Here is a 50704-nt window from a genome sequence, read left to right on the forward strand (position 1 = left end):
CGTAGTCGGAGATCGCCCCGCCGAGCGGCACCAGCGCGGGCAGCGGACGGCGTACGGCCATCAGCGGGGCGATCTCCGACTACGGGGACGTGCTGGTCGACGACGAGCGCACGGAGACGGCAGTGGCCGCGCTCACCGAGGCACTCGCGGCAGCGGCCCGCACCGCGCTGATCGACTTCCGCGAGGTCCGGCCGGGCAGCGCGGTGGAGCGGGTGTACGAGCGCTGGAGCGGACCGAGGCGCCGGGTGAGCGACTCGGTGTGCCTGGAACTGCCCGCCGTACCGATGGACGAGCTGCTGGCGCGGCTGCCGTCGGCGAAGGCGCAGCGGGTGCGGGCCAAGCTGCGCAAGCTGACCGCGCTCGGCGTGCGGCGCGAGGTCGTCCACCCGGACGCGGTGGACTCGGCGCTGCGGCGGCTGCTGGAGCTGCACCGATTGCAGTGGCAGGGCCGCAAGGTGACGAACGAGCATCTGCGCGCCCGCTTCTGCGAGCACCTGGTCCGCTCGGTCGGGCCGATGGTGCGCTCCGGGGACGCCGTGGTCACCGAGTTCCGTCTCGACGACGACGTGGTGGCCGTCGACCTCACCCTCCTGTCGCGCCGCCTGGCTGGCGGATACCTCTACGGCGCTCATCCGCGGCTGCGCGAACACAAGGCGGACGTGGCGGTGATGCTGCTCGACGCCTGCTCGGAGCACACCCGCCACGAGGCGCGCGGCACCCTGAGCCTGCTGCGCGGCAACGAGCCGTACAAGCACCACTGGCGGCCCGAGCCGGTCGTCAACCAGCGGCTGCTGCTCGCCCGTCGGCGCACCGCCCCGCTGCTGTCGGCGGCGGTGTGGGACGTGGCCGCGCGGCGCCGGGGCAAGGAGCTTCTGCGCCGCTGGGACGAGCGGCGGGAGGAGCAGGAACGTGCCGGTGGCGGCAGGCCCTGACATGGGCCTGCCGCCACCGGGCGCGCACCGCGGGTACCACTCAGCCGTTGCGCGACCACCAGTCCAGCCGCACGCACAGCTTGCCGCCGATCCAGTACTCGACCCAGTCGCCGAGATCCAGCGGCGAGCAGTTCACCGCGGGCAGCGGGGTGGGCGGCGGGGTCGGCTCGGTCGTGGGCTCCGTGGAGGGCTCGGGAGTCGCCGGCACCGGAGTCGTGGGTGTGGTCGGTGCGGTCGGTGTCGCCGGTTCGTCCGTTCGGCCGGAGAGCACCGCGCGGTAGATCTCCGACGCCTTGGGGTTCTTCGAGCACTGCCACACACCGTGCGGGCAGTAGTCGGTCACCGTGTTGTACAGCGGTTTGTGCTCGTCCATCCAGGCGAGCATCCGCCGCATGTATTCGACGTTGTCACCGTTGCGGAAGAGCCCCCATTCGGGATAGGAAATGGGCTTGCCGTGACTTTTGGCGAAGTCCACGTGTTCCTGGAGTCCGTAGGGCTCTGTCACCTGCTCGTCGAAGGAAATTCCGCTCGGCTGGTCGTAGGAATCCATTCCCACGATGTCGACGGTGTCGTCCCCCGGATAGCACTGGGTCCAGGGGACGGCGTCCCGGCCACGGCTCGGCGTGAAGTCGAACTTGAATTCCTGGCCCGGCACCGCCCGCATGGCGGTGACGATCCGCTTCCAGTACGTCTTCCAGGCCTCCGGGTCCGGCCCGCAGCGATGGGTGTACGTGATGCCGTTCATCTCCCAGCCGAGCACGATCACCGTGTCCGGTGCACCGGCCTTCACCAGCCGCTCGGCCAGTGCGCGGAAGTGGTGATCGAACTGACCGGCCGCGCCCTGCCACAGCAGCCGCCGCACCTCGGCGTCGGAGACACCCTCCTCGTTGCGCTCCAGCATGGGGACGTTGAGGACGAGCATCCGGTCGTCCTTCTCGGCCCGCCAGTCGGCCCAGACGTCGAGGAAGCCGGGCCGGCCCTCGATGTTGCTCCACCGGTCACCCGGCAGGTAGGTGTGGCCGACCCGCAGCTCGGCCCCGTCGAGCCAGTCGCTGAGCTGGGCCATCCGGGCCACGCCGAGGGGGCCGTAGTCGAGGTAGGCGCCGAAGGCGGGGCCGGACTTGGCGGTCGCCGCAGGGGTCGGAGCCGGAGTCTGCGACGCAGCCGGAGACTGCGGCTGAGCCGAACGGGGATCGGAAGTCGGAGTCGGAGTCGGAGTCGGAGTGGGAGTCGGGTCCGGGGCCGGAGTCGCGCTCTGGGCTTCGGCCGGCGTGGGAGCGGGAGGATCGGCGACCCGCGCCATCCCCGCGCCCGCCGCGAATCCAGGGCCGGACGCCAGTGCCGCCGACGCCGCGACCGCCGCCGCGACAACGGCAAGCCGCCGAGACCGGGCGCGTCGCTGCTGTGGGGCCATGCCTGCTCCTTTCTCCACTCTCGTGCTGTCACCGATGCGCAAGCGCATTACTGACACTCAGTCATATGAAAGTCACAGGAAAAGGAATCCCGCCACCGCCGTTACGGCTTTCGAGTGTCCTGCTCGTCCGCACCGGTGAAACAACCGAAGGAAGAAAGACGTGTCGCAGCTCGACACACGCGTCCCCGCCGTTCTCCTGCGCATCGATCAGAATCCCTTTCACCACGGAACACTGGGGGCCGTGCGCTCCCTCGGCAGAGCCGGAATCGATGTCCATCTGGTCGCCGAGGTGACGGGAAGTCCCGTCGGCAGATCCCGTTTCGTCCGACGGCTGCATCCGCCGCCGCCCGGCGCGGCCCTCGCCGACATCGCCACCGCGCTGCTGCGGGTCGCCGCGCGCATCGAACGGCCGGCCGTCCTGATCCCGATGGACGACGCGGGCGCCGTCGCGGTGAGCCGTCTGCGCACCGAACTCGCCCCCGCCTATCTGCTGCCGCAGCAGCCCGCCGCCCTTCCCGAACGCGTCGCCGACAAGGCCGAACTGGCCGGGCTGTGCGCGGCGGCGGGCGTCCCGCACCCGGTCACCGTCGTCCCGGACAGCGCGGCGCAGGCCGCGTCCGCCGCCTGGCGGCTCGGCCTGCCGGTGGTGGCGAAGTGGAGCCGGCCCTGGCTGCTGCCGTCCGGGTCCGGGCTGCGCAGCACGGTCGTGGTGCGGTCCCCGCAGGAGGTCCGCGAGCTGTACCTGCGCAGCGAGGAGGCCGGCAGCCCGCTGCTGCTCCAGGAGTTCCTCCCGCCGGGCACCGGCCGCGACTGGTTCTTCCACGCGTACGCCGACCGCTCGGGCGCGCTGCGCGGCGGCGGCCCCGGCCGCAAGCTGTGCGCCTGGCCGCGCGGCGCGGGTCTGACCGCGGTCGGTGAATGGGCCCCCGACCCGAAGGTGGTCACCCTCGCGGAACTCCTCGCCGCCCAGCTCGGCTACCGCGGCATCCTCGACCTCGATTTCCGCCGCTGCGCCACGACCGGCCGCCATCACCTGCTCGACTTCAACCCGCGCCCCGGCGCCCAGTTCCGCCTCTTCACCGACACCGCCGGCCTGGACGTCGTACGCGCCCAGCACCTCGACCTGACACATCGTCCGCTGCCGGACGGGCGGGCGCGTCCCGGTCGGACCTTCGTCGTGGAGAACTACGCGCCGCTGACCGCCCTGCGCCGGGCCGCGCCGCACGGCCGCGAACTCGCCTGGTACGCCGCGGACGACGCCGCTCCCGGCCGGGCCATGTGGGGGCTGTGGGCCGCCCACGTCACCCGCCGGCTGCTGGGCCGGCCGCGCCGGACCGGCGCGACGGGCGCGACCGGGACCCTGCCCCGCGTGGTCCGCCAGGGCCCACCGCCCCCGTCGTCGCTGACCGGCCTCCCCGAAGTACCGCATGTACCGTGCCCGGCCGACGACGAGAAGGCGAGCAGCCGCTGATGTACGACCTGCTGGTGGTCGGTGCCGGGCCGTACGGCCTGTCGATCGCGTCCCACGCCGCTGCCGCCGGGCTCAGCCTGCGCGTCTTCGGCCGTCCGATGGCCTCCTGGCGCGACCACATGCCGGCCGGGATGTACCTGAAGTCCGAGCCGTGGGCGTCGAACCTCTCCGACCCCGGCCGGCGCCGGCGGCTCGACACCTACTGCGCGACCCGCGGCGTGACGGCCCGTCACGGCGAGCCGATCCCGGTGGAGATGTTCGCGGAGTACGGGCTGTGGTTCGCCCGCAACGCCGTCCCCGCGGTCGACGAGCGCACGGTGACCCGGATCGCGCCCCTGACCGGGGGCTTCGAGGCGGTCACCGACGACGGGGAGGTCGTCGCGGCCCGTGCGGTCGCCCTGGCCGTCGGCGTCATGCCGTTCGTCGAGATGCCGTCGCCCCTGCGCGGGCTGCCCCGCGGCCTCGTCACCCACAGCAGCCACCACGACGACCTGGCCCGGTTCGGCGGCCGGGACGTCACCGTGATCGGCGGCGGCCAGGCGGCCCTGGAGACGGCGGCCCTCCTCGCCGAGCAGGGCACCCGGGTAAGGGTGCTGGCCCGCGCCGACCGGCTGCGCTGGAACGACGTGCCGCCGCCCTGGCAGCGCCCCTGGTGGCGGTCGGCCCGCGCCCCGCACAGCGGCCTGGGCTGCGGCTGGCGGAACTGGTTCTACGCCGAGCGGCCCGGCCTGTACCGGCGCCTGCCCGAACCGACCCGCGCCCGGATCACGTCGACGGCCCTCGGCCCGGCCGGCGCCTGGTGGGTACGTGACCGGGTCGAGAACGCCGTACCGGTGCGGCTCGGCCAGGAGGTGACGGCGGCCCGCGCGGTACCGGGGGGCGTACGGCTGGAGGTGCGGGGCGCGGGCTCCCTGGAGACCGAGCACGTCATCGCGGCGACGGGGTTCCGGGCCTCGCGCGACCGGCTCGGGCTGCTGGCCGACGAACTGCGCGGGACGCTGGCCGCGGTGGGCGACGGTTCGCCCGAGGTGGGCCGGGATTTCGAGTCGTCGTACCCCGGCCTGTTCCTGGCCGGTCTGGTCACGGCGTCGGCTTTCGGCCCGGCGATGCGCTTCGTGCACGGCGCGACCTTCACCGCGGGGACTCTCGTGCGCGGGGTACGGCGCCGGCTGCGGTCCGGGGTGCCGGGCGGCGACCGGGTTCCGGCGCCGGGCGGGCGGTCACGGCAGGACACGTCGGGCGCCCTGCCGGCCTGAGGACCGGCCTGAGGACCGGCACGAGTGCCGGGCGCGTGCGAGGCGTCCGGCACTCGTCGCCGTCAACGGCGGGTCGCGGCGCGGCCTCGTCGGTACAGCAGGGCACCCGCGGTGATCAGCGCGGCGCTGACGCCCGAGGCGGCCAGCAGAGCCCCGCTGCCGGTGTGCGGCAGCTCGGGCCGGTCACCTCCGTGCGGCGGGTGACTGTGCCCACCGGGCGGCGGGGTGGAATGACCACCGGGCGGGGGCGAGGTATGACCACCCGGAGGCGGACTCGTGTGACCACCGGGAGGCGGGCTCGTGTGTCCACCCGGAGGCGGTGAGGTGTGACCGCCGGGCGGCGGGCTCGTGTGTCCACCCGGAGGCGGTGAGGTGTGACCACCGGGAGGCGGGCTCGTGTGTCCACCCGGAGGCGGTGAGGTGTGACCACCGGGAGGCGGACTCGTGTGACCACCGGGCGGCGGTGAGGTGTGACCACCGGGAGGCGGACTCGTGTGACCACCGGGCGGCGGCGAGGTGTGACCACCGGGAGGCGGACTGGTGTGGCCACCAGGGGGAGGCGAGGTGTGACCACCCGGAGGCGGACTGGTGTGACCACCGGGCGGTGGCGACGTGTGACCACCCGGAGGCGGAGACGTGTGGCCACCGGGCGGCGGCGTCGTTTCGCCGCCACACGTGTCGCCGTAACCTCCGCAGTCCTCCTCGGGGCTGTCGCCGTAGCCGGGCTCCTCACCACCGGAGGGGGAGTCGCCGTAGCCCGGCTCCTCGTCACCGGGGTGGGAGTCACCGTAGCCGGGCTTGTCCTCTCCACCGGAGGGGCTGTCGCCGTAGCCGGGCTCGTCCTCGCCGGACGATGCCTCGTGGGAGCGGTCGTTCCCGTCCGCGTTGGCCGACACGGCTCCGGGCGAGTTCCTGGCGGTGCCGTCCGCGTGTGAGTCGGCGAGGGCGGAACCGCCGTACAGGGACAGAATGCTCGTCGCGGCGGCGGCCGCGACCATTCCCTTGCTCAGGGTCTGTCGCAATCTCGTGGTCTTCCTGCTTGAAGAAGTGGGAAAAGCCGGCCTTGAACGTGGAGCAGTTGTCCAAGACCGGCCTTGACCCAGCCGTGCGGCTGGTGTGACGGCGTCGTCAGTCGTTGACGCAGACGTTGCCGGCCGACGGGTTCAGCAGCGCGATGATGTTGATCGTGTTGCCGCACACGTTGACGGGGATGTGGATCGGGACCTGCACCACGTTGCCCGAGAGGACACCCGGGGAACCGATGGCGGCCCCGTTGGCACCGGAGTCGGCAAAGGCCGGAGCAGCGGCCCCACCCAGGGCCAGAACCAGACCCGCGACGACAGCAGCGCTCTTCTTCATGACGTTCCCTTCATCTGCGGTCATGCCTCGATGACGGTCGGAATAACCGAGCGAGCACAGCCGGAACGGCTCGCACCATGACCTGCAAGGTTGCAAACGAGAGATAGCCGCAGGAGGAAACTGACGAACGCGTGGCGCCGGGTAATTCACTCGAACGCCTTCACATAATCAACTCGTTAGGTCCAGTGAAGAGGAATCGATTCTTCGGAACGGGACCAAAAAAAGATGACGGGACGTCGTCAAAAAAGCGCCGGACGGCCGGTGCACAGCGCACGGGCCGTCCGGCGGACGGGAAGGCGGCGGACGGTCAGCCGTTGCCCGCGCCGTTGCCCGACACGGCCGAGATGTCGTTCAGGATGTGCGACAGCGGCTCGTCGCCCTTGGCCTGGGTGGAGTTCTCGGCGCACTGCTGGTTCTGCGGGGCCGACAGGACCGGGATGTCCTGCACGGCGACCGGCACCAGCACGCCCAGCAGCGACGCAACGTTCGCCTTGACCGGGACGCCCGCGCACAGCTTGTTGACGGAGCCCTGGACCAGGGTGGCCTGCGGGCTCATGTCGCCCTTGGTCACCGAGTTGCCGAACGCCTCGTGCGCACCGTTGCCGCTCGCGGAGGTGGTACCGCTGTCGTCCCCGATGGCAAGCGCCTGGGGCGCGGCCGCCGCCGACATACCGACGACGGAAGCGGCGACCGCCGCCGCGGCCATTGCCTTCTTCAGCATTTCGCTTTTCCTTTCCCTGCCCTGGCTCGGCGGCCAGGAGCATCTGCCTGCCCCCACTCAACCCGGTGCGCCGGTTTTGGTTGCGGCCCGTCACCCGATCGGTTTCGCCGACGCGGGCGGCGGCGGTCGGAAAGTACGCGGATTCCCCGCTCCATTCCCCGCGCCGGCCTGTCCGGCCGTAGGCCATCGGAGTGAAGAAGGGGAACCAAACGGGGCCAAGGCAGTTGATCAGAACGCTCCGGAGGACGGGGTATCTCAGAAGGGACTAGAAGTGATCAAGAAGGTTCTGGCCACGGCCGCGGTCGCCGCCTCCGTCGTCGGCGTTTCCGCTGCTGCCGCCGCCCCGGCTCTCGCGATCGGCAACGACAGCGGCACCACCTCCGCCAGCGGCAACGGTGCCCGCCAGGAGTTCGGCAACTCGGCCACCTACGGCAACATGAGCCCCCAGATGGCGCTCATCCAGGGCTCCCTCAACAAGCCCTGCATCGGCCTGCCGGCCAAGGCCAACGTCGGTTCGCTCATCGGTGCCATCCCGATCGCCGTCCAGGACATCCCGATCCTGTCGGCCCCGCAGAACCAGCAGTGCGTCGAGAACTCCACCCAGGCCAAGGGCGACGAGCCGCTGTCGCACATCCTCGACGACATCTCGGTGCTCGCCGGCAACGGCGCCGCGAACCACTGAGCCTGATCGAGGTGAACGGGTTCTCTTCCTGAGCCCGGGGGTGGTTTCTCCACCCCGTCAGCGGGCCGCCGGATCACCGGCGGCCCGCTGTTCTAGCGTGCGGCGCGTGACGATGAAGAGAAACCTCTGGCCCCGCCGCCTGGCGATCCCCTCAGTCGTCCTGGCGACCGCGGGCGCGCTGCTCGGTACCGGCTTCGCGTCGCCCGGCCGGGAGTCCGCCCCGCGCGCGATGAACATCCTGCTGATGGGGACCGACGAGCGGGACACCATCACCGCGGCCGAGAAACGCGAGTTCCACGCGGGCGGTCACCCCTGCGGCTGCACGGACGTCCTCATGCTGGTCCACGTCTCCGCCCGCCGGGACCGCGTCAGCGTGATCGGCCTGCCCCGCGACTCCTACGCCGAGATCCCGCCGTACCGCGACGAGGCGAGCGGGCAGGAGCGGCCGCCGCATCCGGCGAAGATCAACGCCGCGTTCCAGGAGGGCGGGCCGGAACTCGCCGTGCGGACCGTCGAGTCGATGACCGGAGTGTCCGTCGACCGCTATGTCCAGCTCGACTTCCGGCGCTTCATGGACGGCGTCGACGACGTCGGCGGCGTCGAGGTGTGCACGCCGCGGCGGCTCAAGGACTCAGCGACCAAGCTGGACCTCGCGCCGGGCAAGCACCGGCTCGGCGGCGGACGCGCCCTTCAGTACGTCCGCTCGCGGCATGTCGACGGCAGCGCCGACCTCGGCCGGATCCAGCGTCAGCAGCGGTTCCTCGTGCAGGCGCTGCGCGGGGTCCAGTCCGCCAAGGTGCTCGCCGATCCGGGGCGGGCCGGATCCCTGGTGCGCACCCTCCTCGGGTCCGGGCCGCAGGGCTTCTCCGTCGGGGAGCTGGCCGAGCTGGCGGGCGCGCTGCGGGTGCTGCCGTCGTCGGCGACGGAGTTCACCACCGTGCCCATCTCCGGGTTCGCCCCGCCCGAGGCGGGCGTCGGCTCGGCCCTGACCTGGGACCGGCGCCGGGCCGACGAACTGTTCGCCAGGATCCGCGAGGACCGGCCGCTGGTCGCGAAGGGGACCCAGCCCACGCCGAAGGACCCGCCGGACATCCTCGGCACCACCACACCCGTGCGTGGGAGCGCGTACGCATGCCGCTGAGGGGCGCGCGGAACGGGACGGCGGTGCGCTGCGCCAATCGGGGCAAAGCCCGCAACCCCGGGCCACCGGAACACGTTGACGATCATGCAGCTCCTCCCCCGGAGTCCGCTTTTCGAAGGGAAAGAACCATGAAGAAGCTGTGGGCAACCGCGGCCATCGCCGCCTCCGTAGCCGGTGTCGCGGCCATGTCCGCGCCGCAGGCCCTGGCCATCGGCGACGACAGCGGCACCACCTCCGCCAGCGGCAACGGCGCCTCGTCGGAGTTCGGCAACTCGGCCACGTTCGGCAAGATGAGCCCGCAGCTCTCGCTGGTCCAGGGTTCGCTGAACAAGCCGTGTGTCGGCCTGCCGGTCAAGGCCAACGTGGGCTCGCTCATCGGCCTCATCCCGATCGCCGTCCAGGACATCCCGATCCTGTCGGCCCCGCAGAACCAGCAGTGCGTCGAGAACTCCACCCAGGCCAAGGGTGACGAGCCGCTGTCGCACATCCTCGACGACATCTCCGCGCTCTCGGGCAACGGCGCGGGCAACGGCTGAGTCCGGCCGACGACCGCGGGCGGCGGGCACCGGTTCTTCCGGTGCCCGCCGCTTTGTCATGTGGTGCGTGTCGTGCGGTGCGGTGGGCGTCCTAGAAGTCGCCGTCCCGGCGGGCCAGGCCGATCGTGTCGGCGAGGCGGCCGACCTCCGGGTCCTCGGTCCGCCTCGCCAGGGTCCGTGCGGTCTTGCCGAGTTCGGTGAGGGACGGGGCGTCGGGCAGGGGGGCGAAGTCCCCGTCGCCACCGCCGCCGCGCAGGGCATCGGCGAAGTAGGCGGCGGTGGCGGCGACCTGGAAGCGGGCGGGGGCGCTCGTCAGGTCCTCGTGCACGGCGTCCGTCTCCAGCTGGCCCGACGTCTCGTGCGGGGTGCGGGTGGCGGGGTCGAGCCAGCGGACGGTGGCCGTGGCGAGGTGGCCCTCGGCGCCCGGCCTGGTGCGGACGGCGTACAGGGCGGTGACGGTGTGGCCGGGGCCCACCTCGCCGCCGTCGACGCTGTCGTCGCGGAAGTCGTCGTCGGCGACGCGGCGGTTGTCGTAGCCGACGAGGCGGAACTCCTCGACCGTGCGCGGGTCGAAGGCGACCTGGGCCTTGGCGTCGCGGGCGGTCAGGTCGATGTGCCTCGGGAGTTCCTCGCAGAAGACCTTCTCGGCGTCGCCGTCGTTCGAGACGTAGGTGGTGTGGCCGTCGCCCTTGTCGGCGAGGCGTTCCATCAGGGCGTCGCCGTAGTCGCTGCCGACGCCGACGCCGAAGAGGGTGATGCCGTGGTCGCGACGGGCGCCCTCGACGCGTTCGAGGATGGTGTCGGCGTCGGTGTCGCCGGTGTTGGCGAGGGCGTCGGAGACGAGGACGACCCGGTTGGTGGCGCCCTCGCGCAGGCCTTCGACGGCGGTGGCGTAGCCGGTTTCGACGCCGGCGCCGAGGTTGGTGGAGTCGGTCGGTTCCAGGCCGTCGATGGCGTCGTGGACACGGCCGCGTCGGTCGCCGAGGCGGGTCATCGGCAGGACGGTCTCGGCCTCGCCGCTGAAGGTGACGAGGGCGACGGAGTCGTCGTCGCGCAGCCGGTCGGTCATCGTGCCGAGGGACTCCTTGGCGAGGTCGAGGCGGCCGGGTTCGGCCATCGAGCCGGAGATGTCGATCACGAAGGTGAGTGCCGCGGGCGGGCGTTCGCCGGTCCGGGGCGCGGTGCGGGTGGCGAGGCCGACGCGCAGCAGGGACCAGTCCTCGCCGGTGCGGGCGCCGTCGACGGTGACCGAGAAGCCGTCGCCGTCGGGGCGTTCGTAGTCCTGGCGGAAGCTGTTGACGAACTCCTCGGGGCGGATCGTCGACGGGTCGGGGGTGTCACCGTCGGCGAGGGCGCGGCGGGCGTAGCCGTAGGAGGCGGTGTCGACGTCGAGGGCGAAGGTGGAGAGGTGGTCCTTCGCCGGTTCGCGCCGCTGGTCCTCGTCCTCGTATCCCGTGTCGCCTTCCGCGGGGGCGGGGAAGTCGCCGCTGCGCTCGGCGGAGTCGGCACTGCTGTCGGTGCTGCTGTCCGAGCTGCCGGCGCCGCAGCCGGTGAGCAGCAGGAGTGCGGCGGCCGCGGCGGCCAGTAGTCCTCGGATGCGGTGGGTCGTCTCCATCTGTGGTGCCCCCTGTGGTCGTTGACGTCGACATACGTGACTGTGACGGCACAGGGGGCCCGAACGTGCGGCACGGGGTGTTGCGGATGGGTCTCGAAGCGGGCACGGCCGGGGCCCGCCGAGACCGGTAGGTGATCCTCCGGAGAGCTAGGAGACGACGTCCTTGTGGGCGAACCCGCGGAAGGCCAGGGCGAACAGGACGACGGCGTACGTCACCGAGACGGCGGTGCCCTGGATCATGCCGGAGTACTCGGGGGTGGGCTGGATGGCGTCGGCCCAGGCGAACTGCCAGTGCGCGGGGAGGAAGTCGCGCCAGTCGCCGAGGGCGGTGACGGCGTCGAGGACGTTGCCGACGATGGTCAGGCCGACCGCGCCGCCGACGGCGCCGAGGGGGGCGTCGGTTTTCGTCGAAAGCCAGAACGCGAGTCCCGCGGTGACCAGTTGGGACACGAAGACGTAGCCGACGATGACGACGAGCCGCTGGGCGGCGGTGCCCGCGTCGAGGGCGCCGCCGGTGGGGATCTCCAGGGGGCCCCAGCCGTAGGCGGCGGTGCCGACGAGGAGGGCGACCACGGGCAGCAGGACCATCGCGGCCAGGCTCAGGCCGAGTCCGACGACGAGCTTGGACCACAGCAGGCGGGCGCGTGGGACGGGGGCGGCGAGGAGGTAGCGCAGGGAGGCCCAGCTGGCCTCCGAGGCGACGGTGTCGCCGCAGAACAGGGCGACCGGGACGACCAGCAGGAAGCCCGCGGAGACGAACAGGTTGACGGCGGCGAAGTTGGCGCCGGACGCGGTGGCCGTGTCCATCAGGTTGATGCGGTTGCCGCCCTCGCCGCCGTCGCCCGGTTCGCCGCCGATCGCGAAGGCGATGGCCAGGACGAACGGCAGCGCGCCGAGGATGGCGCCCATGACGAGGGTGCGGCGGCGCTTGAGCTGACGGGCCAGTTCGACGCGCAGGGGCAGGGTGCGCGAGGCGCGGTAGCCGGAGGCGGTGGCGACGGGCACGGGGGGCTCGGGGTGCCCGGTGGGCTTGGCCGGCTCGGTCAGCGTGCTCACGCGGAGCCTCCGATCAGGGTGAGGAAGGCGTCTTCCAGGCGGCGGTGCGGGCCGACCGACTGCACGGGCACGTCGAGCCGCACCAGCTCGGCGACCAGGTGCTGGGCGCTGCCGTCCGCGTCGAGGCGGACGAGGAGTCCGTCGTCGGTGGGGACGGCCGAGGCGACGCCGGGCAGCGCGGCCACCTTCTCGGCGAGGGGCTCCTCCACGGGTGTGGCGGTGCCGACGAGGAGGGTGTCGCCGGAGCCGACGATCACGCCGACGGGGCCCGCCTGGACGAGCCGGCCGCGGTCCATGACGACGAGGTGCGTGCAGGTCTGCTCGACCTCCGCCAGCAGGTGGCTGGAGACGATCACCGTGCGGCCGGCCCCCGCGTAGCGGATCATCACCTCGCGCATCTCGCGGATCTGGGGCGGGTCGAGGCCGTTGGTCGGTTCGTCGAGGATGAGCAGGTCGGGCAGGCCGAGCATGGCCTGGGCGATGGCCAGGCGCTGGCGCATGCCCTGCGAGTAGGTGCGCACCGCGCGGGCGAGGGCGTCGCCGAGGCCGGCGATCTCCAGGGCCTCGTCGAGGTGGGCGTCCTCGGCCGGGCGGCCGGTGGCCTGCCAGTACAGCTCCAGGTTCTGGCGGCCGGACAGGTGCGGGAGGAAGCCGGCGCCCTCGACGAAGGCGCCGACGCGGGAGAGGACGGGGGCGCCGGGGCGGATGGCGTGGCCGAAGACGCGGATCTCGCCGCCGTCCGGCCGGATGAGGCCCATCAGCATCCGCAGGGTGGTCGTCTTGCCGGCGCCGTTGGGTCCGAGGAGGCCGAGGACCTGGCCCTTCTCGACGCGGAAGGAGAGGTCGCGGACGCTGTAGCGGTCGCCGCCCGCGTACTTCTTGCTCAGGTCGGTGATCTGGAGGGGGACCTCGGCCAGCTCGGGGTCGGGGGCGGGCGTCGTGGTGCGGCGGCGGCCGGTGACCAGCAGGGCCAGGGCGAGGCCGGCGCCCGCGAGGGGCAGCCACCACACCCAGGAGGGCAGCGGGGCGGCGGCGGTGCTCACGGCGGCGGCGGTCGGCACCTTGAGGTCGCCTTCGAGGGAGACGGTGTACGTCGCCGGGGCGGCCGGGGAGGCGTAGCCGAGGTCGGTGGAGGCGAGGACCAGGCGCAGCCGGTGGCCCTTGTCGACCTCGTGGTCGATGGCCGGGAGGGTGAGTGTGACGTCCTTGCCCGCCTTGGCGCCCTCGACGCGGACGGGGGCGACGAGCTGGGAGGGCAGCACCTGCTGTCGGCCGTCGGGGCCGACGTCGTAGACCTTGCCGAACAGGACGGCGTCCTCGCTGGTCGACTTCACGTGGAGGGTGGCCGTCGGGGAGCCGGTGACGCGCAGGTCCGTGGTGAGGGGGGCGGAGGTGAAGGCGGCGAACTGGCCGGGGAAGTCGAGGGAGACGCCGACGCCGAGGGAGGACAGCTGGGAGAGGCCGCCGCCGCCGAGTCCGGGCAGGGCGGAGACGGCGGGCGGGCTGGCGCCGGGCGGGTTGGCGAAGGACTGCTCGCGGCCGGTCAGGGCGATCGAGCGGTCGCCGGCGGTAAGGCCGGGGTAGGTGTCGTCGCTCGCGCCACGCAGGAGGGCGGCGCCGTCGGTGGAGTCGACGCCTCCGGTGCGGGTGATGCGGAAGGCGGGGCCGGTGTCGGCGCCCTTGTCGTCCTTGAGGTAGCGGTCGAACCAGGAGGTGACGCGGGCCTGGACGCGGCCCGCCTCCAGGTCGCCGCCGTCATGGCCGCCCGCGATCCAGTCGACGTCGACGGGGGCGCCGTTGGCGCGGATGGCCTTCTCGGCGGCGTCGGACTGGGCGAGGGTGAAGAGGGAGTCGGTCTGGCCCTGGAGCAGCAGGGTGGGCACCTTGATGCGGTCGCCGACGGCGGACGGGGAGCGTTCCTCCAGGAGGGCGCGGGCCGCCGCGTCGGGGGTGCCGGACTCGGCGACCCGCTCGTACATCGCGCACAGCGCGGGCTCGAACCTGGCGCAGCCGCCGCCGGTGTTGAAGAAGACGCCGGTCCACAGCTTCTTGAACACGCCGTCGGGGAACAGGGCGTCGGCGAGGTTCCAGTAGGTGATCGCGGGGGCGATGGCGTCGACGCGGGTGTCGTGTCCGGCGGCCAGCAGGGAAATCGCTCCGCCGTAGGAGGCGCCGGCCAGGCCCACGCGGGGGTCGCCGGCCTTGTCGAGCTGGACCTGCGGCTGCTTCGCCAGCCAGTCGATCAGCTGGGAGACGTCGGCGACCTCGCCCTTGGGGTCGTTGAGCCCGATCTTGCCGGTGGACCTGCCGAAACCGCGCGCGGACCAGGTCAGCACCGCGTAGCCGTCGGCGGCGAGGTCCTCGGCCTGCTCTCGGACGTCGTCCTTGGTGCCGCCGAAGCCGTGCCCGAGCAGGACGGCGGGGCGGCGGCCGGAGTCGCCGGAGGTGAAGTAGGAGGTGTCCAGGCGTACGCCGTTGACGGCCATGACCTGGTCGGCTTGGTGCACCGGGGGTGCGTCGTCCGAGGCCACGGCCGTCCAGGTGCCGGCGCCGGCGAGCACGACGACGGCGGCCACGGCAGCGATGATGCGCCGCGGCCGCCGCAGTCCGCGCAGTCGAAGATCCATGCGTCAACGGTACGGGGTGAAACTGTCGGCAAGTTGTCGACCGGAGACCGAACTCCCCGACCTCCCACAGGCGTACGGCGGGGTGCCGGCGTACACCAGGCGCGGTACGGGTCGGTCCCGCGCGCCCTGCGGGAAACGTGCCGCCGTCCGCTATCCGGACGTGTCAGTGGGGGCCGTTAGAGTCTGGTGGCACAGGTGATTCACAGTGGACGGGGTGGGGACGGATGAAGGTCAAGTACACCGCTGCCTGGGTGGGGCTCACGGCGGCGGCGCTGGTGGCGGCGACGGGATGCAGCTCGGACCCGGTCCGCAGCACCGCGCAGAAGGCGGCCGACGTGGCCGACAGCTCGGAGAAGGTCATGGCCGCGCTCACCCGTGCGACCGACCGGACCGAACAGCTCGGCTCGGCCGAGGTGAAGATGTCCACCACCATCGGCACGGGCACGCCGGTCGCCATGGACGGCACGTACTCCTGGGGCGACGGGGCCGCCATGGACGTGGAGATGGACACGGCCGCCGCGCAGCTGAGCGGCCTTCAGGACGACCCCACGACACGCGTCAAGATGGTCGACGGCGCCTACTACTACGGCATCGACCCGCAGGCCAGCGGTCCGCTCGAGGGCAAGCACTGGATGCGGATCGACGTCGCCGCCGTGGCGGGTGAGGCGGGCGCGGACAACATCGCGGACAACGCCGACCCGACGTCGGGCCTGCGCTACATCGGCACGTCCTCGGATGTGAGGGATCTCGGCGAGGAGACGGTCCTCGGCAAGAAGACCACCCACTACCGGGGCAGCGTCGGCGCGGAAGCGATCAAGGACTCGAAGTTCTCCGCCGCGGAGAAGAAGGCCGCCCTCGGCGCCCTGAACGCCGGCGGCGGAAAGCTCACCTACGACATCTGGGTCGACGGCAAGGACCTGCCGGTGCGGATGAAGCAGGCCGGTGGCGGCATGACCGTCACCATCGAGTTCCGGAAGTTCGGCGCCACCGAGCCGATCACGGCGCCGCCCGCCGCCGACACGGGCGACCTCTCCGAGGCGGTCACCGAGCAGCGCGACAAGTCGCTCGGGCAGTGATCGGGAAGTGACATGACGGTGCCCTGCCCCCGGACGGGAGCAGGGCACCGTACGCCCGTGTGTCAGCGGGTCAGTGGTTGCGGGGGAAGCCCAGGTCGACGCCTGCCGGGGTGTCGGCCGGGTCCGGCCAGCGGGTGGTGACGACCTTGCCGCGGGTGTAGAAGTGCGTGCCGTCGTTGCCGTAGATGTGGTGGTCGCCGAAGAGGGAGTCCTTCCAGCCGCCGAAGCTGTGATAGCCGACGGGGACCGGGATCGGGACGTTCACGCCGACCATGCCGGCCTCGATCTCCAGCTGGAAGCGGCGGGCGGCGCCACCGTCACGGGTGAAGATGGCCGTGCCGTTGCCGAAGGGCGACGCGTTGATCAGGGCCACGCCGTCGTCGTAGGTGTCCACGCGCAGGACGCACAGGACGGGGCCGAAGATCTCGTCCTGGTAGGCCTTGGCGCTGGTGGGCACCTTGTCGAGGAGCGAGATGCCGATCCAGTGGCCGTCCTCGAAGCCCTCGACCGTGTATCCGGTGCCGTCCAGGACGACCTCGGCGCCCTCGGCCGCCGCGCCCTCGACGTACGAGGCCACCTTGTCGCGGTGGACCTTGGTGATGAGGGGGCCCATCTCGGAGGTCGGGTCGTTGCCGGGGCCGATCTTGATCTTCTCGGCGCGCTCGCGGATCTTCGCCACCAGCTCGTCGCCGATCGCGCCGACCGCGACCACGGCCGAGATGGCCATGCAGCGCTCGCCGGCCGAACCGTAGGCCGCGCTGACCGCCGCGTCCGCCGCCGCGTCCAGGTCGGCGTCCGGGAGGACCAGCATGTGGTTCTTGGCGCCGCCCAGGGCCTGGACCCGCTTGTGGTTCGCGGCGGCCGTCGTGTGGATGTGGCGGGCGATCGGGGTCGAGCCGACGAAGGAGACCGCCTTGACGTCCGGGTGCTCCAGGAGGCGGTCGACGGCCACCTTGTCGCCGTGGACGACGTTGAAGACGCCGTCCGGCAGACCGGCCTCGGCCAGCAGCTCGGCGATCTTGAGGGAGGCCGACGGGTCCTTCTCGGACGGCTTCAGCACGAAGGTGTTGCCGCACGCGATGGCCATGGGGAACATCCACATGGGCACCATGGCCGGGAAGTTGAACGGCGTGATGCCGGCGACGACACCGAGCGGCTGCCGGATCGAGGCCACGTCGACGCGGCCGGCGACCTCCGTGGACAGCTCGCCCTTCAGCTGCACGTTGATGCCGCAGGCCAGGTCTACGATCTCCAGGCCGCGGGCGACCTCGCCGAGGGCGTCGGAGTGGACCTTGCCGTGCTCGGCGGTGATCAGCTCGGCGATCGCGTCGCGGTTGGCGTCGAGCAGGGCACGGAAGCGGAAGAGGATCTCCGTCCGCTTGGCCAGCGAGGACCGGCCCCAGGTGACGTAGGCGTCCTTGGCGGCGGCGACCGCGGCGTCCACCTCGTCGACGGTCGCGAACGCGACCTTGGTGGTGACCGCGCCGGTCGCCGGGTCGGTGACCGGCCCGAACGTACCCGACGCGCCTTCGACGGACTTGCCGCCGATCCAGTGGTTGACGATCTTCGTCATGACCGAGTGCTCCTTCACAGATGGCGGCGTCGGGTGGAGACGTGCCGTTCGTACAGCTCACGGGCCTTCACCGCGGACGCTCGGGTCGCGGTCTCGGCCACAGGTACATCCCACCAGGCCTGCGCCGGGGGCGCGCCCGACACTGTGTCTGCCGTTTGGGTCTCGACGTAGACACAAGTGGGAGTGTCGGCGGCGCGTGCTTCGGCGAGTGCCGCGCGCAGGTCCTGGACGGTCTTCGCGCGCAGCACGCGCATGCCGAGGCTGGCCACGTTGGCCGCGAGGTCGACGGGGAGCGGGGCGCCGGTGAACGTCCCGTCGTCGGCCCGGTAGCGGTAGGCGGTGCCGTAGCGCTCGCCGCCGGTCTCCTCCGACAGACCGCCGATGGAGGCGTAGCCGTGGTTCTGCACGAGCAGGATCTTGATCGCGATCCCCTCCTGCACGGCCGTGACGATCTCCGTCGGCATCATCAGATAGGTGCCGTCGCCGACGAGCGCCCACACCGGGCGGTCCGGCGCGGCGAGCTTCACGCCGATCGCGGCCGGGATCTCGTAGCCCATGCAGGAGTAGCCGTACTCCAGGTGGTACTGGTCGCGGGAGCGGGCCCGCCACAGCTTGTGCAGGTCGCCGGGGAGCGAACCGGCCGCGTTGATGATCACGTCCGACTCGTCGACGATCGCGTCCAGCGCGCCGAGCACCTGCGGCTGCGTCGGGCGTACGTCGGGCTCCTCCGCCTCGTAGCAGGCGTCGACGCGCTGCTCCCAGCGTTCCTTGTCCTCGCCGTACTCGGCGACGTACGCGTCCGCGACGCGGTGGGCGTGCAGGCCGAGGGCCTGGGTCAGTTCCTGGAGGCCGCTGCGGGCGTCCGCGACGAGCGGCAGTCCGGCCAGCTTGTGGCCGTCGTAGGGGGCGATGTTGAGGTTGAGGAAGCGGACGTCGCCGTGGCCGAAGAGGGTGTGCGAGGCCGTGGTGAAGTCGGTGTAGCGGGTGCCGACGCCGATCACCAGGTCGGCGGTGCGGGCGAGTTCGTCCGCCGTCGCCGTGCCGGTGTGGCCGACGCCGCCGACGTCCTGGGGGTGGTCGTGGCGCAGGGAGCCCTTGCCGGCCTGGGTGGACGCGACCGGGATGCCGGTGGCCGCGGCGAACTCGGCGAGGGCCTCCTCCGCGCGGCTGTGGTGGACGCCGCCGCCCGCGATGAGCAGCGGGCGCTTCGCCGCGCGGATCGCCGTGACCGCCTCGGCGAGTTCGGCGGGGTCGGCGCCCGGACGCCGTACGGACCAGGTGCGCTCGGCGAAGAACGCGTCGGGCCAGTCGTAGGCCTCGGCCTGGACGTCCTGGGGCAGCGCGAGGGTGACCGCGCCGGTCTCCACGGGGTCCGTCAGCACCCGCATCGCCTGGAGGGCGGCCGGGATCAGGGCCTCGGGGCGGGTAACGCGGTCGAAGTACCTCGACACCGGGCGCAGCGCGTCGTTGACCGACACATCGCCCGCGTAGGGGACTTCGAGCTGCTGGAGGACGGGGTCGGCGGCGCGGGTCGCGAAGGTGTCGCCGGGCAGGAGGAGGACGGGGAGGTGGTTGATGGTGGCGAGGGCGGCTCCGGTGACCAGGTTGGTCGCGCCGGGGCCGATGGACGTCGTCACCGCGTGCGTGGACAGCCGGTTCGACTGACGGGCGTAGCCGACGGCCGCGTGCACCATCGACTGCTCGTTGCGGCCCTGGTGGTACGGCATCTCGTCGGCGTACTCGACGAGGGCCTGGCCGAGGCCGGCGACGTTCCCGTGGCCGAAGATGCCCCACGTCGCGCCGATCAGCCGCTGCCGTACGCCGTCGCGCTCGGTGTACTGGGCGGCGAGGAACCGCACCAGCGCCTGGGCCACGGTAAGCCTGGTGGTCATCGGTAACCCCCTGTGGTCGCTGTGTGCTCCGGGTGGAAGCAGATCCGCCACTCCCGGGTCTCGCCCGGTCCCGCCATCACGTTCAGGTAGTACATGGTGTGGCCGGGCTGGGCGATGGACGGGCCGTGCCAGCCGTCGGGTACGAGGACGGCGTCACCGGAGCGGACCTCGGCGAGGACGTCGGAGCCGCCCTCGCGCGAGGGGGACACGCGCTGGTAGCCGACGCCGCCCGGTCCGTCGATCTCGAAGTAGTAGATCTCCTCCAGCTCCGATTCCTCGCCCGGCCGGTGCTCGTCGTGCTTGTGCGGCGGGTACGAGGACCAGTTGCCGCCGGGGGTGATGACCTCGACGGCGATCAGCTTGGCGCAGTCGAAGGCGTCGGCGGAGGCGAAGTTGCGCACCAGGCGGGCGCAGTTGCCGCTGCCGCGTTCCTCGACGGGGACCTCCGGCGCGGGGCCGTAGCGGGCGGGGAGTTGACGCTCGCACTTCGCTCCTGCCAGGGCGAAGCGGCCTCCCGCGCCGGAGGCGATCTGGGCCTGGGCGTCGCGGGGAACGTAAGCGAAGTCGGTCACCGACGCGAAAACGCTTTCCCTGCCCAGGAGTTGGAACTCTTCATCCGCGGTCCGCACGGTACATGCGCCCTCCAGCGGAAGCACGATCCACTCGCTGTCACCGGTGGTGAGGCTGTGGGTGCCGCCCGGCGCCAGCTCGACGATCCGCAGACTGCTGTGCGTCCAGCCGGCCCGCTTCGGGTCGATGTCGAGCACGTGGTCGGCACCGGCGGTGCTGCCGCGGGGGATGTGCAGCTTGTCGTTCATACGGCCCTCACGCTCCCGGTGGCGTTCACGTTCTGCGGGCGCCTCACCATCCACGCGGCGCTCACGCTCGGCGCGGCCCTCACAGCAGTCCTACGGCGGTGTCCACGGCGGCCGTCACATCGCCGTCCGCCGGGTACAGCAGCGAACGGCCGACCACCAGGCCGCGGACGGTGGGCAGTTGCAGCGCCCCGCGCCACTTCTCGTACGCCCCGTCCTGGTCGTCGCCCACCTCGCCGCCCAGCAGGACGGCGGGGAGTGTGGAGGTCGCCATGACCTCGGCCATGTCGTCGGGGTTGTCGGTGACCGGGACCTTCAGCCAGGTGTAGGCGGAGGTGCCGCCCAGGCCGGAGGCGATGGCGATCGACTTGGTGACGGCCTCGGCGGAGAGGTCGTTGCCGAGCTTCCCCTCCGGGGTGCGGCGGCTGATGAACGGCTCGACGAAGAGGGGCAGCCTGCGGGCCGCCATGTCGTCGATCGCGCGGGCGGTCGACTCAAGGGTGGTGAGCGAGCCTGGGTCGTCGTAGTCGATCCGCAGGAGCAGTTTGCCCGCGTCGAATCCGAGACGCTCGATGTCCTCCGCGCGGTGGCCGGTGAAACGGTCGTCGAGTTCGAAGCGGGCGCCCTGGAGGCCGCCGCGGTTCATCGAGCCCATGACGATCTTGCCGTCGAGGGCGCCGAGGAGGAGCAGGTCGTCGAGGATGTCCGCGGTGGCGAGGACACCGTCCACACCCGGTCTGCTCAGCGCCAGGCAGAGGCGTTCCAGCAGGTCGGCGCGGTTGGCCATGGCCAGCTTGCGGTCGCCGACGCCGAGGGCGCCGCGGGCCGGGTGGTCGGCGGCGACGATCATCAGCCGGCCGGCCTCGTCGAGCAGCGGGCGGCGGGTGCGGCGCGCGGCGGCCTCGGCGATGGCCTCGGGGTGGTGGGTGCGCAGGCGGACGAGTTCGGAGACGTCGACGGTGGTGGGGGTGGCTTCGGATGCCCCCGCGTGGGTCTCGTGCGGGGTTCCTCCCGCACGGCCCGCCGTCACCGCACCGCTCCGGCGGCGAGGGCTTCTTCGATCTCGGTGGGTGTCGGCATGGCCGAGGAGCACTCCAGGCGGGAGGCGACGATGGCGCCGGCGGCATTGGCGTGGCGCATGATCTTCTCCAGGTCCCAGCCCGCGAGCAGGCCGTGGCAGAGGGAGCCGCCGAAGGCGTCGCCGGCCCCGAGGCCGTTGAGGACGTCCACGGGGAGCGGGGGGACCTCGGCGGAGTCGCCCGCGCTGTTGACGGCCAGGACGCCCTTGGGGCCCTGTTTGACGACGGCGAGTTCGACTCCGGCGTCGAGGAGGGCGCGGGCGGCGTCGTGCGGGTCGCGCACGCCGGTGGCGACCTCGACCTCGTCCAGGTTGCCCACGGCGACGGTGGTGTGTTTCAGAGCCTCGGCGTAGAAGGGGCGGGCGGCATCCGGGTCGGACCAGAACATGGGCCGCCAGTCGAGGTCGAACACGGTGGTGCCGGCCTTGGCGCGGTGGGCGAGGGCCGCCAGCGTCGCCGTACGGCTGGGTTCCTCGCTCAGGCCGGTGCCGGTGACCCAGAAGACGCGGGCCTCGCGGATGGCGTCGAGGTCGAGTTCGTGGGCGTCGATCTCCAGGTCGGGCGCCTTGGGCCGGCGGTAGAAGTAGAGCGGGAAGTCGTCCGGCGGGAAGACCTCGCAGAAGGTGACGGGGGTCGGCAGGCCGGGAACCGGCGTGACCCAGCGGTCGTCGACGCCGAACTCGCGTAGGGCCTCGTGGAGGTAGGTGCCGAAGGGGTCCTCGCCGGTGCGGGTGATCACCGCCGTGTCCCGGCCGAGGCGGGCGGCGGCGACGGCGACGTTGGTCGCCGAGCCGCCGAGGAACTTCCCGAAGGACGTGACCTGCGGCAGCGGCACGCCCGTCTGCAACGGGTAGAGGTCCACTCCGATCCGCCCCATGGTGATCAGGTCGTAGGCCATCGAGTTCCCTTCGTATCGGCTCTCCACGGCTTTCTAGCCCCGCATGGCGGACCCTGTCAATGTTTTGTCCAGACATTCGGACCAGCTCTTGACACCCTTGCGGCCGCACAGCACGCTGACGGCCATGACGTCGTTGTCACCTCAGCCCTCACTTTCCCGCATCCGGGTCGGTTCGGCCCCCGACAGCTGGGGCGTCTGGTTCCCGGACGACCCGCAGCAGGTGCCCTGGCAGCGCTTCCTCGACGAGGTCGCGCTCTCCGGCTACGAGTGGATCGAACTCGGCCCCTACGGGTATCTGCCGACCGATCCCGCCGTCCTCACCGAGGAGACCGCCAGGCGCGGCCTGAAGGTGTCGGCCGGCACGGTGTTCACCGGGCTGCACCACGGCGAGGCCGTGTGGGAGAAGACCTGGGCGCACGTCGCGGACAACGCGGCGCTCGCGCAGGCCATGGGAGCACGGCACCTCGTGGTCATCCCGTCCTTCTGGCGGGACGACAAGACCGGCGAGGTCCTGGAACCGGACACGCTGACGCCCGAGCAGTGGCGCAATCTGACCTCGCTGACCGAGCGGCTCGGCAAGCAGGTGCGGGAGCGGTACGGGCTGGAGATCGTCGTCCACCCGCACGCCGACACCCACATCGACAGCGAGGAGAACGTCGTCCGGTTCCTCGACGGCACCGACTCCGGCCTCGTGTCGCTGTGCCTGGACACCGGGCACTACGCGTACTGCGGCGGGGACAGCGTCAAGCTGATCGAGACGTACGGGGAGCGGATCGGCTACCTCCACCTCAAGCAGGTCGACCCGGAGATCCTCGCGGAGGTGCGGGCGCAGGAGGTCCCCTTCGGGCCGGCCGTCGCCCGCGGGGTGATGTGCGAGCCTCCTTCAGGGGTGCCGGCCCTCGGTCCCGTACTGGAGGCCGCGCAGAAGCTGGACGTCGATCTGTTCGCGATCGTGGAGCAGGACATGTATCCGTGCGCTCCGGACACGCCGCTGCCCATCGCTCAGCGGACTCGGGCGTTCCTGCGGTCCTGCGGGGCATAGCCCTCCGGGGGCGGGGGCGCGGCCGACACAGGCGCCCCTTTGCGGCGTTTGTGTCATCTGCGTCACAAACGTTGACGTTCCGTCACCGATGTCACGCGTACGCGGATGGCATGTCGCACGCTGTCAACAGCCGCTTCCTCTCTGTCACTGCGCGTCGTTGAGCGGGCACAGGCGTGGTGATCGCCAGCGCAGCGGCGGGCTCCCCCCGGCGGCCTCCCGGCCGCCGCCCCCGCAGGCGCAGGGAGGTGCGACTCATGACCGACCGAGGACTGTGGTCCTACAAGGAGATCGCGGCACACATCCGGGTGCAGACCGACACCGTACGGTCCTATCGCAAGCACGGACTGCTCCCCCCGCCCGACCATGTGGAGGGCGGAAAGCCCTACTGGTACGCCGACACCGTCCGCACCTGGGTCGCCTCCCGGCCCGGCAACCGGGGCCGCCGGACCGACTGAGGGCCCCACTGGAAAAACCGTTCTGTGCCCCGCCCCCGGGTGGGGCACAGTGCTGTCCGTGAATCTGCGCGACGCTCCTGACGCTCCTGACTTCTCCGCGTCCTCGATGGCCTCCGGGGCCTCCGAGGCCTCCGGGTCCGATTTCTCCGTATCCGAGTTCTCCGTCAAACCCTGTCTCACCGGCGAGAGAACGGTGCTGCGGCCCTTCACCGAGGCGGACGCCGAGACCATGTGGGAGATCATCGGCGACCCCGAGGTGATCCGCTTCACCTTCCCGGCGAACGGCGAACTCACCCTGGACCGGCTGCGGTCCTGGTACGCCACGCGCTCCGCGCAGCCCGACCGCCTCGACCTCGCCGTCACCGACCGGGCCACCGGTGAACTCGTCGGCGAGGTCGTCCTGCACGAGTACGACCCCTACACCCGCACCTGCACCTTCCGCACCCTGATCGGACCCCGGGGACGGGGCCGTGGCCTGGGCACCGAGGCCACCCGACTGATCGTCGGCCACGGCTTCGAACAACTGGGCCTGCACCGCATCCAGTTGGAGCTGTACGGCGACAATCCCCGGGCCCGGCGCGTCTACGAGAAGGTGGGCTTCGTGGTGGAGGGCGTGCGCCGGGAGGCCGCGCCGCGGGAGGGGGGCTGGGTGGACGAGGTGCTGATGGCGCTCCTGGACCGGGAGTGGGCCGCCCTCACCGCCACGGCCCGATGACCGTGGCCCCGGCACCTGGCGCCGATCCCATCGCCGCGAGCGCCTCCGGTACGGCGTCCAGCGTGATCGTCGAGGTGACGAGCAGGTCCGGCCGGAGCACCCCCGCCCGGACCAGCTCCAGCATCGGAGGGTAGGTGCGGGCGGCCATGCCGTGGCTGCCCAGCAGTTCCAGCTCCAGGGCGATGGCACGGGCCAGGGGGACGGGTGTCGTGCCGTCAGGGGAGGGAAGCAGACCGACCTGGAGGTGCCGGCCGCGACGGCGCAGGCCGTTCACCGAGGCGGCGCAGGTGGCGGGCGAACCGAGGGCGTCGAGGGAGAGGTGCGCCCCGCCGCCGGTCAGCTCCCGCACCGCCGCCGCGGTGTCCGCGGTGTCCCGCGCGTCCACGCACGCTGCCGCGCCGAACGACCGTGCCAGGTCGAGGGCCTTCGGGGAGACGTCCACGGCGATCACCCGCGCCCCCGAGGCGGCCGCGATCATCACCGCGGACAGGCCCACCCCGCCGCAGCCGTGCACGGCCACCCACTCCCCCGCCGCCACCCGGCCCTGCTGCACGACCGCCCGGAACGCGGTGGCGAACCGGCAGCCGAGGGCGGCGGCTGTGGCGTAGGAGAGGTCGTCGGGGATCGCGACCAGGTTCACGTCCGCGTGGTCCAGCGCCACGTACTGGGCGAAGGAGCCCCAGTGGGTGAAGCCGGGCTGGGTCTGGCGCTCACAGACCTGGTGGTCGCCCGCCACGCAGGACGGGCAGCTGCCGCAGCCGCACACGAAGGGCACGGTCACCCGGTCGCCGGGGCTCCACCGCGTGACCCGGGCGCCCACCTCCTCGACGACTCCGGCGAGTTCGTGGCCCGGTACGTGCGGCAGGGTGATGTCCGGGTCGTGGCCCATCCAGCCGTGCCAGTCGCTGCGGCACAGGCCGGTGGCCTCGACACGGACCACCACGCCGTGCTCCGCGGGCCGCGGGTCGGGCACCTCCCGGACCTCGGCCGGCTCTCCGTACCGCTCGAACACCACAGCCCGCATGCGCGACTCCTTCTGCCCGTCCCCGCCCTCACCGACCGTCCCCGGCCGGGGAGATCACCGCGAATGCTAGAGCCCGGTCCTCGGCCCCCGGGCCCTGGCCCTTGGTCCCTGACCTCTGGCCTCTGGCCTCTGGCCTCTGGCCTCTGGCCTCTGGCCTCTGGCCCGGGGGCCTCTCCCCTACCCGCGCGCACCCACCGCGTCCCGCTCGGAGTCCGTATCGGGGTTCGTCTCGGGGTCCGTATCGGGGTTCGTCTCGCGGTCCGGCTGCTTGGCCGGGGTCGGGTCGGCCTCGCTGAGGCCGAAGCGCTGGTGGAAGCGGCGCAGGGGGCCCGGCGCCCACCAGGTGGCCTTGCCGGTGAGGCGCATGATGGCCGGGACCAGCAGGCTGCGCACGACCATCGCGTCCATCAGGACCGCGAGGGCGATGCCGAGTCCGAGCATCTTGGTGTTGGTGACCCGTGAGGTGCCGATCGCGACCATCACCACGGCCAGGATGACCGCCGCCGCCGTGATCAGGCCGCCCGTGCGCTGGAGGCCCAGGCGTACCGACCGTTCGTGGTCGCCGGTGTGGTCGTACTCCTCCTTGATGCGGGAGAGCAGGAACACGCCGTAGTCCATCGAGAGACCGAAGGCCACGCAGAACATCAGGACCGGCAGGGTCGTCTCGATGGAGCCGGAGCTGGTGAAGCCGAGCAGGCCGGAGAGATGGCCGTCCTGGAAGACCCACACCACGGCGCCGAACATCGCGGTCAGGCTGAGCGCGTTGAGCAGGACGGCCTGGATCGGTATCAGCACACTGCCGGTCAGCAGGAACACCAGCAGCAGCGTGACGACGGTGATGAAGGCCGCCGCAAGGGGAAGCTGGTCGCCTATGGCCTTCTTGGAGTCGACCAGCACTGCGGCGGCACCGGTCACCTTCGTGTCGAAGGGGGCCTCGGTGGCTCGCAGGTCGCCCACCAGGCGCTGGCCCGCCTCGTCCACGGCCTCACCCTCGGGCTGCACGGTGAAGTACGCCGTGTCGCCCTTCACCAGCGGACCGTCCACGCGCGCGACGTCCGGGAGAGCCGCGACGCGCTCCTTGTAGGCGGCGTACTCGGCCTGGGTGGCCCTGCCCTCGGCGAGGACTTCCAGGCCGCCGCCCGGGGTGCCGGGAAAGCCGTCCCTGATGTGCTGCTGCACCACGTGGGACTCGGCGGAGGAGGGCAGCTGACGGTCGTCCGCGGTGCCGAACTTCACGCCCAGGAAAGGCAGTCCGAGCAGGACGAGCACGGCCGTCGTCCCGAGCGCGAAGAAGGGGGCTCGGCGCATGACGAGGGTCGCCGTACGGCCCCAGGCCGTGCGGTCCTCCGTCCTGCCCTCCGTGCCGTTCTGCGTGCTGCCCTCCGTGCCGGGGCCCGTGCTCTTCGCCCGGCCTCGCCGGAACAGGCGGCGCACGTCGAGGGAGTCGACCCGGTGGCCGAGGAGGACGAGGGCCGCCGGGAGCAGGATCAGCGCGGCTGCGGCGGCCAGCAGGACGACCGCTATGCCGGCGTAGGCGAAGGAGCGCAGGAAGTACTGGGGGAAGACGAGCATCGCGGCCAGCGAGACGGCGACCGTGAGCGCCGAGAACAGGACGGTGCGGCCCGCTGTGCGCAGGGTGGTGCCGATGGCGGTGGTCGGGTCGGCGCCGCCGGACACCTCCTCGCGGAAGCGCCGGACGATGAACAGGGCGTAGTCGATGGCCAGGCCGAGGCCCAGGGCGGTGGTGAGGTTCATCGCGAAGATGGAGACGTCGGTGAACTCCGTGAGGGCGCCGAGGACCGCGTTGGTGCCCAGGATGGCGACGATGCCGACGCCGAGCGGCAGCAGGGCGGCGACCGCACTGCCGAAGACCATCACCAGCAGCACCAGGGTGACCGGCAGGGCGATGATCTCGGCGCGGGTGAGGTCCTCCTGGATGATCGTCTGCATTTCGTGCCGCACGGCGACGATGCCGCCGATCTTGACCTCCAGCGTGCCCTGGGTGCCGCGGTAGGAGGGGGCGATGCGGTCGAGCGTCTCGCCCATCGTCTTCTCGTCGCCCGTGATGCGGGCGGCGATCAGTGCCTCGTGGCCGTCCTCCGCGCGCAGGGCGGGGGCCTTGCCGCCCCAGTAGGAGCCGACGCCCACGACGCCCTTCTCGCCGGACAGCCGCTCGGCGAGGCGGGTGGCCTCGGCGGCCACGGCCGGGTCGTCGACGGAGGCGCGGCCCGAGTCGACGAGCAGGATCAGGTTGGGCTGGGAGTCGGGGAACTCGCGCTCCAGTGCCTCGGTGGCATAGGTGGACTCCGCGTCGGGGTCCTCCCAGCCACCGCTGCCCAGCTTGTCGGCGACCCCACTGCCCGCCAGCACCGCGAGCACGGTCAGCACCAGCGCGGCGAGCAGCGACAGCCTGGGCCGGGCGGTCACGAATCGGGTCCATCCTCCGACGCGCGGCGGACTGTCGGCGGGCGGATTGTTGACTGTGGTCATCGTGCGGTGTCCCCTTCACCATGATTCGACGTGACCCGTGCCGACATGAGCAGGCAGCATGGGTCACCACTGCCATAGAATGGCAAACACGAGACCTCGCTCGCGTTTCACTGGAACCAGAATGCGAGCGGACGCTCGCGTTTGTCAATCACGTTCGGAGAGCTGGGGAAAACTCGTGCCCGACACCGCCGAGAACCAGGCGAAGGAACAGCCGCGCCGCCGCCAGGCCCGCGGCGAACGCCGGATCGCCCAGCTCCTCGAGGCCGCCGCCACCGTCTTCTGCAGCACCGGGTACACGGCCGCGAGCACCAACGCCATCGCCCGCGAGGCCGGCGTCTCGCCCGGCACGCTCTACCAGTTCTTCCCGAACAAGGAAGCGATCGCGATCGAGCTGGGCGACCGGCTCATGCACGAGATGCGCGACACCTACGGCGAGGCGCTCGCTCCGATCGATCCCTCGACCACGCTGGAGGCGGCCGTCGGCGCCGCCGTCGACCGGTTCATCTCCTTCAACTGCGATCACCCGGTGTTCTTCGCCCTGATGCACGGCCCCGACATCCCCGGCCGCATCGCCGAGGAGCACGACGCCCTGCACGTCACACTGCTCGCCCGGATCGAGGAGCTGCTCTCCTCACTCCTGCCCGACGCCTCCCCGGCCGACCTCTCCCGCACCGCCCATATGTGCCTCGGCCTGTACAAGGCGGGCCTGGAGCTGGTCCTCGGCCACGAGGGCGCCGAGCAGGAGGCGTACATCCAGGAGCTGAAGAACGTCCTCGTGCGCTACCTGGAACCGCTCACCGGTGGACGAGCCGGCCGCGAAGAGGCGTCTTCGAGACGTACCCCCTAGGGGTATAGTGTGGGTGCAGTGGGGGCTTTCAGGGCCCTTTGGCCGGTACCTTCCGGGGCCTCTCGCAGGTACCTGCGGCCAACCCCTTCGTCCGGCCTCCCACAGACCGCACGCCTCGACGAGGAGTAACGAGATGACCGCCCACACCGACACTCCCGGAACCGTCACGGCCCTCTACAAGGTGAGCGGCATGAGCTGCGGCCACTGCGAGGGCGCCGTCTCCGGCGAGATCTCCGCGATCCCCGGCGTCACCTCGGTGAAGGCCGTCGCCTCCACCGGCGAGGTCACCGTCGTCTCCGCCACCGTGCTGGACGACGAGGCCGTACGCGCCGCCGTCGACGAGGCCGGCTTCGAGCTGGTCGGCCGCGCCTGACCCGCGCCTGAGTCACCGGTACCGGAGCCTGACCCGAACCGGGTCCGAGTCACCCGTCCCGGATTCGGGCCGTGCCGACCGGTGGATGGACACTGGTCGGACACGGCCCGTTCCGCTCCCTGGAGTCACGGACATGTCCAGCACCACCACGACCCCGACCGCCGCCGAGCCCCCCGAGTCCTCCGAGTCCTCCGAGTCCTCCGAAAGCTCCCAGGGCTCCGAGGTCTCCCAGGTCGAGTTGCTCATCGGCGGGATGACCTGCGCCTCCTGCGCGGCCCGCGTGGAGAAGAAGCTCAACCGTATGGACGGCGTCACGGCGACGGTCAACTACGCGACCGAGAAGGCGCGGATCAGCCACCCCGCCGAGGTGCGGGTCGCCGACCTGATCGCGACCGTCGTGAGGACGGGCTACACCGCCGAGGAACCCGCGCCCCCGCCCGCGGTCGCGGCCTCCGAGGAGATGCCGGCCGAGTCGTCCGGATCGTCCGGGGACGCCGAGCTGTCGGCCCTGCGCCACCGCCTCCTCGTCTGCGCCCTGCTCGCCGCGCCCGTCGTCCTGTCCGCCATGATCCCGGCCCTCCAGTTCGACAACTGGCAGTGGCTGTCGCTGACGCTGGCCGCGCCCGTCGTCGTCTGGGGCGGGCTGCCGTTCCACCGGGCGGCCTGGACGAATCTGCGGCACGGCGCCTCCACCATGGACACGCTGGTCTCCGTCGGCACCCTGGCCGCGTTCGGCTGGTCGCTGTGGGCGCTGTTCCTCGGCGACGCGGGCATGCCCGGCATGCGGCACCCCTTCGAGCTGACCGTCTCGCGCGCCGACGGCGCCTCCACGATCTATCTGGAGGTCGCCGCGGGGGTGACCGTCTTCATCCTCCTGGGCCGCTACCTGGAGGCCCGCTCCAAGCGGCGCGCGGGAGCCGCGCTCAGGGCGCTGATGGAGCTGGGCGCCAAGGAGGTGGCCGTCCTGCGGGACGGGCGGGAGACCCTGATCCCCGTGGACCGGCTGACGGTCGGGGACCGGTTCGTCGTCCGGCCCGGCGAGAAGATCGCCACCGACGGCACCGTCACCGAAGGTGTCTCCGCCGTCGACGTCTCCATGCTGACCGGCGAGTCGGTGCCGTCGGACGTGGGCCCCGGCGACACGGTCACCGGCGCCACCGTGAACGCCGGCGGCCGGCTCGTCGTCGAGGCGACCCGGATCGGCGCGGACACCCGGCTGGCCCACATGGCCCGGCTCGTCGAGGACGCGCAGAACGGCAAGGCGGAGGTGCAGCGGCTGGCCGACCGGGTCGCCGCCGTCTTCGTCCCCGTCGTCCTGCTGATCGCCGCCGCCACGTTCGGCGCCTGGCTCGGCCTGACCGGCGACACGGCCGCCGCGTTCACGGCGGCCGTCGCCGTCCTGATCATCGCCTGCCCGTGCGCCCTGGGCCTGGCGACTCCCACCGCGCTCATGGTCGGCACCGGCCGGGGCGCCCAGCTCGGCATCCTCATCAAGGGCCCGGAGGTCCTGGAGAACACCCGCCGGGTCGACACGGTCGTCCTCGACAAGACCGGCACCGTCACCACCGGCCGCATGACCCTCCAGGAGGTCTACGCCGCCGACGGCACCGACGAGACGCTGCTGCTGCGGCTCGCGGGCGCCCTGGAGCACGCCTCCGAGCACCCGGTCGCCCGAGCGATCGCCGCGGGCGCCGAGATGGGGATCCCCCCGCTCGAACGGAGCCGGGAGCAGGGGCCGGCCGGGCGACTGCCGTCGGCCGAGCACTTCGAGAACGTGCCCGGACGCGGCGTACGCGGGCGCGTGGAGGGCCACGAGGTGGCTGTGGGCCGGCTCTTCGACGACCTTCCGCCGAAGGTGGCGCACGCCAGGGACGAGGCTGAGCGCCGCGGCCGTACGGCGGTCGTCGTCGGGTGGGACGGGGCGGTACGCGGGGTGCTCGCCGTCGCCGACGCCGTCAAGGAGACCAGCGCCGAGGCCGTACGGGAGCTGCGCGCGCTCGGGCTCACACCGGTGCTGCTGACCGGGGACAACCGGGCGGTGGCCGAGGCCGTGGCGGCGGAGGTGGGCATCGACGAGGTGATCGCCGAGGTGCTGCCCGAGGACAAGGTCGCCGTCGTGAAGCGGCTCCAGGGCGAGGGGCGGGTCGTCGCCATGGTCGGAGACGGCGTCAACGACGCCGCCGCGCTTGCCACCGCCGACCTGGGCCTGGCGATGGGCACGGGCACCGACGCGGCGATCGAGGCGGGCGATCTGACGCTGGTGCGCGGGGATCTGCGGGTCGCGGCGGACGCGATCCGGCTGTCCCGGCGGACCCTGGCCACGATCAAGGGCAACCTCGTGTGGGCCTTCGGCTACAACGTGGCCGCGCTGCCGCTGGCCGCGGCCGGACTGCTCAACCCGATGCTCGCCGGAGCGGCGATGGCCTTCTCGTCCGTCTTCGTGGTGACGAACAGCTTGCGACTGCGGACATTCCGCTGAGGTGCGGCGAAGTACCCGGAAGTTACCGGCGGTTAGGGCCAAGTCGAAACAACAGCCCCCCTGGAGTCCGGCGCGAGCCTCACATAAGCTCTTCACAAGGCTCGCGCATCATCCTTACGCTTGGGCCTCGATCGCCGTATCCGGGCTCTTGCGCATGTAACGGGACATATGCAAGAGACACAGATCACAGTGACGTGAACGTAACCATCGAAGGGGTCCGACGGTCTAAGTTGACGATGTCAGGAAGCGTCTTGGGGGGCGCCGACTGACATCTGGAGATGTCTTGGGGGACTTCTCCAGAGATGCGTTGCCGGGGCAGGCACACCGGGAAGCTTTGAGCGGCCCTCCCAGCGTGCGCTGTCCCGGCAGATCGCACACCTGGCGGGGATACTGTGTGTTCCGCTCGTTCCGCTCAACTCCCGCCGCAGAACAATCACATATGCATCAGCGAATTCAGGCGCTGTGCTCTCCAGACGCCCGGCCGGATCCCGTGGGGGGAATCCGCACCGGGACATGGGAAGGCGCCCTGGTCGTCGGCCCGTGGGGGGACCGACGCACCAGGGCGCCTTCTTCATGCACTGCTGCAGTACGAGGTGACTACGGGGCTGCCCTTGCGGACAGCCCCTCGCTCACGTGCCCCGACGGCAGGCGTCAGCGCTGCTCGACCGGGACGAAGTCGCGCTCGACGACGCCCGTGTAGATCTGGCGCGGGCGGCCGATGCGGGAGCCCGGCTCCTTGATCATCTCGTGCCACTGAGCGATCCAGCCCGGCAGGCGGCCGAGGGCGAACAGGACCGTGAACATCTCGGTCGGGAAGCCCATGGCCCGGTAGATCAGACCGGTGTAGAAGTCGACGTTCGGGTAGAGGTTGCGCGAGACGAAGTAGTCGTCGGAGAGCGCGTGCTCCTCCAGCTTCAGCGCGATGTCCAGCAGTTCGTCGGACTTGCCGAGGGCCGAGAGGACGTCGTGCGCCGCCGCCTTGATGATCTTCGCGCGCGGGTCGAAGGACTTGTACACCCGGTGGCCGAAGCCCATCAGGCGGACGCCGTCCTCCTTGTTCTTCACCTTGCGGATGAAGGAGTCGACATCGCCGCCGTTGGCCTGGATGCCTTCGAGCATCTCCAGGACGGACTGGTTGGCGCCGCCGTGCAGCGGGCCCCACAGGGCGTTGATGCCGGCCGAGATCGACGCGAACATGTTGGCCTGCGAGGAGCCCACCAGGCGGACCGTGGACGTCGAACAGTTCTGCTCGTGGTCCGCGTGCAGGATCAGCAGCTTGTCGAGCGCGGAGACGACGACCGGGTCCGGGTCGTATTCCTGCGCGGGGACCGAGAAGGTCATGCGGAGGAAGTTCTCGACGTAGCCGAGGTCGTTGCGCGGGTAGACGAACGGGTGACCGATCGACTTCTTGTACGCGTACGCCGCGATCGTGGGGAGCTTGGCGAGCAGCCGGATCGTCGAGAGGTTGCGCTGCTTCTCGTCGAACGGATTGTGGCTGTCCTGGTAGAACGTCGAGAGCGCCGAGACGACCGACGACAGCATCGCCATCGGGTGGGCGTCGCGCGGGAAGCCCCGGTAGAAGTTCTTGACGTCCTCGTGCAGCAGGGTGTGCTGCGTGATGTCGTTCTTGAACGAGCTCAGCTCGTCGACGGTGGGCAGCTCGCCGTTGATCAGCAGGTAGCCGACCTCGAGGAAGGTCGACCGCTCGGCCAGCTGCTCGATCGGGTAGCCGCGGTACCGGAGGATGCCCTGTTCGCCGTCGAGGTAGGTGATGGCGGATTTATAGGCGGCGGTGTTGCCGTAACCGCTGTCCAGGGTCACGAGACCGGTCTGGGCGCGGAGCTTCCCGATGTCGAAGCCCTTGTCGCCGACGGTGCTGTCGATCACCGGGTAGGTGTACTCGCCGTCGCCGTACCGCAGTACTACAGAGTTGTCGCTCACGTCATCCCTCACCGACGTTGTGCCTCTTCTTCGAGGTTGCCCTGACTGTCTCTACCATCCCCCATTTGGCGCAGGAGAGTGCACTCGGGGTCGGCCATTGGGCTTATCCACGGCACTCAGTGCCGCCAACTTGCTCATCCTGCCGCCTTCGTCACGGTTGCGGAAGTGCTCTGTGACCTTCATGACTCATTTGATCGATCATTTTTTGCGCTGCCCGGCGAGCCGGAAGTCGAGTGCCGTGCAACGGCGGCCCGCCGACACCGTGCGTACCGCCTGGCCGATGGCCTTGCGGGAGCCGACGAGAACGACCAGCTTCTTGGCACGGGTGACCGCCGTATACAAAAGGTTCCGCTGGAGCATCATCCATGCTCCCGTGGTGACGGGGATCACCACCGCGGGATATTCACTCCCCTGTGAACGGTGGATCGTCACCGCGTACGCGTGGGCGAGTTCGTCCAGCTCATCGAACTCGTACGGAACCTCCTCGTCCTCGTCGGTCAGCACGGTGAGGCGCTGGTCGACCGGATCGAGTGAGGTGACCACGCCCACGGTGCCGTTGAAGACGCCGTTCGCCCCCTTGTCGTAGTTGTTGCGGATCTGGGTGACCTTGTCGCCGACGCGGAAGACCCGGCCGCCGAACCGCTTCTCGGGTACGTCGGGACGGCCGGGGGTGATGGCCTGCTGGAGCAGCGCGTTGAGGGCGCCGGCGCCGGCCGGGCCGCGGTGCATGGGCGCGAGGACCTGGACGTCCCGGCGGGGATCGAGGCCGAACTTGGCCGGAATGCGACGGGCGGCCACATCCACCGTGAGCCGGCCCGCGTCCTCCGTCTCGTCCTCGACGAACAGGAAGAAGTCCTTCATGCCGTCGGTGAGCGGATGCTGCCCGGCGTTGATCCGGTGCGCGTTGGTCACCACGCCGGACTGCTGGGCCTGGCGGAACACGCGCACCAGGCGCACGGCGGGGATCGGGCCGCCGTCGGCGAGCATGTCGCGCAGCACCTCCCCCGCGCCGACACTGGGGAGTTGGTCCACGTCGCCGACGAAGAGGAGATGGGCACCCGGCGGGATCGCCTTCACCAGCTTGTTGGCGAGCAGCAGGTCCAGCATCGAGGCCTCGTCGACGACCACCAGATCCGCGTCGAGCGGGCGGTCGCGGTCGTACGCCGCGTCGCCGCCGGGCTTGAGTTCGAGGAGCCGGTGGACTGTGGAGGCCTCGGCGCCGGTCAGTTCGGCGAGGCGCTTGGCGGCACGGCCGGTGGGGGCCGCGAGGACCACCTTGGCCTTCCTGGCGCGGGCCAGTTCCACGATCGAGCGGACCGTGAAGGACTTGCCGCAGCCGGGGCCACCGGTCAGCACGGCGACCTTCTCGGTCAACGCCAGCTTGACGGCGGCCTCCTGCTCGGGGGCGAGGTCGGCGCCGGTACGGGTCCGCAGCCAGGCCAGCGCCTTGTCCCAGGCCACGTCACGGAAGGCCGGCATCCGGTCCTCGCCGGTGCGCAGCAGGCGCAACAGCTGGGCGGAGAGGGAGAGTTCGGCCCGGTGGAAGGGGACGAGGTAGACGGCCGTGACGGGCTCCGCGTCGCCGTCCGGGCCCGGCACCTTCTCCCGTACGACGCCGGGGTCCTCGCCCTCCTCCGGGGGCGCGGCGAGTTCAGCGAGGCACTCGATGACGAGGCCGGTGTCGACCTGCAGCAGCTTGACCGCGTCGGCGATCAGGCGCTCCTCGGGGAGGTAGCAGTGGCCCTGGTCGCTGGACTGGGACAGCGCGTACTGGAGGCCCGCCTTGACGCGCTCCGGGCTGTCGTGCGGGATGCCGACGGACTGGGCGATCTTGTCGGCGGTGAGGAAGCCGATGCCCCAGACGTCGGACGCCAGGCGGTACGGCTGGTTCTTCACGACCGCGATCGAGGCGTCCCCGTACTTCTTGTAGATGCGGACCGCGATCGACGTCGACACCTCGACGGTCTGGAGGAAGAGCATGACCTCCTTGATCGCCTTCTGTTCCTCCCAGGCATCGGCGATCTTCCTGGTGCGTTTCGGGCCGAGGCCGGGCACCTCGATCAGGCGCTTCGGCTCCTCCTCGATGATCTTCAGGGTGTCCATGCCGAAGTGCTGGGTGATGCGGTCGGCGAAGACCGGGCCGATGCCCTTGACCAGCCCCGATCCGAGGTAGCGGCGGATGCCCTGGATGGTGGCGGGGAGAAGTGTCGTGTAGTTCTCGACGGCGAACTGCTTGCCGTACTGCGGGTGGGAGCCCCAGCGGCCCTCCATGCGCAGGGACTCGCCGGCCTGGGCCCCGAGGAGCGCGCCGACCACCGTCAGGAGGTCGCCGGCGCCGCGGCCCGTGTCGACACGGGCGACCGTGTAGCCGGTTTCCTCGTTCGCATACGTGATGCGTTCCAGCACGCCCTCCAGGACGGCAAGTTGCCGGTCCCCGCCCGCCGTCGGTCGCTCCATGATCCGACGGTACCTCCCGGCACCGACAGCGTGTCCCTCAGCTCAGGGCCTCAGCTCATAGAGCGTGCTTCCGGCGGCTCATCCGGCCTGGGCGGTCACGTGGTCGATCACCTTCTGGAAGTCCTCGGTGGGGGAGAACTCGACGAGTTCGCAGTCCTCCAGGGCCATCGGTACGTGGCCGGGCGCCCAGTAGTAGGCCTGCCCCGCCTCGTAGACCCGCTCGCCCTCGGCCGTGAGCATCCGCAGCCGGCCCTTGAACAAGTAACCCCAGTGCGGGGCCTGGCACGAGTCGTCGGGCAGGCCCTTCAGCGCCGGGCCCATGTCGGTGCCCTGCGGGAGGGTGAGATAGCCGACGGACAAGCCGCCGCCGATCGGCGCGACACGCAGTTCGACCCCGTCACCTTCGAGCACCACGGGAACGTCGTTCCTGGTCACCGACGTCATGACTCCTCCGTCTCCGGTCCGCCGCACCGATGGGCGGACGGGCCTCGCAGACGTCCCTGCGTGCTTCCAGGCTGTGCCTGCCGCGCCCGGCCTGCGACCGGAGGACGCGGGAGCCTGCCGCGTCACGGTTCGGTCTCGGCCTCGCGAGGGTCTTGATTTACCTCCGTGTAATCGATTCCAATCCTTTCGGTACAGCCTTGTAATCGATTCCACGAGGAGGTGGAGCGGCGATGGCGAGCATCAAGGACGTCGCTGCCGAGGCGGGCGTTTCCGTCGCCACGGTGTCGCGGGTCCTGAACGACCATCCGTCGGTCAGTGCGGACGCGCGCACGCGCGTGCTGGCCGCCGTCGAGGCGCTGGGCTACCGCCCGAACGCCGTCGCCAGGTCGCTGCGCACCGATCAGACCCGCACCCTGGGCCTGGTCATCAGCGACGTGATGAACCCCTACTTCACCGAGCTGGCCCGCTCCGTCGAGGAGGAGGCCCGCGCACTCGGCTACAGCGTCATCATCGGCAACGCCGACGAGCGGCCCGACCTCCAGGACCACCACGTACGGACCCTGCTGGACCGCCGTATCGACGGGCTCCTCGTATCGCCCACCGACGGCGGTTCTCCGCTGATGCTGGACGCCGCGCGCGCGGGGACCCCGATGGTGTTCGTCGACCGGTGGATCCCGGGTGTGGACGTGCCGGTCGTCCGGGCCGACGGACGGGCCGCCGTGCGTGACCTGGTGGCGCATCTGCACCGGCTGGGGCACCGCCGGCTCGCGATCATCGCGGGCCCGGCCGCCACCACCACCGGCAGCGAGCGCGTCGAGGCCTTCCGGGAGGCCCTCGGGGCCTGCGGCATCGACCTGCCGGACGCGTACATCGGGCAGGGGGACTTCAAGGCCGAGAGCGGACGGCGGGTCACCGAGGGCTTCCTCGACCTGCCCGAGCCGCCCGAGGTCGTGTTCGCCGCGGACAACCTGATGGCGCTCGGCGCGCTGGACGCCGTACGCGCGCGTGGGCTGCGTGTTCCCGACGACATCGCGCTCGCCGCGTTCGACGACATCCCGTGGTTCGTGCACACCGATCCCCCGATCACCGCCATCGCCCAGCCGACCGGCGAGCTGGGACGCGCGGCCGTACGCGCGCTGGTCGACCGGATCGAGGGGCGGGCCCCGCGGTCCGTCACCCTCCCCGCCCGTCTCGTCGTGCGCCGCTCCTGCGGCGAGAGCGGCGAGAGCGCTCGGACCGGCGCGGACGGCCAGAGCGGCGAGAACTCAGCTAGGAACAGGAGCCAGTCGTGAGCAACGCGGACGAGTTGCTGCGCATCGAAGGCATACGCAAGACCTTCCCCGGAGTGGTCGCGCTCGACAGCGTCGACTTCGACCTGCGGCGGGGCGAGGTCCATGTGCTGCTCGGTGAGAACGGCGCGGGCAAGAGCACCCTCATCAAGATGCTCTCCGGCGCCTACACGCCCGACGCCGGGCGGATCCTGGCCGGCGGCGAGGAGGTGCGCATCCACGGGGCGCAGCACTCCGAGCGCCTCGGGATCGCGACCATCTACCAGGAGTTCAACCTCGTACCGGACCTGACGGTCGCCGAGAACATCTTCCTCGGACGCCAGCCGCGCCGGTTCGGGATGATCGACCGCAAGCGGATGGAGGCCGACGCCGCCGTCCTGCTGGAGCGGGTCGGCGTCCCCGTGTCGCCCCGCGCGCTGGTGCGCGAACTGGGCATCGCACGCCTCCAGATGGTCGAGATCGCCAAGGCGCTGAGCCTGGACGCACGCGTACTGATCATGGACGAGCCGACCGCCGTGCTCACCTCCGAGGAGGTCGAGAAGCTCTTCGCGATCGTGCGCAGGCTGCGCGAGGACGGCGTGGGCATCGTGTTCATCACCCATCACCTGGAGGAGATCGCGGCCCTGGGCGACCGGGTCACGGTCATCCGGGACGGCAGGAGCGTCGGGCAGGTCCCGGCGTCCACGCCCGAGGACGAACTCGTACGGCTGATGGTGGGCCGTTCCATCGAGCAGCAGTATCCGCGCGAGCCCGCCGACACCGGCGCCGCCCTGCTGTCCGTCGAGGGGCTGACGCGGGACGGCGTCTTCCACGACGTCAGTTTCGAGGTGCGGGCCGGCGAGGTCGTCGGGGTGGCGGGGCTGGTCGGCGCGGGTCGTACCGAGGTCGTACGGGCCGTGTTCGGGGCGGACCCGTACGACCAGGGAGCCGTGCGGGTGGCGGGCGCGCGGCTGCGCCGCCATGACGTGAGTGCGGCCATGGCTGCCGGGATCGGCCTCGTGCCGGAGGACCGCAAGGGCCAGGGGCTGGTGCTGGACGCCTCCGTCGAGGAGAACCTCGGCCTGGTCACGCTGCGTTCGGCCACCCGTGCCGGGCTCGTCGACCTCAAGGGGCAGCACGAGGCCGCGGGCCGCATCGCCGCGCAGCTCGGGGTGCGCATGGCCGGGCTCGGCCAGCAGGTGCGGACGCTGTCCGGCGGCAACCAGCAGAAGGTCGTCATCGGCAAGTGGCTGCTGGCGGACACCAAGGTGCTGATCCTCGACGAGCCGACGCGCGGTATCGACGTCGGCGCCAAGGTCGAGATCTACCAGCTGATCAACGAGCTGACGGCCGCCGGAGCCGCCGTCCTGATGATCTCCAGCGATCTGCCCGAGGTGCTCGGCATGAGCGACCGGGTGCTGGTGATGGCCCAGGGCCGCATCGCCGGCGAACTCGCCGCGCGCGAGGCCACCCAGGACGCGGTCATGGCACTCGCCGTGAGCTCCCCCGTCAGCTCTACCACCCCTAGTACCCCTACTACTTCCGAAGTGGAGACCGGCCGTGGCCGCTGACACGCTCAAGAGCACGACGGGCGCCGGTGGCGGCGCCGCGGCGGTGCGCCGCCTGCTGCTCGACAACGGGGCGCTCACCGCGCTCATCGTCCTCCTCATCGCCATGTCGGCGCTGTCGGGTGACTTCCTGACCACGGACAACCTGCTCAACGTGGGTGTCCAGGCGGCCGTGACCGCCATCCTCGCCTTCGGCGTGACCTTCGTGATCGTCTCGGCGGGCATCGACCTGTCGGTCGGCTCGGTGGCGGCACTGTCGGCCACCGTCCTGGCCTGGAGCGCCACCTCGCACGGCGTGCCGGTCGTCCTCGCGGTCGTCCTGGCCGTCGCCACCGGTATCGCGGCCGGGCTGGTGAACGGTTTCCTCATCGCTTACGGCAAGTTGCCGCCGTTCATCGCGACACTCGCCATGCTGTCGGTGGCGCGCGGTCTGTCGCTGGTGATCTCCGAGGGTTCGCCGATCGCCTTCCCCGACTCCGTCTCGCACCTCGGCGACACGCTCGGCGGGTGGCTGCCGGTGCCCGTGCTCGTCATGGTCGTCATGGGCCTGATCGCCGCGTTCGTCCTCGGCCGCACCTACATCGGCCGCTCGATGTACGCCATCGGCGGCAACGAGGAGGCCGCACGCCTGTCCGGGCTGCGGGTGAAGAAGCAGAAGCTCGCGATCTACGCGCTGTCCGGTGTGTTCGCCGCCGCCGCGGGCATCGTGCTCGCCTCCCGGCTGTCCTCCGCGCAGCCGCAGGCCGCCGACGGCTACGAACTGGACGCCATCGCCGCCGTCGTCATCGGCGGCGCCTCCCTCGCGGGAGGTACGGGTAAGGCGTCCGGCACCCTGATCGGCGCGCTGATCCTCGCGGTGCTGCGCAACGGCCTCAACCTGCTCTCCGTGTCGGCGTTCTGGCAGCAGGTCGTCATCGGTGTCGTCATCGCGCTGGCCGTGCTCCTGGACACCGTGCGCCGCAAGGCCGGGGCGGCTCCGGTGGCCGCCGGGACCGGTGGCGGCAAGGGCCGGCAAGCGGTCACGTACGGGCTCGCCGCGGTCGTCACCGTGGCGGTGGTCGGCGCGACGTCCTTCCTGCACAGCGGTTCCTCCTCGACGTCGAACCCGAAGGTCGGCCTGGCGCTGTCCACCCTCAACAACCCGTTCTTCGTGCAGATCCAGTCGGGCGCGAAGGCCGAGGCGAAGAAGCTGGGCGTGGACCTGACCGTCACCGACGCGCAGAACGACGCCTCGCAGCAGGCCAACCAGCTGCAGAACTTCACCAGTTCCGGGTACGACGCGATCATCGTCAACCCGGTGGACTCCGACGCGGCCGGTCCGGCCGTACGGGCTGCCGACAAGGCCAAGATCCCGGTCGTCGCGGTCGACCGCGGCGTCAACAAGGCGACCACGAACACCCTGGTGGCGTCCGACAACGTCGCCGGCGGTGAACTCGCGGCCAAGACGGTCGCCGAGAAGCTCGGCGGCACCGGCAAGATCGTGATCCTCCAGGGCCAGGCGGGCACCTCGGCAGCCCGTGAGCGCGCCGAGGGCTTCGCGAAGGGCCTCAAGGCCTTCCCCGGCATCCAGGTGCTGGCGCAGCAGCCGGCCGACTTCGACCGCACCAAGGGCCTTGACGTGATGTCGAACCTGCTCCAGGCGCACCCGGACGTCCAGGGTGTCATCGCCGCCAACGACGAGATGGCGCTCGGCGCGATCAAGGCGCTCGGCTCCAAGGCCGGCAAGTCCGTGCAGGTCGTCGGCTTCGACGGCACCCCGGACGGCCTGACCGCGGTCACGAACGGCACGCTGTACGCGTCCGTGGCGCAGCAGCCCTCGGAACTGGGCAGGATCGCCGTGGACAACGCGCTCAAGGCGTTCCAGGGCAAGAAGGTCGCGGAGACGGTGAAGGTGCCGGTGAAGGTGGTCACGGAGGAGAACGTGGCCGGCTTCACGGGCTGAGTTTCGCTGATCGGTCACGGCAGACGGTTGCAGCAAGCTTTACGGCAAGCGGTTACGGCAAGCAGGCGGGCGGTCGGGGGACCGCCCGCCTCACGTCTCGTGCGACGTCCGTCGTGCGACGTACGCAGGGAGTTCTCATGTACGACTACGACCTTCTGGTCGTGGGGTCGGCGAACGCCGATCTGGTGATCGGTGTCGAACGGCGCCCGGCGGCGGGCGAGACCGTCCTCGGCTCGGACCTCGCCGTCCATCCGGGCGGCAAGGGCGCCAACCAGGCGGTCGCGGCCGCCCGCCTCGGCGCCCGTACGGCGCTGTTGGCCCGGATCGGCGACGACGCGTACGGCCGGCTGCTGCTCGACTCGCAGCGGGCGGCCGGGGTCGACACCGTGGGCGTGCTGGTGGGCGGGGCACCGACCGGGGTCGCGCTGATCACGGTGGACCCGTCGGGCGACAACAGCATCGTGGTGTCGCCGGGCGCGAACGGCCGCCTGACACCGGAGGACGTGCGTGCCGCCGCCGGGCTGTTCCACGCCTCCCGCGTGGTGTCGGCGCAGCTGGAGATCCCGCTGGAGACGGTGGTGGAGGTCGTACGGAGTCTGGCGCCGGGCAGCCGCTTCGTGCTGAACCCGTCACCGCCGCGCCTGTTGCCGGCCGAGGTGCTGGCGGCCTGCGATCCGCTGATCGTCAACGAGCACGAGGCGAAGGTGATCCTCGGCGGCGCGGAGGCGGGCGGTGCGGCGGGTGGCGCGGCAGGTGGCGCGGCGGTCGGTGACCGGCCCGAGGACTGGGCGCGGGTGCTGCTCGCCAAGGGGCCGAAGTCGGTGGTGGTGACGCTGGGTTCGCAGGGCGCGCTGGTGGCGTCGGCGGAAGGTGTGGAGCGGGTCGCGGCAGTGAAGGTGGAGGCCGTGGACACGACCGGGGCCGGCGACTCCTTCACGGCGGCGCTGGCGTGGAAGCTGGGCGCGGGTTCCTCGCTCCCGGAGGCGGCGGCGTACGCGGCGCGGGTGGGGGCGGTGGCGGTGACCCGGCGGGGCGCGCAGGAGTCGTTCCCGACGGCGGCGGAGGTCGAGGCCCGGTGAGGAAGGGCGGCATACTCAACCGTCATCTCGCGGGCGCGATCGCCGAGTTGGGGCACGGGCACGGAGTGCTGGTGTGTGACGCGGGCATGCCGATACCGGACGGTCCGCGAGTCGTGGACCTCGCTTTCCGGGCGGGGGTGCCGTCGTTCGCCGAGGTCCTGGAGGGCCTGCTGGCCGAGCTGGTCGTGGAGGGAGCGACGGCGGCCTGCGAGGTACGGGAGGCGAACCCGGCGGCGGCCGGGCTGCTGGACGGGCACTTTCCCGGGCTGGCCCTGGTCCCGCACGAGGAGCTGAAGACCCTGTCGGCGGGGGCGCGGCTGGTGGTGCGGACCGGGGAGGCACAGCCGTACGCGAATGTGCTGCTGCGGTGCGGGGTGTTCTTCTGACGGCCTCGTCACCCCCACGAAGGCTTCGAGGGGCCCGGTCCGTCGACCGGGCCCCTCTTGCTTGCCCCCTCCGCCGTCAGAACGACCCGCGATCCCCCCGGATCCCCCTCCAGAAGTCCTGACACCCTGTATGACCCGGGTGAGGCCGGAACGGTTGCACGGCGGTCGGGGAAATCCCGAAGCCGAACGGATGGCGGAACAGACAAGCGAAGAATTCTGGTCAGCGGCACATGCCAGACGCATCAAACATACGCACCGAGGAATCCACCTGTTGTGATGAAGCAGCAGATCAGCGCTGTGATCCGCCCGAAATGCCCACCATGATGACGTGGTCTCCCCCACCCTCCTCCCGAGGAGTACGACCATGTCCGAAACGACCGAGCCCAACGTCGGTACGTTCACCCTCGCCGACCCGCTGACCACCGCGCCCGCAGAACCGGTCGAGGTACCGGACCACGCCGAGTGGCCGCTGCCGAACGGCTTCGCCTGGGTCTTCCCCGCCGATGGCAACACCACCGGCGATGTCGTCCGGCCCGTGATCATGGCCGACGGCTTCAACCTCGGCCGCAGCGAGCTGGACAAGACGTACCAGGGGCTGGAAGGCGGTTACAAGTTCATCAGCGAGCTGCACCGGCGCGGCAGGGACGTGATCCTCCTCGGCTTCGAGGAGCGCAGCGCGTCCATCCTCGACAACGCGCGCGCGGCCGAAGCCGCCATCATGGAGGCCATCGGCCGCCGGCAGGGCAACGCCCCACTGGTCGTCGGCGGGTTCAGCATGGGCGGCATCGTCACCCGCTACGCGCTGGCCGACATGGAGAGGAAGCGGATGGACCACCAGACCGCGCTGTACTTCTCCTACGACAGCCCGCACCGCGGCGCTTCCATCCCCGTCGGTGTGCAGGCGTTCTCGCACTTCATCCCGTTCGCGAACGACTTCGCCAAGCAGATGGACAGCCCGGCCGCGCGCCAGATGCTGTGGCGGCACTACGACAAGGACACCAAGAAGATCGGGGTCGCCCCGGAGCGCATCGAGTTCCTGGACGCCCTGAACCGGCTCGGCGGCTGGCCGATGAGGCCCCTCAAGATCGCCGTCGCCAACGGCCGCGCCGACGGTGTCGGCCTGCCCGAGGTGCTGCCCGGCGAGGTCGCGCTGCGGATCGACCGGATCTACCCCGGCACCACCTTCTACACCCAGGCGCAGGGCGACGACGTCACGGCCGCCTACCTGAACCGGCGGTTCCCCAAGGCCGAAGAGACCGTCACGACCAGCGGCTTCCCGGAGGTCGACGGCGCTCCGGGCGGCACGCTGCACACGTACAAGATCCTCGCCGACGCGATGCGGAAGCTCGGCGGCACGGTGGATCTGCGGCACGAGGAGGTCTGCTTCGTCGCGTCGGTGAGCGCGGTGGCCATCCGCGACGTCGAGACGCAGGAGGATCTGTACACGCCGATCGGTGAACTCGGCTCGGACGAGAGTGAGCTGGACGAGTACTTCTGCTCGCCCACGACCACCGCGCACACGGCGATCACCGCGGAACTCTGTACGTGGCTGATGGACCGCCTGCCCGACTGACCCGACATCCACGCCAGGCACCACCGGGGCCGCCCGTCCGCTCACATCCTGCGGAGGGCGGCCCCTTCGTCACATCTCGGGGGCGGGCGGCAGGGGGTCGTAGACGAACGACCCTCGGGCGCGCACGGTCACCACGAGCCCCCTGTCCCGAAGTATGTCCAGAGCACGGCGGACCGTGCCAGGACCGACTTTGTGCTCGTGCGTCATGGTCAGTTCGCCCGGCAGCCGCGTCCCCGGCGGGTACTCACCGGAACGGATCTTCCGTTCGATGATCGCGGCGCGGGACGGGCGTGTCAGTAGCTGAGGCCCCGGAAGTGCAGGAACGCGGACCGCAGTTCGGAATCGCGGAGGTGGTCGAGGACCTCCTCCTCCCCCGCGAACAGGGCATCGGCCGCCGGATGGCCGGACTGGTGGAACATGGCGACCAGTACATCGACAAGGGGGCGGTTCCAGGAGACCCGGACGATATCCTTCGCCTTGTCACGTTGCCCCTTGTCCATGGCTATGCGCCACAGCTCGATGGCGTTCCAGGCCGTCACGTAGGCGTCCCTGCGTCCCTTGACCAGGACCGCTCTTGCGTTGAGACCGAACACCTCGATACAGGCCCGTCCCCGGTCGGTCAGGCCTTGGTACGTTCCGAGTGGGAGCACGAGCCGTAGGTGGTCCAAGGGGTCCTCGGCTGTCGGGTCGACGAGCAGGGGGCTGCCGTCGTCCGCGACGGGAAAGAGGTTCCGCTTCTGGTTGCTGTTGCAGAACGAGCAGGCGAGCAGATGGTTGAGCCAGTCGAAGGTACGCAGCGGAGCGAGGCTCTTCGGCTCGAAGTGGTCGATGTCGCTGCCCTGGCTGTCACCGCAGTACATACAGCGCTCGTGGCCGGGTGCCATCTCCGCAAGCCCCCCAAGGAGTGCGGGACGGACCTGCCGGCGATTCGCCCAGAGTTCCTTCGCCCTGTCCTTGCGTTCCTTCTCCGTGTCCTGCCGCCGGATGTCGTCGGTGTAGTCCTTCAGCAGCCCCGTCGTGACCGACGACAGGAGCGCACGCCGAAGCCGGATCACTCCTCTTCGTCCTTCGGACCCCCGGTGATCTCCTCCGCGATTCGGTGGAGGTGCGCACTCATCTCGTCCACACGGGCCGACGGCGAGCTGGCGAGCAGCTCCTTCAGTTCCCGGTAGCGGGCAAGCGACTCCCGTGACGAGGCCCCGTCGTAGATCTCCGCCTCCAGCTCCACGAACTCGGCCCTCACCTGCTCGGCCCGCTCCGAATAGGGCGTGTCGAGACCGAACAGTTCGGAGAGAACGGCGTCGTCGCCGCTGCCGTACACCACGCGGTCGTAAAGGTCCTGATCGATGACCTCGGGCGGCCGCGCCTCGTCCACGCCGGGCAGCCGGATCAGGCCGCCGGGATCCGCGGCCTGGCAGATGTAGGGGCTGTGCGTGGTGACGATGAACTGGATGCGGGGGAAGTGGGCGGTCAGCCAGGGGCCGATCCGGCGCTGCCAGGAGACGTGCAGATGGGCGTCGATTTCGTCGATGATGACGACACCGGGCGTCATCAGTGTCATCAGACCGTCTCTGGCCTCCAGGAGGTTGGACTCCCACAGGTCGGCGCCGAACGCGTCGTGCAACTGCTTGAGGAGGTCGACGACAAGAGCGGCAACGGTACGGAATCCGTCGCTCATCTCCCGCAGCGGGAAACGGCTGCCGTGCCGCTCGACCCACAGGCCGTCGGAGTCGACGTCGACGATCCGGTACCCGTCCGGCAGCAGTCCGTCTCCGAGAAGGGCAAGGGCGAACCTCTTCAACCCGGCGGCGCCCAGTCGCCCTTCCAGCGCGCGCAGATGCTGCTCGATCAGCCAGGCGACCCCTTCGGCGAGCGAGGCGTCCTCGTGGAAGAGGCTCGCATGCCTGGCCACGGGCCCGGACGTCAGCATCAGCCGCTGCACCTCGCCGGAACCACCAGCCATCCGCCGGAACGGACCGTAGGCAGCGGAGAACCAGCCCGCCGGATTGTCCGCCCAGGGGCCACGACGGGCGGCGGTGGTCTGAGCCTTGGTGTACGTGATCTCGTGCAGGCCGGACAGGACACCTCTGCGGACGGGAACCTTCCCGGCCGATCCGTCGCGGGGCGTGGTCCAGCGGAGCCCGGCCCGGACCGCGCCGGCAGGTGGACGGCCCTGCGAGAACCGGTCATGGTTCGCGTCCCTGATGATCTCGACCTCGACCTGCCCCGCCGTGCTGTGCTCCGTCACCCAGTTCTCGAAGCCCGGCACCAAGCCACGTGCCACCGCGGGGCCACTGAGCGCCAGCGCCATGGCCCGCAGCAACGTCGTCTTGCCCGAGCCGTTGCGACCGGCTAGCACTGTCCACCCGGCGTGACTGCCGTCGGGGCGGGTCAGGGCGAGATCGACCTCGCGGGGGCCGTGGAAGGACTTGATGTCCTTCACGATGATCCGGCTGACGTACATGGGCGTCGGCATCCGTTCGTCGGGGTGTCGCGCCCGATCCTACGACCGTGGCCTGCCCCTTCGCTTCGGAAGCGGGCAGGCCACTGGGCTGTCAGGCCGCGGTGTGGGACACGAAGCGTTGGGCGGTTTCGGCGAGTACCTCCCTGCCGTCCAGGGCCCACAGGGCGTCGTTGAACAGCTCCACCTCGATGGCGCCGGTGTACCCGGCCGCCTCCACGTACCCGAGCCACTCGCGCATGTCGATCGCGCCGTCGCCGATCTGGCCCCGGCCGTTCAGGACCCCCTCGGGCAACGGGGTGGTCCAATCGGCCAGTTGGAAGGTGTGGATGCGGCCGGACGCGCCCGCTCGGGCGATCTGGGCGGGGGCCTGGTCGTCCCACCAGATGTGGTACGTGTCGACGGTGACGCCCACCTGGTGGGCGGGGAAGCGTTCCGCGAGGTCCAGGGCCTGGGTGAGGGTCGAGACCACGCAACGGTCGGAGGCGTACATCGGGTGCAGGGGCTCGATGGCCAGCTTCACCCCGTGGTCCTCGGCGTAGGGGCCGAGTTCCGTGAGCGCGTCCGCGATGCGTTCGCGGGCTCCGTGCAGATCCTTCGAGCCCGGCGGGAGGCCGCCGGACACGAGGACCAGGACCTCCGTGCCCAGGGTCGCCGCCTCGTCGATCGCCCGGCGGTTGTCGGCCAGGGCGGCCTTGCGCTCGTCCGGGTCGACGGCGGTGAAGAAGCCGCCGCGGCACAACGTCGTCACCGTCAGGCCCGCGTCACGGACCAGCTTCGCCGTCTCCTCGACGCCGTACGTCTGGACCGGGTCGCGCCAGAGGCCGACGTTGGTGATGCCCAGGTCGTAGCAGGCCGTGACGAGTTCGGGCATCGACAGCTGCTTGACCGTCATCTGGTTGATGCTGAAACGCTCGAGACCGGTCACTGGTTCACTCCGTACAGGGCGAGCAGGTTCCTCATCCGTTCCTCGGCCAGCTTCGGGTCGGGGAACAGGCCCAAGCCGTCGGCGAGTTCGTAGGCGCGGGCCAGATGCGGGAGGGAGCGGGCCGACTGAAAGCCACCGACCATCGTGAAGTGCGACTGGTGGCCGGCCAGCCAGGCCAGGAGGACCACGCCCGTCTTGTAGAAGCGGGTCGGGGTCTGGAACAGGTGCCGGGAGAGCTCGACCGTGGGGTCCAGCAACTGCCGGAAACCGGTGACGTCGCCCGTGTCCAGGACGCGGACCGCTTCCGCCGCCAGCGGGCCCAGCGGGTCGAAGATGCCGAGCAGGGCGTGGCTGAAGCCCTTCTCGTCACCCGCGATCAGCTCGGGGTAGTTGAAGTCGTCGCCCGTGTAGCAGCGCACGCCGTCCGGGAGGCGGCGGCGCAGGTCGACCTCCCGCTGAGCGTCCAGCAGGGAGACCTTGATGCCGTCGATCTTGTCCGGGTGGGCGGCGATGACCCGGAGGAACACCTCCGTCGCCGCGTCCAGGTCCGGGGAGCCCCAGTAGCCCTCCAGCGCCGGGTCGAACATCGGGCCCAGCCAGTGCAGGATCACCGGCTCGGCGGACTGGCGCAGGAGGTGGCCGTAGATGTCGAGGTAGTCCTCGGGGCCCGTCGCCGCCGCGGCCAGGGCACGGGACGCCATCAGGATGGCCTGGGCGCCGGAGGCCTCGACGAGGGCGAGCTGCTCCTCGTAGGCCGCCCGGACCTCGGCGAGGGACGCCGGGCCGGTGAGCTGGTCGGTGCCGACACCGCAGGCGATCAGGCCGCCCACCGCCTTGGCCTCGGCCGCCGACCTGCGGATCAGCTCGGCCGCGCCCGCCCAGTCCAGGCCCATGCCGCGCTGCGCGGTGTCCATCGCCTCGGCGACGCCGAGCCCGTGGGACCACAGGTGGCGGCGGAAGGCGAGGGTGGCGTCCCAGTCGACGGCGGCCGGCGAGTCGGGCGACACGTCGGCGTACGGGTCCGCGACGACATGCGCCGCGGAGAAGACCGTACGGGAGGTGAAAGCGGTTCCGGTGGTGGCGGTGAGGGGTTCCGTGCGGGGGTCGTAGGTCCGCAGCGTTCCCTTGGAGTCCGGGAGTCGGATGGTCACAGCGCGATCTCCGGGACGTCGAGGCGGCGGCCCTCCGCGGAGGACTTCAGGCCCAGCTCGGCGAGCTGGACGCCGCGGGCGCCGGCCAGCAGGTTCCAGTGGTAGGGGGCGTCGGCGTAGACGTGCCTGAGGAACAGTTCCCACTGGGCCTTGAAACCGTTGTCGAAGTCACCGTTGTCGGGGACCTCCTGCCACTGGTCGCGGAAGACCTCGGTGGCGGGGATGTCCGGGTTCCAGACCGGCTTGGGGGTGGCGGAGCGGTGCTGGACACGGCAGTTGCGCAGGCCGGCCACGGCCGAGCCCTCGGTACCGTCGACCTGGAACTCCACCAGTTCGTCGCGGTTGACGCGGACCGTCCAGGAGGAGTTGATCTGGGCGATGGCACCGCCGTCGAGTTCGAAGATGCCGTACGCGGAGTCGTCGGCCGTCGCGTCGTAGGGCTTGCCGTTCTCGTCCCAGCGCTGCGGGACGTGGGTGGTGGCGATGGCCTGGACCGTCTTCACCCGGCCGAACAGCTCGTGCAGGACGTACTCCCAGTGCGGGAACATGTCGACGACGATGCCGCCGCCGTCCTCGGCGCGGTAGTTCCACGACGGGCGCTGGGCGGCCTGCCAGTCCCCCTCGAAGACCCAGTAGCCGAACTCGCCGCGGACGGAGAGGATCCGGCCGAAGAAGCCGCCGTCGATGAGGCGCTTGAGCTTCAGCAGGCCCGGCAGGAACAGCTTGTCCTGGACGACGCCGTGCTTGATGCCCTTCGCGTCGGCGAGCCGGGCCAGCTCCAGGGCGCCGTCGAGTCCGGTGGCGGTCGGCTTCTCGGTATAGATGTGCTTGCCGGCCGCGATCGCCTTTCTGATGGCCTCCTCGCGGGCGGAGGTGACTTGGGCGTCGAAATAGATGTCGACCGTGGGGTCGGCGAGGACCGCGTCCAGGTCCGTCGAGACGTGCTCCAGGCCATGCTTTTCAGCAAGCGCGTTCAGTACGTGTTCCCGGCGGCCGACCAGGATCGGCTCCGGCCACAGCACGGTGCCGTCGCCGAGGTCGAGGCCGCCCTGTTCACGCAGGGCCAGGATGGAGCGCACCAGATGCTGGCGGTAACCCATGCGCCCCGTCACGCCGTTCATGGCGATACGCACCGTCTTGCGTGTCACGTCGGTCCCTTCTTGGAGCCCTCTTAGGCGTTGTACGCGGCGTCGTACGCGGGTGTTGCCGCGGTGTCGCGCGCGATTCCTACGCGGTTGTGCGCGCCGCGTACGCCTTGGCACTGATCAGCGTCACAGCAAGCGCTTTCTATATAGGGAGAAGCTAGCCTCTGACCGGTGGTCCGGACAAGACCGTGTCCATCCCGAGTTGTTCGAGGGGGCGAACAACTCGGGTGCGGGGCCGTAAGGTCTGCTCGACACGCCCGGAACCAGGCAGGTGAACCTGCTGTCTACCAGGGCGTACGACGACGTACGACGAGATGCGTGACCGGAGGACGACGAGATGACGGTGACCCTGGCGGACGTGGCGGCCCGCGCGCAGGTCTCGCCCGCGACGGTGTCGCGCGTACTGAACGGGAACTACCCCGTGGCCGCGTCGACCCGCGAACGGGTGCTGCGGGCCGTGGACGAACTGGACTACGTGCTCAACGGTCCCGCCAGCGCCCTGGCCGCGGCCACCTCCGACCTGGTGGGCATCCTGGTCAACGACATCGCCGACCCCTTCTTCGGGATCATGGCGAGCGCGATCCAGGCCGAGATCGGCGGGCCCGGCGGACGCGCCGGGGGTGAGCGGCTGGCCGTGGTCTGCAACACCGGGGGCTCGCCCGAGCGCGAGCTGACCTACCTCACCCTGCTCCAGCGGCAGCGGGCCGCGGCCGTCGTCCTCACCGGCGGGGCAATGGAGGACGACGCGCACGCCAAGGCCGTCGCGGCGAAGCTGCGCCGGCTGGCGGACGCC

Annotated in this window: 41 protein-coding genes and 1 pseudogene; 20 read left to right on the plus strand and 22 right to left on the minus strand. The window is 71.1% G+C overall.

The features are described 5' to 3' along the window. Positions 1-59: 59 nt before the first annotated feature. Positions 60-932: pseudogene (locus BZL64_RS16460) on the plus strand (GNAT family N-acetyltransferase); the annotation flags it as partial. A gap of 40 nt (positions 933-972) precedes the next feature. On the opposite strand, the gene BZL64_RS16465 reads toward BZL64_RS16460, so the two are convergent. Continuing rightward, positions 973-2346, minus strand: coding sequence for a glycoside hydrolase family 26 protein (locus BZL64_RS16465; protein WP_086769939.1), 1374 nt, complete (start codon positions 2344-2346; stop codon positions 973-975). A gap of 160 nt (positions 2347-2506) precedes the next feature. Here BZL64_RS16465 and BZL64_RS16470 point away from each other — a divergent pair, with 160 nt between their 5' ends. After that, positions 2507-3817 (plus strand): carboxylate--amine ligase, encoded by a 1311-nt coding sequence (locus BZL64_RS16470; RefSeq protein ID WP_086769940.1) that lies wholly within the window; start codon positions 2507-2509, stop codon positions 3815-3817. Next, entirely contained in the window at positions 3817-5073 is a 1257-nt protein-coding gene (locus BZL64_RS16475) for an FAD-dependent oxidoreductase (RefSeq protein WP_086769941.1), read from the plus strand. Before BZL64_RS16470 ends, BZL64_RS16475 begins: the two co-directional genes overlap by 1 nt. 1128 nt (positions 5074-6201) lie before the next feature. On the opposite strand, the gene BZL64_RS16485 is transcribed toward BZL64_RS16475, so the two are convergent. Further along, a complete protein-coding gene (locus BZL64_RS16485) occupies positions 6202-6456 on the minus strand; it encodes a chaplin (protein WP_086769943.1) in 255 nt (84 codons plus the stop codon). Between the two features lie 283 nt (positions 6457-6739). Further along, positions 6740-7153: a rodlin gene (locus BZL64_RS16490; protein ID WP_086769944.1), complete on the minus strand. Its 414-nt coding sequence runs from the start codon at positions 7151-7153 to the stop codon at positions 6740-6742. A gap of 271 nt (positions 7154-7424) precedes the next feature. On the opposite strand from BZL64_RS16490, the gene BZL64_RS16495 reads away from it, so the two are divergent. The 3 genes from BZL64_RS16495 (at position 7425) to BZL64_RS16505 (ending at position 9512) form a co-directional block, all read left to right on the plus strand. After that, on the plus strand, positions 7425-7835 hold the full coding sequence (locus BZL64_RS16495; protein WP_086769945.1) for a rodlin: 411 nt from the start codon (positions 7425-7427) through the stop codon (positions 7833-7835). A gap of 112 nt (positions 7836-7947) precedes the next feature. Continuing rightward, the gene (locus BZL64_RS16500; protein WP_086769972.1) at positions 7948-8976 is read left to right on the plus strand and encodes an LCP family protein; all 1029 of its coding nucleotides are present in this window, start codon (positions 7948-7950) and stop codon (positions 8974-8976) included. 128 nt (positions 8977-9104) lie between these two features. Further along, entirely contained in the window at positions 9105-9512 is a 408-nt protein-coding gene (locus tag BZL64_RS16505; RefSeq protein ID WP_086769946.1) for a rodlin, read from the plus strand. Between the two features lie 91 nt (positions 9513-9603). On the opposite strand, the gene BZL64_RS16510 is transcribed toward BZL64_RS16505, so the two are convergent. The 3 genes from BZL64_RS16510 to BZL64_RS16520 all read right to left on the minus strand — a co-directional run bounded on the left by BZL64_RS16510 (position 9604) and on the right by BZL64_RS16520 (position 14810). Then, the gene (locus BZL64_RS16510) at positions 9604-11127 is read right to left on the minus strand and encodes a vWA domain-containing protein (RefSeq protein WP_086769947.1); all 1524 of its coding nucleotides are present in this window, start codon (positions 11125-11127) and stop codon (positions 9604-9606) included. Between the two features lie 147 nt (positions 11128-11274). Next, the gene (locus BZL64_RS16515; RefSeq protein ID WP_373314843.1) at positions 11275-12183 is read right to left on the minus strand and encodes an ABC transporter permease; all 909 of its coding nucleotides are present in this window, start codon (positions 12181-12183) and stop codon (positions 11275-11277) included. Next, entirely contained in the window at positions 12180-14810 is a 2631-nt protein-coding gene (locus BZL64_RS16520; RefSeq protein WP_167396153.1) for an alpha/beta fold hydrolase, read from the minus strand. Before BZL64_RS16520 ends, BZL64_RS16515 begins: the two co-directional genes overlap by 4 nt. Positions 14811-15034: 224 nt before the next feature. Between BZL64_RS16520 and BZL64_RS16525 the strand changes: the two genes are divergently transcribed. Continuing rightward, positions 15035-15886 (plus strand): SCO4651 family lipoprotein, encoded by an 852-nt coding sequence (locus tag BZL64_RS16525; RefSeq protein WP_086769948.1) that lies wholly within the window; start codon positions 15035-15037, stop codon positions 15884-15886. Positions 15887-15956: 70 nt separating this feature from the next. Here BZL64_RS16525 and mmsA read toward each other — a convergent pair whose 3' ends face one another. The 5 genes from mmsA to iolC all read right to left on the minus strand — a co-directional run bounded on the left by mmsA (position 15957) and on the right by iolC (position 22143). Next, positions 15957-17459: a CoA-acylating methylmalonate-semialdehyde dehydrogenase gene (gene mmsA / locus BZL64_RS16530; protein ID WP_086769949.1), complete on the minus strand. Its 1503-nt coding sequence runs from the start codon at positions 17457-17459 to the stop codon at positions 15957-15959. Positions 17460-17473: 14 nt separating this feature from the next. Beyond that, the gene (iolD, locus tag BZL64_RS16535) at positions 17474-19351 is read right to left on the minus strand and encodes a 3D-(3,5/4)-trihydroxycyclohexane-1,2-dione acylhydrolase (decyclizing) (RefSeq protein ID WP_086769950.1); all 1878 of its coding nucleotides are present in this window, start codon (positions 19349-19351) and stop codon (positions 17474-17476) included. Next, complete coding sequence (iolB, locus tag BZL64_RS16540) at positions 19348-20169, minus strand: 5-deoxy-glucuronate isomerase (protein WP_086769951.1); 822 nt, start codon at positions 20167-20169, stop codon at positions 19348-19350. The genes iolD and iolB overlap by 4 nt, the downstream gene beginning before the upstream one ends. A 79-nt stretch (positions 20170-20248) precedes the next feature. Further along, positions 20249-21100 (minus strand): Cgl0159 family (beta/alpha)8-fold protein, encoded by an 852-nt coding sequence (locus tag BZL64_RS16545; RefSeq protein ID WP_086769975.1) that lies wholly within the window; start codon positions 21098-21100, stop codon positions 20249-20251. Between the two features lie 92 nt (positions 21101-21192). Then, positions 21193-22143, minus strand: coding sequence for a 5-dehydro-2-deoxygluconokinase (gene iolC / locus BZL64_RS16550; protein ID WP_086769952.1), 951 nt, complete (start codon positions 22141-22143; stop codon positions 21193-21195). A 124-nt stretch (positions 22144-22267) separates the two neighbouring features. Between iolC and BZL64_RS16555 the strand changes: the two genes are divergently transcribed. From BZL64_RS16555 to BZL64_RS16565, 3 genes are all read left to right on the plus strand, one after another. Then, on the plus strand, positions 22268-23185 hold the full coding sequence (locus BZL64_RS16555; protein WP_086769953.1) for a sugar phosphate isomerase/epimerase family protein: 918 nt from the start codon (positions 22268-22270) through the stop codon (positions 23183-23185). 254 nt (positions 23186-23439) lie between these two features. Beyond that, positions 23440-23640 carry a helix-turn-helix transcriptional regulator gene (locus tag BZL64_RS16560; protein WP_086769954.1) on the plus strand — a complete coding sequence of 67 codons (201 nt, stop codon included), beginning with the start codon at positions 23440-23442 and terminating at the stop codon, positions 23638-23640. 106 nt (positions 23641-23746) lie between these two features. After that, entirely contained in the window at positions 23747-24355 is a 609-nt protein-coding gene (locus BZL64_RS16565; protein WP_086769976.1) for a GNAT family N-acetyltransferase, read from the plus strand. Here BZL64_RS16565 and BZL64_RS16570 read toward each other — a convergent pair. Both BZL64_RS16570 and BZL64_RS16575 read right to left on the minus strand, forming a co-directional pair. Next, positions 24336-25379, minus strand: a complete 1044-nt coding sequence (locus BZL64_RS16570; protein WP_086769955.1) for a zinc-dependent alcohol dehydrogenase family protein — start codon at positions 25377-25379, stop codon at positions 24336-24338. The genes BZL64_RS16565 and BZL64_RS16570 overlap by 20 nt on opposite strands. Positions 25380-25556: 177 nt before the next feature. Next, the gene (locus BZL64_RS16575) at positions 25557-27869 is read right to left on the minus strand and encodes an MMPL family transporter (RefSeq protein ID WP_086769956.1); all 2313 of its coding nucleotides are present in this window, start codon (positions 27867-27869) and stop codon (positions 25557-25559) included. A 175-nt stretch (positions 27870-28044) separates the two neighbouring features. Between BZL64_RS16575 and BZL64_RS16580 the strand changes: the two genes are divergently transcribed. The 3 genes from BZL64_RS16580 (at position 28045) to BZL64_RS16590 (ending at position 31568) form a co-directional block, all read left to right on the plus strand. Next, positions 28045-28716, plus strand: coding sequence for a TetR/AcrR family transcriptional regulator (locus BZL64_RS16580; protein ID WP_244205364.1), 672 nt, complete (start codon positions 28045-28047; stop codon positions 28714-28716). Positions 28717-28849: 133 nt separating this feature from the next. Further along, positions 28850-29089, plus strand: a complete 240-nt coding sequence (locus BZL64_RS16585) for a heavy-metal-associated domain-containing protein (RefSeq protein WP_086769958.1) — start codon at positions 28850-28852, stop codon at positions 29087-29089. A gap of 133 nt (positions 29090-29222) precedes the next feature. Then, complete coding sequence (locus tag BZL64_RS16590) at positions 29223-31568, plus strand: heavy metal translocating P-type ATPase (protein ID WP_167396154.1); 2346 nt, start codon at positions 29223-29225, stop codon at positions 31566-31568. A gap of 651 nt (positions 31569-32219) precedes the next feature. Here BZL64_RS16590 and BZL64_RS16595 read toward each other — a convergent pair. The 3 genes from BZL64_RS16595 to BZL64_RS16605 form a co-directional block, all read right to left on the minus strand. Beyond that, positions 32220-33509, minus strand: a complete 1290-nt coding sequence (locus BZL64_RS16595) for a citrate synthase (protein WP_086769960.1) — start codon at positions 33507-33509, stop codon at positions 32220-32222. Positions 33510-33707: 198 nt separating this feature from the next. Next, positions 33708-35966, minus strand: a complete 2259-nt coding sequence (gene recD2, locus BZL64_RS16600; protein ID WP_086769961.1) for an SF1B family DNA helicase RecD2 — start codon at positions 35964-35966, stop codon at positions 33708-33710. A 78-nt stretch (positions 35967-36044) separates the two neighbouring features. After that, a complete protein-coding gene (locus BZL64_RS16605) occupies positions 36045-36410 on the minus strand; it encodes a cupin domain-containing protein (RefSeq protein ID WP_086769962.1) in 366 nt (121 codons plus the stop codon). Positions 36411-36640: 230 nt separating this feature from the next. Here BZL64_RS16605 and BZL64_RS16610 point away from each other — a divergent pair, with 230 nt between their 5' ends. The 6 genes from BZL64_RS16610 to BZL64_RS16635 all read left to right on the plus strand — a co-directional run bounded on the left by BZL64_RS16610 (position 36641) and on the right by BZL64_RS16635 (position 44226). Next, on the plus strand, positions 36641-37702 hold the full coding sequence (locus BZL64_RS16610) for a LacI family DNA-binding transcriptional regulator (RefSeq protein WP_244205365.1): 1062 nt from the start codon (positions 36641-36643) through the stop codon (positions 37700-37702). After that, a complete protein-coding gene (locus BZL64_RS16615; RefSeq protein ID WP_086769963.1) occupies positions 37699-39249 on the plus strand; it encodes a sugar ABC transporter ATP-binding protein in 1551 nt (516 codons plus the stop codon). The genes BZL64_RS16610 and BZL64_RS16615 overlap by 4 nt, the downstream gene beginning before the upstream one ends. Beyond that, positions 39239-41188 (plus strand): ABC transporter permease/substrate-binding protein, encoded by a 1950-nt coding sequence (locus BZL64_RS16620; protein WP_086769964.1) that lies wholly within the window; start codon positions 39239-39241, stop codon positions 41186-41188. Before BZL64_RS16615 ends, BZL64_RS16620 begins: the two co-directional genes overlap by 11 nt. Positions 41189-41325: 137 nt before the next feature. Next, a complete protein-coding gene (locus tag BZL64_RS16625) occupies positions 41326-42267 on the plus strand; it encodes a ribokinase (protein ID WP_086769965.1) in 942 nt (313 codons plus the stop codon). Then, the gene (rbsD, locus tag BZL64_RS16630) at positions 42264-42653 is read left to right on the plus strand and encodes a D-ribose pyranase (protein WP_086769966.1); all 390 of its coding nucleotides are present in this window, start codon (positions 42264-42266) and stop codon (positions 42651-42653) included. The genes BZL64_RS16625 and rbsD overlap by 4 nt, the downstream gene beginning before the upstream one ends. Positions 42654-43017: 364 nt before the next feature. Next, on the plus strand, positions 43018-44226 hold the full coding sequence (locus BZL64_RS16635) for a lipase family protein (RefSeq protein ID WP_086769967.1): 1209 nt from the start codon (positions 43018-43020) through the stop codon (positions 44224-44226). 69 nt (positions 44227-44295) lie between these two features. Here BZL64_RS16635 and BZL64_RS16640 read toward each other — a convergent pair whose 3' ends face one another. The 6 genes from BZL64_RS16640 to BZL64_RS16665 form a co-directional block, all read right to left on the minus strand. Further along, a complete protein-coding gene (locus tag BZL64_RS16640) occupies positions 44296-44523 on the minus strand; it encodes a GntR family transcriptional regulator (protein WP_086769968.1) in 228 nt (75 codons plus the stop codon). Then, the gene (locus BZL64_RS16645) at positions 44520-45281 is read right to left on the minus strand and encodes an HNH endonuclease family protein (protein WP_244205366.1); all 762 of its coding nucleotides are present in this window, start codon (positions 45279-45281) and stop codon (positions 44520-44522) included. Before BZL64_RS16645 ends, BZL64_RS16640 begins: the two co-directional genes overlap by 4 nt. Then, positions 45278-46702 carry an AAA family ATPase gene (locus tag BZL64_RS16650; RefSeq protein WP_341868807.1) on the minus strand — a complete coding sequence of 475 codons (1425 nt, stop codon included), beginning with the start codon at positions 46700-46702 and terminating at the stop codon, positions 45278-45280. Before BZL64_RS16650 ends, BZL64_RS16645 begins: the two co-directional genes overlap by 4 nt. A 79-nt stretch (positions 46703-46781) precedes the next feature. After that, a complete protein-coding gene (locus tag BZL64_RS16655; protein WP_086769970.1) occupies positions 46782-47615 on the minus strand; it encodes a sugar phosphate isomerase/epimerase family protein in 834 nt (277 codons plus the stop codon). Further along, the gene (locus tag BZL64_RS16660; protein ID WP_086769971.1) at positions 47612-48766 is read right to left on the minus strand and encodes a dihydrodipicolinate synthase family protein; all 1155 of its coding nucleotides are present in this window, start codon (positions 48764-48766) and stop codon (positions 47612-47614) included. The genes BZL64_RS16655 and BZL64_RS16660 overlap by 4 nt, the downstream gene beginning before the upstream one ends. Then, on the minus strand, positions 48763-49914 hold the full coding sequence (locus BZL64_RS16665) for a Gfo/Idh/MocA family protein (RefSeq protein WP_167396155.1): 1152 nt from the start codon (positions 49912-49914) through the stop codon (positions 48763-48765). The genes BZL64_RS16660 and BZL64_RS16665 overlap by 4 nt, the downstream gene beginning before the upstream one ends. A 334-nt stretch (positions 49915-50248) precedes the next feature. Here BZL64_RS16665 and BZL64_RS16670 point away from each other — a divergent pair. Next, the coding region (locus tag BZL64_RS16670) for a LacI family DNA-binding transcriptional regulator (protein WP_143663171.1) at positions 50249-50704 on the plus strand (456 nt) is incomplete at its 3' end.

Source organism: Streptomyces bobili (assembly GCF_002154575.1).
In the GTDB taxonomy this organism is placed as follows: Bacteria; Actinomycetota; Actinomycetes; order Streptomycetales; family Streptomycetaceae; genus Streptomyces; species Streptomyces bobili.

Bases quoted from the DNA above. Each gene is read 5' to 3' on its own strand.
- BZL64_RS16465 (WP_086769939.1), bottom strand. From the start codon at position 2,346: ATGGCCCCACAGCAGCGACGCGCCCGGTCTCGGCGGCTTGCCGTTGTC.
- BZL64_RS16475 (WP_086769941.1), top strand. From the start codon at position 3,817: ATGTACGACCTGCTGGTGGTCGGTGCCGGGCCGTACGGCCTGTCGATC.
- BZL64_RS16485 (WP_086769943.1), bottom strand. From the start codon at position 6,456: ATGACCGCAGATGAAGGGAACGTCATGAAGAAGAGCGCTGCTGTCGTC.
- BZL64_RS16490 (WP_086769944.1), bottom strand. From the start codon at position 7,153: ATGCTGAAGAAGGCAATGGCCGCGGCGGCGGTCGCCGCTTCCGTCGTC.
- BZL64_RS16500 (WP_086769972.1), top strand. From the start codon at position 7,948: ATGAAGAGAAACCTCTGGCCCCGCCGCCTGGCGATCCCCTCAGTCGTC.
- BZL64_RS16505 (WP_086769946.1), top strand. From the start codon at position 9,105: ATGAAGAAGCTGTGGGCAACCGCGGCCATCGCCGCCTCCGTAGCCGGT.
- BZL64_RS16510 (WP_086769947.1), bottom strand. From the start codon at position 11,127: ATGGAGACGACCCACCGCATCCGAGGACTACTGGCCGCCGCGGCCGCC.
- BZL64_RS16520 (WP_167396153.1), bottom strand. From the start codon at position 14,810: ATGGATCTTCGACTGCGCGGACTGCGGCGGCCGCGGCGCATCATCGCT.
- BZL64_RS16525 (WP_086769948.1), top strand. From the start codon at position 15,035: ATGAAGGTCAAGTACACCGCTGCCTGGGTGGGGCTCACGGCGGCGGCG.
- mmsA (WP_086769949.1), bottom strand. From the start codon at position 17,459: ATGACGAAGATCGTCAACCACTGGATCGGCGGCAAGTCCGTCGAAGGC.
- iolD (WP_086769950.1), bottom strand. From the start codon at position 19,351: ATGACCACCAGGCTTACCGTGGCCCAGGCGCTGGTGCGGTTCCTCGCC.
- iolB (WP_086769951.1), bottom strand. From the start codon at position 20,169: ATGAACGACAAGCTGCACATCCCCCGCGGCAGCACCGCCGGTGCCGAC.
- iolC (WP_086769952.1), bottom strand. From the start codon at position 22,143: ATGGCCTACGACCTGATCACCATGGGGCGGATCGGAGTGGACCTCTAC.
- BZL64_RS16555 (WP_086769953.1), top strand. From the start codon at position 22,268: ATGACGTCGTTGTCACCTCAGCCCTCACTTTCCCGCATCCGGGTCGGT.
- BZL64_RS16560 (WP_086769954.1), top strand. From the start codon at position 23,440: ATGACCGACCGAGGACTGTGGTCCTACAAGGAGATCGCGGCACACATC.
- BZL64_RS16565 (WP_086769976.1), top strand. From the start codon at position 23,747: ATGGCCTCCGGGGCCTCCGAGGCCTCCGGGTCCGATTTCTCCGTATCC.
- BZL64_RS16570 (WP_086769955.1), bottom strand. From the start codon at position 25,379: ATGCGGGCTGTGGTGTTCGAGCGGTACGGAGAGCCGGCCGAGGTCCGG.
- BZL64_RS16575 (WP_086769956.1), bottom strand. From the start codon at position 27,869: ATGACCACAGTCAACAATCCGCCCGCCGACAGTCCGCCGCGCGTCGGA.
- BZL64_RS16585 (WP_086769958.1), top strand. From the start codon at position 28,850: ATGACCGCCCACACCGACACTCCCGGAACCGTCACGGCCCTCTACAAG.
- BZL64_RS16590 (WP_167396154.1), top strand. From the start codon at position 29,223: ATGTCCAGCACCACCACGACCCCGACCGCCGCCGAGCCCCCCGAGTCC.
- recD2 (WP_086769961.1), bottom strand. From the start codon at position 35,966: ATGGAGCGACCGACGGCGGGCGGGGACCGGCAACTTGCCGTCCTGGAG.
- BZL64_RS16605 (WP_086769962.1), bottom strand. From the start codon at position 36,410: ATGACGTCGGTGACCAGGAACGACGTTCCCGTGGTGCTCGAAGGTGAC.
- BZL64_RS16610 (WP_244205365.1), top strand. From the start codon at position 36,641: ATGGCGAGCATCAAGGACGTCGCTGCCGAGGCGGGCGTTTCCGTCGCC.
- BZL64_RS16625 (WP_086769965.1), top strand. From the start codon at position 41,326: ATGTACGACTACGACCTTCTGGTCGTGGGGTCGGCGAACGCCGATCTG.
- BZL64_RS16635 (WP_086769967.1), top strand. From the start codon at position 43,018: ATGTCCGAAACGACCGAGCCCAACGTCGGTACGTTCACCCTCGCCGAC.
- BZL64_RS16650 (WP_341868807.1), bottom strand. From the start codon at position 46,702: ATGCCGACGCCCATGTACGTCAGCCGGATCATCGTGAAGGACATCAAG.